This is a genomic window from Bacillus cereus group sp. N11 (assembly GCF_016483605.1).
GTDB lineage: Bacteria > Bacillota > Bacilli > Bacillales > Bacillaceae_G > Bacillus_A > Bacillus_A toyonensis.
On the sequence record NZ_JAEHBN010000001.1, the window covers coordinates 460,762 to 518,432 of the forward strand.

The following is a 57,671-nucleotide window of genomic DNA, read 5'->3' on the forward strand; positions in this document are numbered from 1 at the left end:
GAAAGCACCACCGCGCATTAATTTTAAGCCTTGGTCTTTCATAGCTTGCCCTACTTGGCGAACTTGCTCTAAGCTTTCTACTGCACAAGGCCCCATGATGAACGTTTGTGTTCCGTCCCCAATCAATTCACCTTTTACATTAACGATTGTATTTTCTTGTTTCTTTTTACGTGATACTAATAACGCCTTACGGTTATCATCTTCTTGTAATTCCAAGCTAGCTTTGAAGATTGTTTTGAAAATATGTTGAACTGTTGACGTTTCGAATGGTCCTTCGTTATGCTCTGCGATCATATCAAGTACTTCACGCTCACGTACTGGATCAAAGCGTTTCGTACCTTGTACTTGCTTTTGCTCCCCGATTTTTTGAACGATTTCACCACGTTTGTTTAAAAGGTGTAATAGTTGTAGGTTAATTTCATCTACCTGTTTACGTAATTGATCTAATTCATGATTTGCCATTTGAAAATCCTCCTCTAATGTTTTAAATATAGTAAGAGAATGAAAAATTCTCTATTTTCTGAACTGGTTAATTATACAAATTTTAAGTGGAATCGATACCTCTTCTTATCTTAAACTAATAATTACCACAAAGACACTATCTACTAGCTGAAAACCACTTTTTTTGTACAAAAAAGCCCTACTGATCCAATCAGTAGGGACGATATTTATCGCGGTACCACCCTAGTTGTAGACTTCTTTCGTCTACCTCTCTTCCTTGTTAACGATCAATGTGACCGTCTTTCCCTTCATAAAGACAATACTATCTTTACTACGAAAAAGATGCTCCAGGACTGTAATTCGCTCTTGTTTTTGTACTGGTTCGCACCAACCACCAGCTCTCTGTTACAGGGAAACAACAACTACTGCTTTTCCTTTCAATGCATGACTATTTTATTTTCAAGTTGGACCACTAAAATACAAAAAGTCCCTACTGAATAAATCAGTAGGGACGATATTTATCGCGGTACCACCCTAGTTGTAGACTAACTTTCCGTCTACCTCTCTTCACTGTTAACGATCAATTGACCGCTCTTTCTTCATAAAGACAATCCTATCTTTACTACGAAAAAGATGCTCCAAGACTGTAATTCATGATTATCCCTGTACTGGTTCACACCAACCACCAGCTCTCTGTTACAGTAAGACTAACCACTACTGTGATCTCTTCATTGCACTTTGTTTATTCAAATGTTTTTGAAATTGAATAAGTATGATTCGTATTATAGAACGCTTTTCAAAACACTGTCAATATGTTTTTTATATATTTTTTAAAATTCCACTTTCGTCCTATATTTCTTCTTGTAAATTCCCCATTACAATTCCGATGCGAATCATCTCATTTTCTATTAAGTTTAATACGTGTTTTTCTATTTCAAACTGGGCTAATCGTTTTTTTATTTGTATGATTTCATTTTCAAGAAAATCAGCTTCCTGACGTGTTTGCAGTAATGTAAAAAACACATTTGCATACATTTCTTTATACGCTTTCATACTCTCTTTCTTTTCAAGCATTTCAATAAATAACTGTTTCATTTCCTCTCCTGCACATTCTCCATTTACATCTATAAATGTACGCGACATAATACGTAATCCTTTTTCTAAAATCTCATCCATGTATAAAATAGTACGTAAAATCATTACATATTCTCTCGTTGTTATCTCACCCATTTTTGGTCGTTCTCGTAAAAATATACTGAGCCAAGCTGTCCAAAATTTTTGTTGTTCTTTTACACTTAATGTTTTAACGTAATAGCATAAATGTTGCATAAATTTAATTTTATTCTCTTCATTTTCTCGTATAAGCAACGGATATAGCCAATCTGTTTTTTGTTCCCAATACAGCACACATTTTATAAATACAAAACTAAGCCACTTCAAGAAAGCTTCCCTCGTATGCGGGTGTAAAACTTCTAAATGCTCTACTGCATACTTAATAAACCTCTTCATTTCAGTAAATAAAGGTAAATTTATTTGCGTATAACATAGACCTGCCCAAGCATATTTCGTAATCTCATTTTCTTTCTTTAATTCTAAGTAAGGTAACAAATATTTTCGGCACCATTGTTTCTCAATATGATATAAAAATGTAATATCTGCTATTAAACGCGCAAACATAAAGTTTGTCCGTTCAGAACTTACTCTTACTTGTTCTTCAAATAAAAATAAATATTCATACACATTGCGATCGTATAAATGATCATATGATAACAGTTTTAATAATACAGCTGTCATTTTTCCAACAGGATGCTGAATCGACTCATTATAAAAGTCTTGTTTTCCAATCTTAAAATCTGTATCGCTTTTCATAACTTGAGGAAATACCGAAAAAGCAAAACGTTTTACAAACCGTATACTATTCTCCTCTAACTCTTCTAATCGATTACTAATCTCATATAGAAAACTACTAATTAACCAATGAAACGCAGTGTTTCTAACAAATTTCTGTAACAGCGGAATAATTTTTTGGATTTGCCCATTTGTCAGTCTCCGGTTATTTCGCCACTCTCTAATACAAACAAACCACACTTCGTTACTTATTTCATGCATGCCTATTAATTGGTACGCAAATGAAATACTCCACTCTGTATTCAATTTACATGCCTTTGATAACATCTCTAAAAAATGACGTTGTTCAAAAACACCGTCATTCGAAAATTGCCGAATTTGGTTCATGATTTCATCGTCTTTCAGCTGCAGTAATCCATCGGCAGTTACATTACAAGTAATACTTTGTTCGATAGCCTTTTTTTTAGGTACACTGTATCGATCAGAATGAAAATGCGGATGTTTCTGTTTCATTAGCTCGTATCCTTGTGCTGTTGATGGACTATTTGAATCACAAGTGAATAATAAATCTAAGACTAAACAAACATCAAATGCCCTCTCCTCTGCAAGGTGCTTCATTGCAGTTTGAATGACTTCTTCCTTTGTTTTTTCTAAAGAATGTACGTAATGATTTTTTAAAAGTTGAAACACCTCATGTTTATATGTGACATCTAAAAGAAGCCCTTCCTGTAACAACCATTTCATTTTATCATCTACGCTAACAAATAAATTTTTATTCATCGCATCAATTGCAATTCGCTTTTGAAGCAAACTATTTGCTTCTATCATTTCTGTAATATAATAATTCGCTTTTTTCTCATTGTTTTCACATAAATAGATTAAACACTCTTTTACAATTTGAATTAAAAACGCAAGGTCATTTTGATGAAACTCTTTCTCTACATTTTCCTTATTTCTTTTTTTCAGTGCCGTTTGTCTTAATGACAACATTCGCATCTTCTCTAATCCCATCATCAAAATGGGAACTGCGTAATAAGAAATATGCGGTCTCATCTTCTCATTCCAAATTTGCTCCACATGAGAAAATGTAGACACCGGTAACCGACTCGATTCCTCAAGTTCAATGGATTCTTGTGTATCATTTCCTAACTTTCTTTCACGCTTCAACTTAAGTTTTCCATCCAAAATAAACGTTAGTAACAATAAAGCAATTTCTTTATGCTCAGGAAAAGAACACTTTTGCAATAAGTAAGAGATTTTTTCTATAGATTTACTATCTTTTTCAGCTGTTTCTAATAAAAGGAGTGTCCATCTTGCAAACAACAACGGGTCCATCTTGATCTTCGTTTCGTTTAAATAGCTGCAAATTGTTCTCCATAATAACGGGGATATTTTAGAATGATTTTTAAAAATCAATTGAAATAATTCTTTCTGATGACTAAAAAGAAATTGTTCCACCAACCATTCTGCAAGCAATTCATCTACTTCATCATAGGTTGACGTAAGCAAAAATAAATTTCGTAATTTCCCCTCTGCTTCAAGCCATTCCACCCATTCATAATCTCGGGCAAATTCAACAAAATATCGAACAGTTTCAATTTTTTTAATGGACTGTTTTATGTAGGATAATTGTTCCTGCTCTACTGATGGTGGCACTGTTACAATGTCACGAATACGCATTCTTTTTGTAATATAATTATCCCCCATTAATTCCGCCCAGCGTTTTACCGCTTTGACGAGGGACTGATGATTATTTGATTTATTCGGATACACAATCGGCCTTATCCCTAAATGTTCCCAGTGATACGTATTTTCTCCTTGTGCGACAAATGCATAGCGCCTTGTACTTGGTGGTAAACCAGTTGCTAAATATTTCATTACTGGGTCATTATGGCTATACCCAACGAATAAAACAGTGTAATTGGAGAATAAATCAACTAAAAATCTTCTCGCCCATCCTTCCGTTAAGTAAGCCCTTCCAAAATCACCATCTGTTAAAATTAAAGCTTCCTTTTCTTGTTCTATATTTCCATGTATGTAAGCGAGCCCTTTAAACGCTCTACCTGTAGGTAAAGCAGGTGCATAATAAACGTTTAATTCTCTATTCATTTCGTTCATCGCAGTTGTAAAATGTCGATCAAAATTCGTCGTTACAATGCGAACTTCTGTATCTAAAGGAAACAACCTCGGAATTGCAAAATGAAGCGGATTTGGTTTTGATGTTTCTATATGAACTAGATCTTTTGCAACTTGATGTACATCTTTTGTTTTCGCAATTTTACCAAGATAATAATCATGAGGTTCTGTTATTTCACGCTTTTCGACATATAAAGTTTTTGCAATTTCATCAACTAAATCATCAAAATTCGGTAAGTTTGATTTCCCTTTCATAGAAACTCCCGCTCCAACAAACAATACTAACTTTCCTTGTTCAAGATGATCGATTAACTCATCTGGAATTTCTACTTCTGAAGTAATCCACATTTGGATTCACCCCTTACCTAAAAATGTCATATACTCTCATTTTACTATAACATTTTTTTGTTGTTTTTTTAATATTTAGACATAAATTCGAACATGAAAAAGTTTTATTTAAATATATTAGTTACAATGTATGAACTCCTGAATTTATTGCAAAACTATGTATAAATCGGAGGTGTAACTATTGAATGGTTTTACTGTAGTACTTATCAAATTCATATCGTGCATTATCGCATTTAGTATCGGACTAGCTTTATTTTTCCCTGCAACGTTCGTCCAAATTATTTCATTCAGTCTTTTTGTGACAATCGTATCTTATATGTTCGTTGATAAAATTATTTTAAATCGCATTGGCAATACTGGTGCCATTATGACAGATTTCTTATTAGCGTATTTAAGCGTTTGGATTTTCGGAAATATTTTATTAGACAATTACATGCAAATTGCATGGGGGAGTATCCTTTCAGCGATTGTCTTCACATTATCAGAAGTAATTGTACATCGCTTCTCTAACTCACACACAAGACATCACAACGATAATATTCATATTAATCGCCGATTTGCATATGGTACGGAGTTTGCTGAAGAACAGAATGTATTGGATAAAGATAAGAAGAAGTAACATTTTGATGAAGGAGCTCCCTTTTTAATCATGTGGGCTCCTTTTTCTGTACTATCATTTCGGTACATGAAATGATATAGACTTACCAACAATATTTGATATGTTATCTTCAAATAAAAAACTACCTCTTATTTAGAGGCAGCCACTTTCAAATCTTTTAACGTCACAACATCAGCAAACGCTCCAAACACTACGTTATGATGCTTCACAATATCTTCAGCACGTAACACATCTGTATCAAATGTACTATGTGCATCACTTACTAACGTTACTTTATACCCTTCACTACATGCTCTGCGCGTTGTCGTATCCACACAGTACTCTGTTTGCATGCCTGAAATAATAACATGTTCAATTCCTTTTTCTTGTAACACTTCGTTTAAGTTTGTTTTATGGAATGAATCTGGCGTCGTCTTTTCAACGATACTATCACCCTCTTTTGGTGCAATTGCCGCATGCACCTCCCAGCCATCTGTCCCTTTTTCTAACGGGTGATCTTTTGGCCCGTTATGTTGGACATACATAACCGGAATATCATTTGAACGACATTCTTCAATGAGTTCTTGTAATGTTTCTAAAAACTTTTCCCCATTATGTACTGGTATTCCTGCTGTATACATACCTGCTTGTACATCAATTACTATTAATGCTTTTTTCATTTCGCTCATCCCCTTTGTTTGTATAGGCCATTGGATATTCACTATAGTTGTTTATATTCCATCATCCAACAATCTTCTAATTTCCCCTCATGCAGTTCATGTTCCTTTAAAATCTTCACTTTTTTAAATCCGCATTTTTCATAACACTTTATCGCACGTTCATTATTTACTTTTGGATCCATTGCGATTGCTTCCGCCCCCACGTTCTCTACAATATATGTAATCGCTGCTTGAACGAGTTTTGTTCCGATTCCCTTTCCCCAAAAGGTCGGTTCTCCGATAAATTGATCCATCCCCCATACATTTTGCGATTCTTCATATCCATATAACGCTTTCCATTCAGAATCAACTTGGTACATTTGAATGTATCCGATTGGCACTTCATCAAATTCTATTAAACATCTTTTTTCATGGCTGTTTGGATTATGTATAAAATGAGTAAGCACCATTTCTACAGATTGCGGATTATCGCGTCCTTCGTAATACTGCAAAACTTCTGGGTCTGTTAACCATTTAGACATGATAGGTGCGTCATCTTCTATTACGTACCTAACCAATAAATCTCCTTTTTGAAAAAGCATGTGACACCTCTATTGTTCTTGTATATTTTTCTTTACTATTACATCTTTACTTGCACCTACTAGTGCATATGGTAGTAATGTTATCGCAAAAAATATTGTAAATACATTCAATTGCGAGATTTTATATGGTGTGAACCATTCCGTGAAAAATTGAGAATGTAAAATTCTATTAAAAAACTCTCCGCCCAGTCTAAAGTTTGGTTTCCATTCAGTAACATCACAAATAATAAAAATGAATTGTACAATTAAAAATGCCCCTAAATACCGAAACCAAATTCAATTCCAAATCGGCTGCACTTTATTTAATGTATCTTCCATCTAGCTCTCACCTTTTTTATTTCTATCATATTGATTATACACTTCCCTCACTTTATTTGATAAAATTTTCTATACAATCAAAGATGTTGGGGGAAATATATGATGTCTAATCCTATACAAAAATCAACTTTAATTATCCTTCGAGGAAACTCCGCAAGTGGCAAAACAACAATCGCAAAGGAACTGCAAGAACATTTCGGGCAAGGTACACTATTAGTCTCACAAGATGTCGTGCGTAGAGATATGCTAAAAGTTCACGACACAATGGGTAACTTATCTCATGATTTACTATTTGAAATTACAAAGTATGGAAAAGGAAAATGTGAATTTGTTATTTTAGAAGGTATTTTAAACAGTCGTAGATACGGTAATATGCTGAAAGAATTAATACACCACTTTGATGGAAACGCGTATACATACTACTTCGATTTATCATTAGAGGAAACGATCAGACGCCATAATACAAGAGAAAAACGAATTGAGTTTGGAGAGGATTCATTACGAAAATGGTACAATCCTCACGATACAATTGTAGTGAATAGGGAGACTGTTTTTACAGATGCTTTTACGCAAAAAGATATATTTCATGCGATTCTTAATGATGTTGCGATACGAAAATAAGACCGACAGAATATGTCAGTCTTATTTTCGTTATGTACTTTATATTTCGGTTTTTATAATTGAACAATCTTTACATAAATAAAAATATATATTCATTTCCCCGAACTGGAAATCAACTACTGAAATAAGTTTCCGTTCCTTAATATCTTGTGTAATTGTAGCAACATACTTCATTTCTTTAGAGCAAGTTGGACATGCAGAATCCTCTGGAAGATCTTCATATAATGGTGCCCCTAATAATCTACAAACATATTCTGAACCGAACAAGTCAAAAGCTTCCCAGTAACTATCCTCATCAGTAGGTATATCTTCATTTTTCATATTTATAAGCTTTACAGTTGTTTTTGGTAATGAAACTGGAAGCTTATCTTCCTCTTCCATTACCCATTCTTCTGTATTTTCTTGCCGTATAATTTGAACTGTTTTACCTCCATTACTTAATTGGAAATATTGTGGCTCCCACACCATTGCACAATTCAAGCATGAAACTAATGGTAAAATATTTAGTTCTCCACTTTTAAGTTCAGCAAGCCGCTCATCATTCAAATCAAAACAAATGATTTGGTGCATCTTCTCACCACATAACTTACATACTGGTAAATGACAATCTTGATCGCCGAAATAATGATTATACAAATCTTTCCCTTCGATTACTCTATACCCTTTCTTTTCATTGCAATATGCGCCATATAATTCCGTTGTCATATTCCATCCTCGCTTTATATAAATGTGATCCACCATATAATATTAATTAACACTAAAAAGCATCGTCTTCCTGCATAGTTTCTATAATAAATCCTTTTAAATTTCGGGCTATTTCTTCCATTTCCGCATCTTCGTGATACCAAATATATATTTCATCACAAACTATTCCGTTATGTATTTTAAAGCACAATTTATCCCCTGAACCATCGTCACCAATTATTATAAGGTCTTCATATATATATTCATCTCTCAACTCAATATTTTGTCTAACTACATCGTCCCAAGTTTTTGCTACATTTTTATTATCTTTAATAGGATATAATATCCATTCCCCTATTTCAGCGTTATTTACTAATTTAAAAAGATCTCTATATTGTGCCGGGAAAACAACACCTAACTTTTCTTCGGTTTCTTTTATATACAATTCAAATACACCTTGTTTCTTTGTTTCAATAATTTCTCTTACTTCTTTCATACAATACACCTATCCTTTGAACTTAATTACACGAATATGAGTGAAAGTGCTTAGCAAATAATTTAATTTATATATTTCATTATATATTAACCCTTCGTTGCCATCATACTGTTCTTGTCAATTTCTCAATGAATCACACTAACTCAAAAAATAAAAGCCAGCCTCAATAAAGAGAACTGACTTCTATCTAGATAACTATATATATTATAGAATTTTCACTTTAACGGTTTGTCTTCCCCAATTCATAGCTTTACTTTTTGACCCCATTAAAACATCAATGCGATTACCTTTAATTGCACTTCCGGTATCTCCAGCGATGGCTTCTCCATAACCTTCTACCCATACTTTAGATCCTAAAGGAATTACTTTCGGATCAACTGCGATAATTCTCATATTCGGATTAGCCGTTAAATCATGCCCCATCGCAGTTAAAACGCGTCCACCATATGTACCATTTTCACTTGGATCAGCAGTATATGCTGTCGCTACTACCGTTAATTCACGTTTAGCAGACTGTGTGTTATTTTTAGATTCTTCTTTTGCTTTCGCTTCTTCTTTAGCCTTTTCTATTTCTCGAGCTTTCGCTTCTTCCTTAGCCCTTGCTATTTCTTTTGCTTTTGCTTCTTCCTTAGCCTTTGCTATTTCTCGAGCTTTCGCTTCTTCCTTAGCCTTTGCTATTTCTTGCGCTTTCGCTTCTTCCTTAGCCCTTGCTATATCTTGTGCTTTTGCTTCTTCTTTAGCCTTTGCTATTTCTTGCGCTTTCGCTTCTTCCTTAGCCTTTGCTATTTCTTGTGCTTTCGCTTCTTCTTTAGCCTTTGCTATTTCTTGCGCTTTCGCTTCTTCCTTAGCCTTTGCTATTTCTTGTACTTTCGCTTCTTCCTTAACCTTTGCTATTTCTTGTACTTTCGCTTCTTCCTTAGCCTTTGCTATTTCTTGTGCTTTCGCTTCTTCTTTAACTTTTTCTACCTCTTTTACTTTTGCTTCTTCCTTAGGCTTCGCTATTTCTTGTACTTTTGTTTCTTCTTTAGGCTTCGCTATTTCTTGCGCTTTCTTTTCTTCCTTACCTTTTGCTACTTCTTGTACTTTTACTTCTTCCAGCACTTTTGTTGTTTCTTTCGTTTTTGCTATTTCCTGTATTTTTGCTACTTTCTGCGTTTTGGCTTCTTCCTTAGCTTTTACCGCTTTTTGTACTTTCGCTACTTGCTTCGTTTTCTCTCCAGTTTTCTTTTCACTTGGTGCTGTACTTGATAGGAAAGAAACATTTGCATAAGCTGTTTTTCCTTTATACTCAAATTGTAGCCATCCGTCTTTTGCTTGATGCGTTGATTCAATTACATCATCTTTTTTCAGTCTACCAAGAATTTCTGATTCTGTGTTTGCTTCAGAGCGTACATTTAACAAGTTTGCTGTTACATGATAAATATCTTTTGTAAACTCCGAACTTACAAACAATTCTTTACCATTTAAATCAATTTTTGACCATCCTTCTTCGGTATTTATTACTTTTAACTTTTGTCCTTCTTTTACTTTTTCGATAACTTTTGATTCCGTAGTTGGCTTTTCACGTACGTTGAGTACATCCGCTGTTACGATCGTTTCTGCGATAGCAGATGTAGTAAAAGCCCCCAATCCAAAAACTGTTGCTGTTGCTGCGCCAATTATTTTTTTCATATTAGCCTCCATTGCTTTTTTTGGGTTTTATGAAATGCTCCCATAAAATTAGGTAATTTCACGGAATATCAAAACATTTGCAACGATATATTTATACCGCCTAATATACCGTTATTAAAACCCTTTACTCCAATAGTATCAAATTCTCATTTTTAATTCTATAAATTATCAATCTCTTTATCTTATATAAATGTTTCTAATCCTTTTTCTTTTTACTAAATAGTCGTTGCAATTCCTGCCAGAAATAAACTTACAATTGCTAAAAATGAAGTACCGACTATAGCCCCTCTTAAATGGAACATGTAATCTTTATATCCCTTCATCCCATCCGTACAAGGAATAACAACAAACCTCGGAGTAATCCAGCAAAAAATAAGCCAATCAATTATAATTAAATCTACTAAATTGAAGATCATTAAAATGCCTAAAGTATGTAAATAAGCTTCAATATACAATAATTTTTCTTGTTGATGTAGTATATATGTAGAAACGAAAGGAGTACCGAAAAGAATTATATTGTATGCAATATTAAAGTAAATCGTTTGCTTTTTTTCATGAATTGATTTCGGAAAAACTACCTTTTGAATATCTTTCGGATAATCATTTAATGATAGACGAGGATTATAATATACAGACCCCAATATCATTACGGAAAGTACAATAGACATAATGACACCAACATACATCATTTGCTCAAATTGACTCATAAGCCTCATTCACCCTTTTCTGTAATTCCTATGTAAGTCATTCACTTAATTACACATTGTATGTACGGACACAACTAAAAATTAAAAATTATCTTTTTTGCCAAATCAAATTCCTTGTAATATAAATACAGTTTTTATACAGTGAAAGCCTAATTAGTACAGATAGGATTGGTGGAACCTATGAAAATTGAACATATCGCAATTTGGGTAAATGATTTAGAATTAATGCGTGATTTTTATATAAAATACTTTAACAGTAAATCAAACTCTTTATATCATAATGAAGCGAAACAATTTGAATCTTATTTTATTACGTTCGAATCTGGAGCAAGGATCGAACTAATGCGTAAAAAAGGTATAGAAAACCAGCCTAACCTTCATATAACTGGCTATGCACATATGGCTTTTTCTGTCGGTAGTGAAGAACGTGTAAATACATTTACTACAACATTACAAGATGATGGTTACCCTTTATTAAGTGGACCTCGTTTCACTGGAGATGGATATTACGAAAGTGTGATAGGCGATCCGGAAGGTAATCAAATTGAAATTACGATTTAGCTTACTTTTTCTTTTCTGAAGAACAAATAAAAATTGGTTTGGAGGAATATTATGCAAAAGCTATATTTTACTAAATATGGAGCAACAGATTTCAATCAATATTTCCAACTCGTATCAAATGAAGAAGTGATGGCGCAAATTACCGAGCGTGCCATTCCGTTAGATGAGGCACAAAATGACTTTGAAAAATTGTTAAAGCGCAACGAAAAGCATCGGCTATTTGGCTCCTATAAAGTGTATGACTCTATTACAAATGAATATATCGGCCTTGGACACGTTACACTCAGTGAGGAAAATGAAAAAGAGGCTGAAATTGGTTATATGATTTTGCCAGGATACTGGGGAAAGAGATATGGTAGTGCGATTGCAAAGGAATTAATGCATATAGCGAAGCAAACAGAAGTAAACGTATTAAAAGCAATTATTGATCCGAATAATATCCCCTCTCGTAAAATATTATTAAACTTCGGTTTTACATCTGAAAAAGTTTGCGAGATTGATGGATTGCCTGGGGAGATTTTGAGTACATATATTTAACTATATAAAAAAGCAGTGCTACATTTGAACTAACCGTAGCATTGCTTTTATCTTTTATTATTATAAAAATCCATTTTCACTTTAATACGAACTAAATCATTATTTCTTTATCTCGTCTACTACACTTTGAACTAAAGAGATAAGAGCTTCCTTTGTATCCTCATCTGTTACCTTTGCATCATCACTAAATTTAGTGCGCACTGATGGGATTAATAGCGAACCATTTTGAACGATAATTGTATCTAGCATACCTAGCGTAAGTAATAATGATTCATGAGCTTTATCCCCTCCAGCAATCGACGGTGAAGCTGTTATAATAGCAACTGGCTTTTTATAAAGTTCCGCTGATGAAACAAGCCATTCTAATGCATTCTTCAAAACTCCTGGAATACTTTTTGCGTACTCTGGTGTACAAATAATAAGTGCATGTGCCTCACTTAATGTCTTTCGAAATTTTTCAACAACAATCGGTGCTCCAACTCGATCTACATCCGGATTAAAATGAGGTAGTTCCCCTATCCCATTATAAATAGTGTAATCTATACCTTCTGGAATAAATGCTGCTAAAGTTTTTAATACGTTTGTGTTGGATGACCCTTCCCTAATACTTCCTGAAATCGCTATGACCCTTTTGTGTTTACACATATGATCCCTCCTAAGAACATCATACTGATACAGCCATAGAAAAATCAAAAATATTGAATCATTTAACAAATGTACATCCGTTAAATTTGTTTACATAATAATATTATGAGTATAAAAAACGAATCAGTTATTACTTTCACCGTTTTTCATTTAGTCTCTACATACCACGCACTATTCCACCACCGAAAGTAAAACTTTCTCAAGCTCTTTTTTAGACAACATACTATCGTTTATATACACTTGGTATGCATTTCTTCCTTCTTTTACAGGTACTACTATTTTTTTATTTTAACATGTTGGATATGCATTAGAACCCAAATAACGTTCTTTTATAATTTGACGATAATGAAGCTCATGACCAGCGATAATGTTTGCTAATGCAAGAACCGTGACTTCAGAATTGTTCGCGATTCCCCTTTGTAACCAGGCTTCTTTATCTAAACTTTTAAGCAAATGCACAGTAGATTGGCGAACAACTGTTAAATTCTCAAGAAGATCTTGCATAGATTGCTTATCAAAAGCTGCTCTAAGAACATACATATCATCGTTATATCCAGGAAGTTCTGCTGTCTCGCCTCTTGCTATGGAAAGCAATCGATATGCCATAATACGTTCAGTATCCACAATATGACCGATTACTTCTTTTATACTCCATTTATTAGGAGCATATCGAAAATGTCCCTCACTATCAGAAATATCTTTCAATAAAAGATTTGTTTCCTTCATTTGTTGCTCTAGAATACGTATGATATCTCCATTTGGTATTAAATTTATGTACGTTGAATAATACGGATTATATTCATTTGCGTCTGGTCTCTTTTGCATGCTTATCATCCTTTTTATCTTATCTTTATATACAACTTATCATAAATTATTATCATATTAATCAGATGATTTAAATTCTAAAACAAAAGGTCCCCTTCCTATAGAATTACATTAACAAAGCGACTCATCCCCAAGCTTCCAACTAAACCATCTCCCATGCCCTTCCGTTTCCCCAACAGTTTCACGATATTCGTTTCCGTTAATATAATAATCAATATGAAGATCACGATCCCACATGTTGTTATATAGGTGGAATACATCACGTTTTGCACCAATTTCTTTCATTTGTTTTTCTAGCGTATGTTTTACATTTTCAGGTATTTGGTTTGCCACATGTGTATGGAAAATACAAATAACAGCATCTTCCCTTATTTGATTTACAATGGCCGGAAGAAGCGCTACACCGTCCCCTTCAATTAATTGCACTGATTTTTCTTTTACAAGCGTCGCTGCTTGGTCAAACATTTCAAGCCTTTCTTTATGTTCTGGCCAAATGAGTGCACGTAACCATAAATAATCTTCCCCATTATGTAAATCATTCACATGTAAGTCCAGTCCGATTCTTTCTACGACAGATGGGCTTTCTTTTAGAAAATGCGGCACATTCGCCCCTCTTATTTCAGAAGTTACATGCACATTTGAATTTATATTTCCGTACATTTCATCCGTCCCGTACGAATAACGGTATTGGTCCCAGAACAGTTGCAACCCAGAACTTGTCCCAATTTCAATTAACGCTAACGGCTTCTTCACTTTGTTAAATATGTAGCAGAAACTTGGGTATAAGTATGCGCACCGTCTTACTTCATTCGTTTGAACAAGTTTTGTTTGTAACAAAGTAATGATTTCTTCTCGGTACTCTTTACAGAAATCTTTAAAATGATTAAAAGCTTTATCTAAATTTGTATCGGCATTTTCAACTAAACTACTATAATACGTTTTTAAATGATGTTCTTTCCCTGCTAACAATAAATAATGTACTGCACCTAATAATAAGTTTGGGACTGGTTGATCTACCTGAGCATAGGACGATAGTGTAAGTACTTCCTCATCTTCAGCAATTTTCATTGATAAATATTCATATAAATCACTTGACCCTTTACATTCCTTTATTGAAAAGTTTCGAAATAAGTTTGAAATTTGCTCTTTTGTACGCATTAAAGTCCCTCCTTTTCATTTTTCAGAATAATCTTACCATTACTGAGAGAAAAATCCCATAAAAAGGTACTCGATTTAGTCACTTAAGGATACGTAAGCTTTTTCGAGATAATTTCAAACTGTAATTTTTTTCTATTCATTAACTGAAAAATGCTTGTTAAATAAGAATTTTGGCAAATAAAACGTTAAATAGTTTAAAATTATCAGATAACACTAGATATTTTAGTCTATTAATTATTATAATAGAGTATGAGATGGTTATATAATTGAGACAAAAAAGGTATACACCTAGGTGGGGCCTAGGCGGTGTTTCTCTTTTACGGCTTAGACATAGAAAACACCTACTCTTTTTTGCCAATATAGGGGATGGAGAGATTATCATGAGCAACATGCAGCAAAAAACAGACGTTATCTTAATTGGTGCAGGAATTATGAGTGCAACGTTAGGCTCATTACTAAAAGAATTAGCACCTGAATGGGAAATTAAAGTTTTTGAAAAACTCGCAAGTGCCGGGGAAGAAAGCTCTAACGAATGGAATAATGCAGGTACAGGGCATTCTGCGCTATGCGAACTGAACTATACTTCCGAAAAATCTGACGGATCTATAGATATTAGTAAGGCTGTAAAAGTGAATGAGCAATTCCAGCTTTCAAGACAATTTTGGGCATATCTTGTAAAAAGCAAATTAATTCGTAATCCACAAGATTTTATTATGCCACTTCCTCATATGAGTTTAGTAGAAGGGGAAAAAAATGTAGAGTTTCTAAAAAATCGTTTTGAAGCGCTTTCAAAAAATCCACTGTTTCAAGGAATGGAGTTTTCTGATGCTCCTGAAACATTAAAAAAATGGCTTCCTCTCATTATGGAAGGTCGTACATCTAATGAACCGATGGCTGCAACGAAGATTGACTCTGGAACAGATGTTAACTTCGGTGCATTAACACGTATGTTGTTTGATTACTTACAAACGAAAAATGTCGAGCTAAACTACAAACATAGTGTCGAAAATATTAAACGCACGAAAAATGGTTTGTGGGAAGTAAAAGTACACGATATGAATAGTGGTAAAATTGAGCATCATACTGCAAAATTTGTCTTTATCGGTGGCGGTGGCGGTAGCCTACCTCTACTACAAAAGACAGGTATTCCTGAATCAAAACATATCGGTGGATTCCCAGTAAGTGGACTATTTATGGTATGTAAAAATCAAAAAGTAATTGAGCAACATCATGCAAAAGTATACGGTAAAGCTAAAGTTGGTGCTCCACCAATGTCTGTACCTCATCTAGATACGAGATATATAGATAATAAAAAAGCTTTACTGTTCGGACCGTTCGCAGGGTTCTCACCTAAATTCTTAAAAACTGGTTCAAATCTTGACTTAATCGGTTCTGTAAAACCGAATAACGTCTTAACGATGTTAGCTGCTGGTGTAAAAGAAATGGGACTAACAAAATACTTAATTCAACAAGTTATGTTATCACATGAAAAACGTATGGAAGAATTACGCGAATTCATTCCGAACGCAAAAAGTGAAGATTGGGATATTGTAGTTGCTGGGCAACGTGTACAAGTAATTAAAGATACTGATGCTGGCGGTAAAGGCACACTTCAATTCGGTACAGAAGTTGTAAGTGCAGCTGACGGATCAATCGCTGCATTACTAGGTGCTTCACCAGGTGCTTCTACTGCCGTTCACGTCATGCTTGAAGTATTAGAAAAATGTTTCCCTGATCGTATATTAGGATGGGAAGAAAAAATAAAAGAAATGATTCCTTCTTATGGCATTTCTCTTACTGAAAATCCAAGACTATTCCAAGATTTACACACTTCAACTGGACGTACACTTGGATTAAACGAAAAAGAAACTGTTCATAATTAATGAATACATTCACAAAATGACATAATAAAAACGTCCGATATATTCGGACGTTTTTTCTTCTTTAAAAATTATACTTATCAATATTATCTTTCGTAAAGACAACTCGCTCTGGTAATACGATAATTCCGTTTCCTTCTGCCTCATAGTCATATCCTTGTATGGAGTTAGGCTCTACTTTCACTTTTCCGATACCTTTTACTTCGAAGCTATCCCCTACTTTTAACTTCTTCCCTTTTACAACAATTTCATTTGCTACATATGTTGCGAGAGCCCCTTGCTGTTTTACATCCCATAATCCAAATTGTTGTACTGTTCCTCGTTTTACATAATCACGCATAACGTTCGGCGTAGAAAATCCAGTTACAACTACTTTTTTATCCATTTTTAAATTTTCTGCTGCTTGTGCCATTGCTGGAAGTGCTGTTGCATCTGGACAAATGACTGCGTTTATATCAGGATACGTTTTTAATATGTTCTCCCCTACTGACAAAGACTTTTGCGCATTATTTTCACCATACTGAGTCGTTACAATTTCCCAGTTCGGATATTTCTTTTTAATTATTTCTTTCGCCTTCGTTACCCATTGGTTTTGATCCGTTACAGTTGGACTTGAATAAAAGAATGCTACTTTTCCTTTATCTCCAATTTGCTTTGAAGTCATTTCAATCAATACATTAGCAAGTTGATCTGGTGTTCCTTGACTTATATAAAAAGAACGATCTTTCGGATTCACATCAGAATCCCACGTTAACACTGTCATCCCTTTTTTCTTAGCACGTTGCAGTGATTGTGATAGGCCGTCCACCGACGTAGAAGAAACCATTAATGCATCATAGTTTTGGTTAATAAAATTATTTATATATTTCACTTGTCCTGATACACTCGCTTCAGACGGTCCATCATATTTTACTTGTACACCTAGCTTATCCCCCATCTCTTTCGCGCCTTCACCACCTGATGTGAAGAAACCAACTCCAGTTAATTTCGGGATGAATGCAAATTTTACATCATCAGCCTTTTTCTTATCTGCTGTTTGACTAGAGCAAGCAATTAAACCGATTAAACAAATACATACAATAATAACAATCCCCAGTTTTCTCTTCATGACATTTCCCCCTTATGCAAATTCCTTCTTTTTCCCGCTAAGAATGGATGTACTTTGAAATGTCTCATAATAACTGAAAGAATAAGGATAATACCAATCACTACATTGGATTGTTCATTAGTTAAGCCTGTCATTTGCAAGCCATACTGCATTAGTCCTATAAATACACTCGCTAGTACAGTACCGATAATACTTCCTTTTCCCCCTGTAATAAGTGTCCCGCCTAATACGACTGCTGTAATGATCGGTAAAATCGTTTCACTTCCCATATCAGCACGTGCGGAACCAAAATATGCAGTTAAGAAAGCTCCCCCTAATCCACCTCCTAACCCAGAAATTATATAAGCGATGATGACTACTTTCTCCGTTTTGATTCCGGTGTATTTCGCTGCATTTTCGTTTGCGCCTGTTAATTTTACGTGGCGCCCATATATGGTACGATGAAACAATACAGTGCATAAAACAGTTAATACGATTAGGATCCATAATAGATTAGGTATTCCTACTAAACTACCATTTGCCAGTTGCACATACGCATCAGGTAAACCACTTATTCCTTCGTATCCAGAAGCGCCCGCACCTCCTGAAATGACGAGTGCAATTCCTCCGTATAAAAACATCGTTCCGAGTGTAACGACAAGTGGTTCTACACCTGTCATTTTTATAATGATTCCGTTTAAAGCGCCCGCTAAGCAACTTATTATTAGGGCGATTATGACAGCAAACAAAATAGGTATTCCGCTCATCCAAAGTACACCAATCAAAATCGAAGTGAGCCCCATTATTGAGCCGACCGATACATCAATTCCACCTGTTACAATAACGAAAGTCATTGGTATCGCCGCGATTGCGATAAATAGGAAATCATTTGTACTAAAAAGGAGATTACTAACGTTGAAGAAATCACTATTTAGAAAACTAAAGAGAATGAATTCTATAAGAAGGAATACGATTAGAACACCTTCCCATCTGTAAACATGCTTCATATATTCATCCTCCTTTCTGCTCTCCACTTTTTCATTACACTATCTAATATAATAATAAGTAATAGTAAAAATCCTGAAATAGCATTATTCCAAAATGCTGGTATTTTTAAAAAGACGAGTGAACTGCTTATTGCTTCTAAAAATAATGCACCTAATGCGGCCCCAAATATAGAACCTGTTCCCCCTTTTAAATGAATTCCTCCTAGCACAGCAGCTGCGATAACCTGTAGTTCTATTCCTGTACCTGTTTGATTTGGAACGAACCCGATATTCATAACAAAAATGCAACCAGCAAGTGCCGCACTTAAGCTCGATATAATAAACGCATTTATCTTCACTTTATTAACAGGTATCCCAATGAGTCTTGCACCATTTTCATTATCACCTACCGCATAAAAGTATCTTCCGTACGGCACTTTCATTAAAAAGAAATAGAGTAGTAGTAAAATAATAAGAACAATCCATACAGTTATCGGTAGACCAAGTATGACAATAGATGACAGCTGCTTAAAATCGTTTGGAATATCTTCAATCCACTTCCCGCCTGTGAAGATTAACATTGCACCTCTAATAATTCCTAGCATGCCTAATGTCATAATAATGGCTGGTACCCGAAACTTCGCAACGCCAATCCCGTTTAAGAAACCGATAATAGTGCCAAGTATCATAGTAGCAATAATTGAAAAGAATGCACTATACCCGTTCGTTAACAACATTCCGCAAACCGCTGCGCTTAATCCCATAATCGAGCCAACTGATACGTCTATATTTTTCGTAAATAAGACGAAAGATTGGCCAATTGCTAGAACGACTAAAATAACGCTTGATTTCATCATTAAAGATAACGAGTTAAACTGAACAAAACTAGGATTTATCATTCCGACAATGGCTATATACATAAGTAGTAACAGTATGATAGACGTTTCGTGCATTTTATACATGCGTTTCATTCCGTTACACCCCCATATGCAAGACGTGTAACTTCACCTACACTCATTTGTTCTTTCTCTAAATGAGAAACAAATTGACCATTTCGCATTACATATACACGGTTAGAAAATTGGACAATTTCCTCAATATCTGAAGAAATCATTAATATGGCGAGTCCTTCCCCTTTCATTTTTTCTATCGCCTCATACACTTCAAGTCTTGCTTTTGCATCAATTCCGCGCGTCGGTTCATCGAGAATAATAATTTTTGGGTTACATGCTAAATATTTCGCAAGCACGACTTTTTGCTGATTACCTCCTGATAAAGATGCCAGTTCTTCATTCATGTTTGGCACAACAATTCGAAACTGGTCTATATACGACTTCGCTAAAGCGCTTTCTTTTTCTCGGCTAATAAAAAAACGATTATTTTGCTGTAAACATGCTGCTGTAATATTTTCTGTAACAGATGCGATTGAGAAAATCCCATTCCTCGCTCTATCCTCTGGCACATAAACGAGTCCTTCGCCTAGCCTTTTATGCAAAGAAAATGTATCAATAGATTTTCCTTCTAATAAAATAGTCCCTGTTTTTATAGATTTCAATCCAAATATCGCTTCTGCTAATTCAGTTCTACCTGATCCAACGATGCCAGCAATACCTACAATTTCTCCAGCGTGTACAGCGAATGATGTATTTGAAAATGCGTGGCCAGTTACATTCGTTACTTCTAATATTTTTTTCGTCCTTTCTATCTCTTGAACTACTTCTCTTTTTTCTTCCTGTTTATATCCTTTTGGCAATAGTCCCTCCATCAGCATGTCATAAGTATAGTCACATACATCCCCTTGGCTTATAATCATTCCATCACGTAATATCGCTACTTTATTAGCAATTTCAAAGATTTCTGGAAAACGATGCGTAATGTATATCATCCCAATTCCTTTTTCTTGTAAACTTTTCATCAACACAAAAAGACTCTTCATTTCGTGAGTTGTTAATGTCGATGTTGGCTCATCTAAAATAAGAATCTCGGCTTCTCGTATTAATCCCCTAACGATTTCTACTAATTGTTGCTGCGCAATGGATAACGATGCTCCTAGCTCATAAAGGGCAATATCCCAACCTAAACTGTCCATTAATTGCTGAATCTTTACTTTCAGTTCCTTTTTCTTTCTGTTTAGCCCAATACATATATTTTCTTCAATAGTCATATGCGGAAAAATGAGTGGTTCTTGTGGTATTAAATACATACGTTCTCGATGTGCTTCTGACGGATTTGAAAATTGTTGCCTCTTTCCTTTTACATACATTTCTCCACTATCATACGAATATAACCCCGTTAATATTTTCATTAATGTTGATTTTCCAGCACCATTTCCCCCAACTAAAGCGTATATATCTCCACGCTCTACTTGTAAGTTCACTTCTTTTAGCACAAGTTGATTTGAAAACGCCTTACTCATTTTCTTTACTTGTAATAAGGGTATGTTCTCCACATGATGTCACCTGCCTTTATCCCGCTATTTACTACCCGTTCATGCCCGATTGGTGCGGGCTGAAAATCAGTGGAATGAATAAAACCCCCACTAATTACAGTTTCACTTTATGCAGAACATTTTTTGAGAAAATGATTATTTGTTCTACTTGTTTTGTAGCATTGTATATTCCTTTTTTCATATCTAGAACACTTTTTTCACCAGACGTTTCATCGTTTCAACTGGAATAAACAAAATATGTGGCACATATGTTTAAGCATTGGTCAATTGTTGAAAGGGATGAAGAGTATGCCACAGCTGAACTTTGAAGAAAATTTGTTAACAAAAGTCGCTTGGTACTATTATAAAGATCAATTAACACAACAAGAAATCGCTTCACTTCTTCACATTTCAAGAAATAAAGTGGTTCGGTTATTAGATAAGGCGCGCAGTGAAGGAATCGTTACTTTTCACGTAAAAGGGACTGGTTTACACTGTTTGAGCATTGAGCGTGACCTAATGAAAAAATTCAACCTAAAAGATGCTTTCATTATCCCTACTCCAATAGACAATTATGCCACTTCTCTCGGAAAAGCTGCTGCACAATATTTAGAGACTCAGCTCCAGCAAGGCGATTTACTCGGTATTGGCTGGGGAGAAACGATTAGCAAAATGCTAGAAAACATTCATTTTGAAAGTTCTATTAATCTTTCAATCGTAACGCTAACAGGCGGAGTCAACCACTACCTCCCAAGAAAACAAAATTATTTACATTACATGCAAGGTGATCTTCATATTATCCCCACTCCTTTTCTTGCATCTACTACTGAAATGGCAAAAAGTATTTTATCAGAACCGAGTGTGAAAGATATGCTTCATGTCGCTTCACTTGCACAAACGGCAGTTGTCGGTATTGGAGGGTTATCTCAAGATGCTACCATTGTGAGAGAAGAAAAATTAACACTACGTGAAATGACATATATTCGTAGCCAAAACGGTACTGGCGATATTTTAGGACAGTTTTATAATACGAATGGCGATTTATTGGAGCTTCCACATCACAATCGTCTTATTGGTACGCCGCTCTCTATTCTTCGCAATATGAAACATGTCATTGGTGTTGCTGGAGGTACAGAAAAGATAGATGCAATTTATGGTGCCTTAAAAGGAAAGTTCATTCATACATTAATTACAGATGAGGAAACAGCCCTCTCCTTATTACGAAAGGATGGTGATTGTTAATGTCTACTTTATTAGCTTTTGATGCTGGTACGGGAAGTATTCGAGCTGTACTTTTTGATTTACTCGGTAATCAAATTGCGGTCAGTCAAAAAGAATGGGTTCATAAAACCGACCCTCTTTACCCAGGCTCTATGAATTTTGATGTAATTGAAAACTGGGAGCTAGTACAACAGTGCACGAAAGAAGTTCTACAAAAAAGTAATACCTCTCCTTCTTCTATTCAAGCTATTAGCGCTACTAGTATGCGAGAAGGTTTTGTTTTATATGATAAAGATGGGCAAGAAATATGGGCTTGTGCAAATGTTGATGGGCGCGCATCCGCTGAAGTTAGTGAACTAAAAGAAATTCGGTCACATCTTGAAAAAGATTTATATACAAAGTCTGGTCAAACTTTTTCATTAGGTGCTTTACCTCGCCTACTTTGGATTAAAAAACATGAACCTGAAGTCTATAGCAATATTCATTCTTTTACGATGTTAAATGATTGGATTTTATATAAATTAAGCGGCGTACTGCAAATCGACCCTTCAAACGGTTGTACATCCGGAATTTTTGATTTACACAATAGAACTTGGGATAACGATGTCGCTAAAGAGTGCGGGATAACTTTACCGTTTTCACCAAAAGTAAATGAAGCTGGCACCGTGATTGGTAATGTTACAAAAGAGTGTGCAGCATTAACTGGTTTACGCGAAGGAATTCCTGTAGTCGCCGGGGGCGGAGATGCTCAAATGGCATCACTCGGAACTGGAGTCGTGAAGCCTAATCAAACATTAATATGCGGGGGCAGCTTTTGGCAACAAGAAGTGAATATTACTAAACCAATAACAGATCCGCATGCTGCGATTCGCGTAAATTGCCACGTCGTTCCAAACCTATGGCAATATGAAACGATTGCCTTTTTCCCAGGTCTCGTTATGCGCTGGTTTCGAGATGCCTTTTGCCAAGAAGAAAAGAAACTTGCAGAAAAACTCGGTGTAGATGCTTATGAATTGTTAGAAGAACAAGCGAAAGACGTACCGGTCGGTTCACATGGCATTATCCCTACTTTTTCAAACGTCATGAACTACATTTCTTGGCGTCATGCCGCACCTTCTTTTTTAAATTTAAGCTTAGATGCTGACAAATGTGGAAAAAAAGAAATGTTCCGCGCTATCGAAGAAAATGCCGCCTTCGTTACACTTGGTAACTTAAAATTAATAGAAAATCTAACTGGTACGTTCCCTTCTGAAGTTATTTTTGCTGGCGGCGCCGCTAAAGGAAAACTTTGGCCACAAATTCTTTCAGACGTACTCGGAATTCCTGTTAAAGTACCTGTTGTGAAAGAAGCAGCTGCTTTAGGAACTGCGATTGCTGCTGGTGTTGGTGTTGGCATATATTCATCTATAGGAGAGACTGCCGAACAGTTTGTACAGTGGGAAAACACATTCGAACCAGTTACTGAAAATCACGAACTATATAAGGCGTTCTATGAAACTTGGAAAACTGTGTATGACAGTCAGCTCACTTTAGCTGATATAGGACTTACATCACATATGTGGATCGCACCAGGTGCACTGTAACACATTACATAAAGGAGTGAAATGTATGCGAAAAGCGAATGAAAATGATTTCTCCTATCGCTTCGGTGATAACGGGCCGAAATATTTAATACAAGGTCCAAATATTGATCTTGGCCTTGTTGTCATTCAGCCTGGGCAAGAGTTTCAAAATCATTACCATACAACATGCGAGGAAGTCTTTTATGCATTAGAAGGAGAAATAGACTTCTATGTAAATAATGAAAGAGTTCCAATTAAACAAGGTGATGTCTTACAAGTTCGTCCTCATGAATCTCATTATCTTATTAACCATTCTGACAAACCTTTTAAAGCTGTTTTTATAAAGTCACCACATTTACCAAATAAAGATACTGTACAAACGGAAAATCCAACATTAACGAAGGAGTGATTTCGAATGACTTGGGGATTTAAAAATCGATTAAATACAATTTTACCTGATGGAAGAGCGGTTATGTTAGCGATCGACCATGGCTATTTTTTAGGACCGATTCACGGACTAGAACAACCATTAGAAACAGTTAAAAACTTACTTCCTTATACAGATTCCCTTTTTTTAACGCGAGGTGTACTTAGCTCTTGTATTCCTGAAAACTGCAGCACACCGATGGTTATGCGTGTATCTGGCGGAGCTACTGTCGTCGGTAAAGATTTAGCGAACGAAACTATTGTTACACCTGTGAAAGAAGCAGTAAAACAAAACGCAATTGGCGTCGGCGTTTCTGTCTTTGTTGGATCAGACTATGAAACACAAACGGTTTCAAATCTCGCAAACGTAGTTTCAGAAGCTCATGATTACGGATTACCAGTTCTCGGCATTACCGCGGTCGCAAAAGAACTACAAAAACGAGAGGCACGCTTCCTCGCACTCGCTTCCCGCGTATGTGTTGAAATGGGTGCTGACATTATTAAAACGTACTACTGTGAAGGATTCGAAAAAATAACGAGCACATGCCCTGCCCCAGTCGTCATCGCCGGTGGACCGAAACTAGATTCAATCGAAGACGCATTAAACATTACGTACAATGCACTGCAAGAAGGTGCAATTGGAGTAGACATGGGCCGAAACATATGGCAATCCGAACACCCCGCTGCGATGATTCAAGCGATTCATGGTATTGTGAAGAACGGATTGAATGTGAAAGAGGCGCTGGAATTATATGATGATGTAAAAAACTAAGATAAAAGATAGACTATTACACTTAAATATATACAAAATCAATATTTACTATTAGGAAAAGCCCATATCTAACATATGGGCTTTCTTTTACATTTTTAATTGTTCCGAATCTAATCCGATTTCTACAGATCGCGTACGTTCCAAACAATCTCACCTCGTTCACCAAACGTACTGTGATGCCGCTTAAATCCTATCTTTTCTAATACCCGGAAGGACGCCGTATTCCAAGCACCTACAGTTGACCAAAGTCTTTTGCGACCCGTAGCAATCGCAGCCTCCAGTACTGCTGATGCCGCCTCTGTCGCATAACCCATGCGATGAGCACTGCGGAACAACTCATATGCAATCTCCGGCTCTTCAAGCGTGGAACGACCGATAATTAAGCCACAGTATCCGATGAAATCGCCTTCGTCTCGTCTACGAATCGTGAGAAGGGATATGCCATTTTCGGTTGCTTTCTTGCGCTTCTCAATAAGATCGTTACGAACAGATTCAACGGTTGGCATTTCCACTCCACGTTCACCAATTAGTTCTCTAAGCCAGACTGCATCGGATTCCTCCCACATATTCAGGTCAAGTCGTTCCGTTTTCAACTGGAACGCCATAGCTTTAAATGAAGCTGTCATAATGAAAACCTCCTATTTATTTCACTGTACTACTTATAATGGTTTCGTACTGCACCATATGGGAAACCTGCTTAATTCTCTAAATTTTCTAGTATCAGTATACATTATTGGTATTTTATGCATAAGCAATTCCTTTGCAAAATAGACCTTGTTATGAAACTTTATTTCAAATCTATAATATTTAGTTTAAGAGGAATACCCTCTAGTTTATAAACATTTTGATGTTCACTTATCATACAAATAAAATGCTCAAGCCCCTTTCCAAACTGGATAAGGGGCTATATTCACATCTTCAAAACAATTTCTCTTATTGCTATCGAACTTTCTTACCATCTTTATAGTCAAGGCACGATACTTCAATTAACAATCCATTAAACATTGTAAAATAAAAACCATAACTACTACCTCTCATCACATAAGGTGCCTTGTCTATTTCAATGCCCCCAGCTACTAAACGATTATATGATTTATCAACTTCATTTGTAGTTTCCACTAAAAAACCAATATGAAAAGCTTCTGGATACGTAACGTCCTTATTCCCCTTGAATGCTTTTGGATCACTTAATACAAGTATAAATCCACTCTCATCGCTCATCACTACAAGTGCCTTTCCTTTTTGCTCCAAAAATTGAAAATCAAAAAAAGTTTCAAAGAAATGTCTCGCTTCTAATAAATCATCAACACATAAATTCAAATGATTCAACTTCATTCACTCATCTCCTTTTAAACAGGGGCTATACAGAAGTATTTTGACCCATATTAATAACACCCGAATGTTTAAGGTTGTATTCAAGTGTTCATTTTTTAATAGTTTAATACTTTTTTCTATCGTCTAGAACGTTTTTTCAATGCAACTTTTAAGATACAGTGAATGAAATTATACGAACGATTCGAAACGGAATATCTATTTACCAATAAAATTTAACAATCGTATTCTATTGTTTATTCTCCAAATGAATTAAACTCCACTCAATTAAGAAAACTGCTGAAGAGATTCGCTCTGTCGTGTCACCTAAAAACAGTTTATTTATAAAATCTTCAAAGTGAGTTGGTACTTTGGATAATGTTTCAATATACTTCAAAACAGATCCAGCTGAAGGTACTGGCTTGTTATTAATAGCCCATATTCCCTCTAACAATGTCCAAGTTGATGTTTGAACTATATATGATGCTTTTAACTCATCTTTTGCTTTCAGAGCAGTCTTAATTTTAATTAGCGAACTATGTAACCAATGAGAAATGCCCTTTACTTTATCACTAGCAACTCGATAGTTTTCAAATTTTTGTTTTGCTATTGCCTTTAATTCTTTCAATTCACCGCTTTTATCAAACAAAATTTTCCCTTCTAAAAATGAATATAGTTCCATCTGATTATTTTTAAAGTTTACTTGTATTTGATTAAAATCAGCATACTTATATTCAACTAAAATATCTTCTCTCATTTCAGAATAAAATCGCTTCTTTTGTCCGTCTTCTAAAAGAATATATAAGTCTAAATCCGAATCAGGATATGCATCACCTCTTGCGACAGAACCGATGAGCATAAATCCGGTTACTTTTTCTATAGATAAACATTCGTTTAAAATTATTTCCACTATTTCTTTATGTTTTTCATATGTAATAAATGAAAGGTTTTCTATCACTTACATCCCTCCAGTACTAAAAAAGAGGATACAAGTTAATTTCTACAACATGTATCCTCTGCTTATATTTTACGACTGCTGATAAGCCGCTTTCGATGATTTCACATAATAAACACCGTGTTCAACGTTAATGATATGATCTGGTTTTGGTTTACCACGGCCCGCTCTATGTCCAGCTAAATGTTCTTCACTCGTTTCCCAGTTTTTCCATGCCTCTTCAGATTCCCAGCGAATCATAACGACAACTTCTTCATCGCCGCGTCTTACTTTTTTCACAAGAACACTTAAGTCAATGAAGCCTTCAAATTTTTCAATTATACCTTCTCCAGTGAAACGTTCTACAACTATATTTGATGTACCTTCTTTTACAGTAAATGTTTTCGTTTCGATAAACATATATCCCACTCCCTCTTTGTAATTCGAATACTAGTATTCTTCTATTATAGTTGATTATGATAATTATTTTCAATTATAAAGTTTTAAATCTTTTGAATTATGCTGTTTTCTCTTCAACTGCCTCATCTAAAAATTTAAAATATGGGAGTAATATTCCTATTAAAGAAGTGACACATATAATCGCACCGATGATAAAGTATAGTGCTCTAACTCCCCACATTTCACTTAGTATGCCTCCTACTAACACACCTAACGGCATAGCGGATCGTATGAAAAATAGTCGAACTGAAAATACTTTTCCTATCATATTGTTCGGGACAGTTTGTTGGCATATTGTCGTGTTATGAACATTGAAAAATGCGATGCAAACACCTGCAATCACTTCAGTTATTACCGCAATTATTATACTATGATTGAACCCTAGCGAAATGTATGTGAGCCCTCCTATAAACAATCCACCAAGCATAAGTATACGCCGGCTTTTATATGTTACTTTTCCGACTAGTATAGATCCAACTACATAGCCAAGCGGAAATCCTGCCAAAAAGTAACCGTACTCCGCATATCCCGCTGACAGCTCGTCTTTTATATAAGGAAGGTTTGTGACCATCGTTACCCCTACTCCAAATTGTACGAAAGTAAGAAATATACCGAGCCAAACGATGATTGGTTTTGTGAAAAAGTATGTAAAACCGTGAAGAAACTGTTCTAGCCACGTTTTTCTCAGTTCTTGTTTTACCCTTTCCTCCTTTATGAAAAGTAACAATCCCCCACTTATAAATAGACACATACATACGAGCAATATAGTTAATTTGATTCCAATGAATTTAATAACGATGCCACCTAATACTGGCGCAAGAAACATCATAAGACGAGTCATCCCATCAATATACGCATTTGCCTCTTGAAGATTCTCTTTACTTACAATGTTCGGTGTAATTGCTTGACTTGCAGGTGTATAAAGCGGTGTAATGAGCCCAATTATAATTTGAACGACATACACGTGCCAAACTTCTATATTACTAGTAACTACCATGACTAAAGGTAGTAAGAAAACAGATGCCCGCATCCATTGCGAAAAAATCATAATCCACTTTCGGCTCCATTTATCAATAAATGGTCCGCTTATTAGTTGCAGTATGAGAGATGGGATAAAATATAATAACCACATACTACTTAATGCTGTTTTTGATCCCGTTAACTCATAAACAAGAATTGAATTACACAACGTCCCGAAAGCTCCGCCTAATTCCGAAATTGCGCTACCAATCCACATAAAAAAGAATGAACGATTTTTCAATACACTCTTCACTATAGCTCACCAACTTTTCTATTTAATTCCTCCCTTTATGTACATTCTCGTTGTATATTATCTATTTAAAAATACATCTAATTCTTTCGCTAACGACTGCACTGCTTTTTTTCTCAATACATATTTTCCGTCATGTATATCAACTAACTTAGCCGAACGTAATAATTTTAAATGATGATGCACTGTCGATTTACCAAGTTGCAGTCTTTCCGTAATTTCCTGCAATGTACGTTCTTTTTCAAACAACATTTTTACAATTCGTAATCTCGCTTCATCCCCAAGTGCTTTATGTTTTTGAACTAAAAAATAATTCGGCTCATACGGATCTTCTGGATGTATACTTTCATTTGCGACAGGATAATGAAACACTTTCGTATCTTCAATATCAGCTTCTATATTCCACGGCCTGTACGTCAGTTGTGGGATAAGAAGTACGTAATGAACACTTGGCTCTGGCATATAGTTAACGCCGCCAGTCGCCCACTCGACAAACTCTTCCGGTTTCATCTTTTTATTCATTTCATTCTTTGCTTCATAGTCTCGCTCTAATATAGAAAGTAATTGCTCTTCCTCTTTTTTAATAACGCTCTCATACCATCCTGTCATAACGGCGATTAAATGGTCCTTTAGTTCTTGTATATCACTATTACATATAAAGCTAATATACGTAGAGAAAAACTGATGATCCTGTGTCAGTTCCTTTAATTTTTGTATTGCAGTTACGTCTCCATTTCCTGCTAAACGTCTTTTTTCTTCATACTTCTCTCCTACAAAGGGTAAACATATATACTTTAAATCTTCTTCTGAAAGCGAATCGATATTCGCAATAAACTGTGATAGATTTTGAAAATCTCCTTCATACAACAACTGAAGCAGCGCTTTCCACGTATTATGCTCTTCTACAAACTGTAAGTGCTCCCTCATTTCTTCTGTTAATGATTGTCTAATTTCTTCCCATTCGCTTTGGGATTTTTCAAGTGTGTCTATTAACCTTTTATGAGTAATTGCCGCAATACCAAGTGCACATTCGAAAAGTATCGAATACTTCATTTGAATATGGTACGTTTCCCTCTTTCTACTCGTTACATGAAAGACTTCCATTTGATCCCCTCCTTATTTGCTATATATTGAATTCTATAACTATCGAATAATACCTTCTATATTTTTAGAATTATATTACAATTACTGAAAACTAAAGACTATTATAATCTTTTTAATCCATACTCCATTAAAACGCCGATTGTTAAATACCTTATTAATAATGGAGGTTCCTTTTTTAGCTCTTTTATACGTTGCAGTTCATATTCTTGTTCTACTATAAGGCAGGCATATTGAAGAGAAAGGAGAATGTATTACATGGAGAAAAATAATGTAGAAAGCGTATGTTTATTTTTGCAATTACTAAAGTTAAGAATACAAAAGATGTTTATTAAAAAAGAATTAAAAAAGTATACTTGGCAACAAACAGTAAAGCGAACGCTTCAAGTACATGATGCCTTACAATCTTCATTAACATCTCTTCAAGAAGCAGAGCTGGATCAACCGATTCCTTCTCTACCTGTTTGGCAACAATATATGAATATCCTTTTGCACGATGCTTATCATACAGGACAAATTATACAACTTCGGAAACTCCAAGGTTCATGGCCAACTCATCGTTCTTATTTATAAATAATGATTAAAATTGCTTAAGTTTAACATGCCACAAAACAATTGAACGCAGTTAACTGTTACATCAATTTCTCTCCCGTAATTACTACCATTACCCAAGATAAAGTAATAAGAAAAAGAGCATCGTAACAGACATAGTCTAGATACGAACCGAAAGAAGTGAAAACGTTAGGTTTTATAAAATTACTTTTATTGCTACAGATAATAAGTGGGAATCTACCGAAGGACCTTTTTATATCAATGTCCCACATTACAAAGAACTAAATGGGCCTGCTGTAGATAATGGACAATTATTTGATTTTACATTAGCTGAATAAATTCAAAAAAAGCAAATGAGATGCTAGCTCTCATTTGCTTTTTTGTAAATCTATGTTTATTAATAGTATAAAATATTAGCCCAAACCAATCGGGTATTTCCAGACCGTAATCCCCCATCTAACTTCTTCACATGCGCCGCTTATTGATTCATTTGCGCATCGTTCAATAGCTCAATTATTTCACTTAACATTTCTTCTGTAAATGCGCCTGCACTAAAGTTTACTAACGCTCGTAACGGCATGTAATTTAGCATAGCATCCATCATTTCAGAGGCATCACTATCCCCTTCAGCCATACTTGCAAACGGGCTGTCTTTTAATGCTTTTTCCATAAGCTCTTTTGCAATTGGTGCTAACATTCGGTCCGCAAATATGTCCCCTAGTAACGTATTTCGATGCACTGTTTTTTTAATTATAGTCGTTGATTGAACGAATATGTTATCTTGTAAAACAATCTCTCTTGAAGACTTTCCTACTAAAATTTCGAATTCACCTGTTTCAACATGCCAGTCCTTCAATTCAACATTATAATAAGCAAATGACCTGTTATTTAAAGTAAAACTAACCGTTTTTTCTTCTCCCGGTTGCAACTCTACTTTTTCAAATCCTTTTAATTCTTTTTCAGGACGAATCATACTACTTTCAACATCTTTTATATACAGCTGAACAATTTCTTTCCCAGCTATACTACCAGCATTTTTCACGTTTACAAGAACAGAAACAGTATCCGTATCCTTTATCTCGTTTTTACTTATTGAAAGTTTACTATACTCAAAGTTTGTATAACTTAACCCAAAGCCAAATGGGAACAATGGTTCAATATTTTTTGCATCATAATAACGGTATCCAACGAACACGCCTTCTTTATATTCTACTTTATCACCTTCACCCGGGAAGTTTAAGTAAGAAGGATTATCGCTTAAAACTTCCGGGAATGTTTCTGCTAGCTTCCCACTTGGATTCGCATCACCAAATAATAAATCAGCAATTGCTCCGCCTAATGCTTGGCCACCTAAATAGCCTTCAAGTATTCCTTTTACTTTACCTATCCATGGCATTTCAATTGGCGCACCATTACTTAAAACTACAACGATATTACTTTGAACTTCAGCAATAGCCTCAATTAATTGCACGTGATTTTCTGGCATTTGTAAATATTTTCGATCAAAGCCTTCTGATTCATAACGATCTGGAAGCCCAACGAAAAGGACAGCTGTATCTGCGCTCTCAGCTATTTTTTTTGCTTCATTAATCAAGTTTTCATCTACGTCATCGCTTGCAAGATCATAGCCTTGTGCAAATAAAATGTTCGTTTTTTCACCTGATACCATTTCAAGTTCTTCAAAAATACTTTCAAGCTTTGTTGGATTAATATGAGAGCTTCCGCCGCCTTGATAACGTGGTTGCTTTGTAAATTCTCCAATTACCGCTACCGTCCCCTCTTTTTTTAGCGGAAGAATGGAATCTTCATTTTGTAACATAACCATACTTTCACTTGCAACTTCCCTTGCAAGCTGATGATGCGTGTCCTTACTATACGTAGCGTTTTCTAATTGATTATCATAAGCTTTAAAAATAATGTAAAGAAGACGCTCAACTGCTTGATCAAGCTTTTCTACACTTAGCTCACCACAATGCATTGCATCAATAATTTTCTTCTCACCAATTCCAAAGCTTGAAGGCATTTCTAACTCTAAACCGTTCGCTAAACTTGCAACACGTTCATTTACTGCGCCCCAATCAGATACGACAAAGCCTTCAAATCCCCATTCATCTTTTAAAATATCATGTAACAAATAGTTATTTTCCGAAGCGTATTCACCATTTACTTTATTGTAAGCACTCATTACTGTCCAAGGCTGTGCTTCCTTAATAACATCTTCAAAGCTTGCAAGGTAAATTTCACGTAAAGTTCTTTCATCAACAATTGCATCTACAGACATTCTGCGATGCTCTTGATTATTAGCTGCGAAATGCTTTAATGACGTTCCAATGCCTTGACTTTGGACGCCTTTAACATGATTTATAGCCATTTGCGATGATAAATACGGGTCCTCTGAAAAATATTCAAAATTTCTTCCGCATAGCGGTGAACGTTTAATATTTGCACCTGGTCCAAGGAGAACACCTACATGTTCAGCCTGACATTCTTCTCCTAATGCAACTCCTACTTCATGTATTAAGTCTTTATTCCATGTACTTGCTAACCCTACTGCTGAAGGGAAACAAGTCGATGGAATACTGTTATAAATCCCTAAGTGATCTGCTCCCTCTGCCTGTTTTCTTAGACCATGTGGTCCATCAGTTACCATAATTGATGGAATCCCTAATCGTTCAATCCCTTTTGTATTCCAAAAGTCTAATCCAGAACATAGACTTGCCTTTTCTTCTAGCGTCATTTCAGAAATGATTTTCTTTATATCTCTTTTCATGATAGCCCTCCTAAAAAACATATAAGTAAACGCTTTCTTAATGATATTATAGTTATTATCTTTCAGATATTATGGTATATTTTTTAGACTACTTGTAAAAATTTTAGCCGTTTTTTAAAGAATAGAGGTTAAAATAATGAATTGCTCCAAACGAGAAGATCTATATTATATTTGTAAGCTAGTCTTTGATCTACATAAAACACCTATCTATTTTCTTACTAACAAAGGAGATTTAGTATTTGAAATCTCGTCCAATATTCTGCATAACCCTATGTATTCTTCCAAAGAGGCAATACTGAATGAACTATATAAGGAACAGCCTTCCTATACTTTTCCGTCACTAGTAGAGACCGCCTTTCTCGAAAACTTTTTCGCAATTCATCTGCGTTTGAACGACCAAATTAGTGGGAATATAATTGTTGGACCAGTCCTTTATTCCAGGCTATCAGAAACATCAATTAACGGCATTGTTAATGATCTTCAACTAAAAATAAACAAAGAAGAAATGATTCGATATTATCGTTCTCTACCCGTATTAAATAATATGAGTTTTTTAAATGTAAGTTTAGTGCTTTATTACATGCTATATCAGAAACAGTTGGACATAGCTGATATACTGCAAAAAAACATGCTAATAAAAAAGGTGGAATTCGAAATTGAACAGCCTGATGTACATATATCAGAGCAACGACAAAGTACATTAACTCATATCGATCCACTAGCCGAGAGGAAAATATTTGAATGTATTAAGCAAGGGAAAAAGGAGGAGTTAATTAAAAATCTAAGGAGATTACCTGAATCAGGAGAACTTGGGGTGTTATCAAAGACAAGTCACCTGCGAAGCCAAAAGAATTCTGCCATTGCAGCTATTACACTTGCAACTAGATCTGCTATTGAAGGCGGAGTTTTCCCTGAAATCGCATATACTATTAGTGATTTATTTATACAAAAACTCGAAGAAATACATAAAAATGAAGCAATTCCCCCTTTTTTAGAGAATGCTTTACTTGAGTTTGCAGAACGTGTCAAAAATAGTACAATGCAGCAACATTCAAAACATATAAACGTATGTCAAAATTATATATTCACTCATCTTTATGGTGATATTACACTAAATATCCTTGCAGAAATAGTCACATTAAACCCTAGTTATTTATCTTCCCTTTTCAAAAAAGAAGTTGGAATTTCTTTAAATGAATATATTCAGCGTGCGAAAGTCGATGAGTCAAAAAAGTTAATGACATATACGAGACATTCTATATCCGAAATTTCTACATTACTAAATTTTCACGACCAAAGTCATTTTACAAAGGTATTTAAAAAACATACTGGTATTTCGCCTAAACAATTTAAAAATGGATGCAGTTATTAGTTATCCTTCGTTCCGTCAATAGATTTAATTTGTTGCTTTACATTCCTAATACATATACTTTATAAAGCGAAAACATTAATTGTTAGTACATTAATTGAAATAGATGAATGCTAAACATAATTCACATTCATCATAACTCCTGATCATAATCCAAATTTGGAAGAATAGAGGCTTTTTTATATACAAATAATAAGCCTCAAGGAGTTGTTGACATGCATTTCATATTAAATATGTTAGGGATTTTTGTTGTAATATTAATCGTCTTCCTTTGTTCGCCTAATAAAAGAAAAATAAAATGGAGACCAATCGTTATTCTAATCATATTGGAGCTTTTTATTACGTGGTTTATGTTAGGCACCAAATTGGGCAGTATTATTATTAATAAAATTGCGTCATTTTTCAGTTGGCTACTATCGTGCGCGAATGAAGGTATTCGTTTTGCATTTCCTTCAGCTATGGAAAATCAAACAGTTGATTTCTTCTTTAGCGCCTTACTTCCTATCATTTTTGTTATCACTTTTTTTGATATCCTTTCCTACTTTGGAGTCTTAACTTGGATCATTGATAAAGTTGGTGCACTTATTTCTAAGATTTCTCGTTTACCAAAGTTAGAAAGTTTCTTTTCCATTCAAATGATGTTTTTAGGAAATACGGAAGCACTTGCGGTTGTTCGTGATCAATTATCTGTTTTAAAAGAAAATCGTTTGTTGACTTTTGGAATTATGAGTATGAGTAGTGTCAGCGGATCCATTCTTGGTGCTTATCTATCAATGGTTCCAGCAACATATATTTTCAGCGCTATTCCTTTAAACTGTATTAACGCATTAATTTTAGCTAATGTTTTAAACCCTATTGAAGTTACGAAAGAAGAAGATGTTGTTTATAAACCTTCAAAAAATGAAAAAAAAGATTTCTTTTCTACTATTTCAAACAGTATGTTAGTCGGAATGAATATGGTAATCGTTATTTTAGCTATGGTAATTGGATATGTAGCTTTAACAGCATGTTTAAATGGTATTTTAAGCTTTTTTGTAGCAGGTTTAACAATTCAAAAAATCTTCTCCATTATCTTTAGCCCCTTTGCTTTTTTACTCGGTTTAACAGGTAAAGATGCTATGTATGTAGCTGAATTAATGGGAATCAAAATCACAACGAATGAATTTGTTGCCATGATGGATTTAAAATCAAACTTAAAGTCTTTACAACCGCATACGATTGCTGTTGCAACTACATTTCTAGCCTCTTTTGCTAACTTTAGTACAGTAGGTATGATATACGGAACTTACAATTCATTATTTGGCGGAGAAAAATCATCAATAATCGGTAAAAATGTTTGGAAGCTTCTTGTTAGCGGAATGGCTGTTTCCTTGTTAAGCGCTATGCTCGTGGGGCTTTTTGTGTGGTAAATCAATACTTATAATAACGAAAGACACCTAAATGAAATTGGGTGTCTTTCGTTATTATTTCACTTTTTCTTTTATAATTTTTATCCCCGAATCTGTCCATTCCCACGAATCACATATTTTGTAGAAGTTAATGCAGGAAGTCCCATTGGTCCCCTTACGTGTAGCTTTTGCGTACTGATGCCAATTTCTGCGCCAAATCCGAATTCAGATCCATCCGTAAAACGAGTCGATGCATTATGATAAAGTGCTGCGGCATCAACGGATGTGAAAAACTTGCTGACGTTTTCCTCGTTCTCTGTAATAATCGCTTCGGAATGCATGGATCCATACGTATTTATGTGATGAATCGCTTCTTCTACTGTAGAAACGACTTTAACTGCTAGCGTGAGAGATAAAAACTCAGTTTCCCAATCCTCTTCTGAAGCGAATGCAATAGAAAAATCAATTGCCAATGCTTTCTTATCACCACGTAGCTCCACGCCTCTTTCCTTCAATAAAGAAAACAGTTCGCTACCAAATTGCTGCGCCCACTTTTCATGAAGTATAATCGTTTCAATTGCATTACATACAGATGGACGCTGCGTTTTTGCATTTATAATAATATTAAATGCCATTTGTTTATCCGCTGTTTCATCAATGAAAATATGACAATTTCCCGCACCTGTTTCAAGTACTGGAACAGACGCTTCTCTTACTACAGTATCGATTAATTGCTTGCCACCTCTTGGGATAAGAACATCCAAGTAGTCATTTAATGTAAATAACTGCTTCGCGCTATCTCGCGTCGTATCTTCTATGAGCTGTACACTTTCTTGAGGCAAGCTCGTTTGTTTGAGCGCTCGGTGAATTACAGCAACGATCGCTTTATTAGAATGGATAGCGGAAGAACTACCACGCAATATGACTGCATTTCCTGTTTTCAAACAAATTGTAGCAGCATCTACTGTCACATTCGGCCTTGCCTCGTAAATCATCCCGACAACACCAAGTGGTACTCGCATCTCCTGAATAGATAGTCCATTTGGTCTTTCCCATGCACTTACACATTCCCCAACAGGATCACGTAAATCAATTAGCTGCTTAATTCCCTCAGTCATATCAATGATACGTTGTTCATTCAGCATAAGACGATCAAGGAGTGACTCAGAAAATCCTTTTGCCTTACCTTCTTCAATATCCCGTTTGTTTTCCTCTACAATATAAGCTGTTTCTACTATCAACTGATCAGCAATTGCGGTAAGTGCTTCATTTTTTTGATTTGTAGATGTAAGCACAAGTTCTCTAGCAACCTCTTTCGCTTTTTTCCCCTTTGCCAACACTTCATTCATTTTTATTTCCTCCTTTTTAAAGGTTAATCCGTATATTATTTGAGAACCATTTAACACGAGTATCTAAAACTTACCTGCCCATTCAAATTTGCGTGCTCTCTTTTCTTAAAATGAAACCCAATGATCTCTATGGATGACTTCATAATTATGCCTTTCGCCTCTTGCTTGAATATCTTGGCTTTGCATACCTTTTAAATTCCTTAGTTCCTCCGCGCTATATGTGCATTGTCCTTTTCCTATTACGCGCCCTTGTTGCGTAATTACTTCCACGACTTCACCCACTTGGAAAAATCCTGACACATTTGTAACACCAGCAGGAAGAAGGCTCTTTCCATGTTGAATGATAGCAGTAGCTGCTCCGGCATCTACTTCAATTTGACCGCTAACAAGCGAATGCAAGGCGATCCATTGCTTGTTCATTTTAATTACTTTTTGAGGAGCATTACCGATATACGTTCCATCACCTTTGCCCTTCAAAACATCTAAAAACTTTTCCTGTCCACGTCCTGTTCCGATAAATACACTCACTCCAAGAGATAGCGCCGTCTTTGCAGCATCGATTTTTGATTTCATACCGCCAGTTCCAAGTTTTGAACCAGCATCTCCAGCAAGAGAAGCGATTTCTTCCGTAACTTCAGGAAGAAAATAATATTTTTTCGCATCTGTATTTTTTTGAGGATTTTTGTCATATAAGCCGTTCACATCCGTAAAAATCATAAGTATATCTGCCGACACAAGTCCGCTTACTAAAGCTGACAGCATATCATTATCACCGAACGTCAGCTCCTCTAAAGAAATGGAATCATTTTCATTGATGATAGGAAGAGCGGAACGGTTTAGTAGCTCTCCTAAAGTAGCGTAAGCATTACTGTATTGTTCTTTTCTAGAAAAATCACTTCTCGTTAATAAAAGTTGTGCAGTAACAATATCATATTTACGGAACTCCTCTGTGTACGCCTGCATTAATAAACTTTGTCCGACAGCTGCTGCAGCCTGTTTCCCTTTAGTTGTCACTGGTCTGCTAGGATACCCAAGAGCAGAAAAACCTGCTGCGACGGCTCCAGATGTAATTAACAAAACTTCATGCCCTTCCTGTTTCAGTCGTGCCAATGCGGCAACGTGATCTGAAAGTTGTTCTTTAGAAATGCCTCCATGACTATCTGCCAAGGAACTACTCCCTATCTTTACAACAATTCGTTGTTTTTTCACTTTTGTAACCCCCAAGTCTAAAATCAAAGTTTTTATACATTACACTTCTATTCATTCAGTTTGCAGCTATATTTATTCTCATCCATGCTGCCCTGTAGTATGAAAGAGCAAAATAAAAATGACCGCTTCGCCCTTAATAAAATAATAAGGACGAAACGGTCATTGTTCCGCGGTACCACCTTGATTGATATACATAGATATCCACTTGACGCCTATAACGCAGGCGAACGCCTAAACTTTCATTTAAGACTCAGGGATAGGTTCGATACATTCTATACGAGGAATCTTTCAGCCGGTGAATTCCACTCTCTTTCGTAAGAAGACATATGTACTAATTCCCTTCAACGATTTTCGATCTGATTTTTTTATATTATGCGATATAGTTCGATTCGGTGTCAAGAGGTATTTTTAAAAATAAATAGAGCCGCAAGTTACTGGTATGAAATTATCGCCCTACTGAATGAAAATAAAAATTGATATAAGTTTAACTCATATTCATAAGCATAAAACCTTAAATTATAGTGTATATATTTACATAATGTCGAATATAATTAATTTTTATCTTTTAGTGTTGCAAAAAGGAATATATTCTCTTAGAATGTTTCTTTATATTGCACAGGGATGTTATTTTTATTCTAAGATAATAATATCAAGCCGATATAATTAATTATAAAAGGAGCAAGATCGAGTTATTATGAACAAACAAATTGGATTCATCGGATGCGGAAATATGGGGATGGCTATAATTGGCGGTATGATAAACAATAATATAGTATCTTCAAATAAAATCATGTGTTCAGATTTGAACACTATGAATTTAAAAAATGCTAGTGAAAAATACGGGATAACTACAACTACTGACAACAATGAAGTAGCTAAAAATGCTGATATTTTAATTTTATCAATCAAACCAGACTTATACTCCTCCGTAATTAATGAAATAAAAGAAGTGATCAAAAACGACGTTATCGTCGTAACAATCGCTGCAGGGAAAAGCATTAATAGTACTGAAGATGCCTTTGATAAAAAATTAAAGGTTGTGAGAGTAATGCCTAATACTCCTGCTCTTGTTGGAGAAGGAATGTCTGCTTTATGCCCTAACGAAATGGTTACAGAAAAAGATTTAGAAGATGTACTAAACATTTTCAATAGTTTTGGTCAAACAGAGATCGTAAGCGAAAAATTAATGGATGTTGTAACATCTGTAAGTGGTTCTTCGCCAGCATATGTATATATGATTATAGAAGCGATGGCAGATGCTGCTGTACTAGATGGTATGCCAAGAAATCAAGCATATAAATTCGCAGCTCAAGCTGTGTTAGGTTCTGCAAAAATGGTATTGGAAACAGGAATACATCCAGGTGCATTGAAAGATATGGTTTGTTCCCCAGGCGGAACGACAATAGAGGCTGTAGCAACATTAGAAGAAAAAGGCTTGCGAACAGCCATCATTTCAGCTATGCAACGTTGCACGCAAAAGTCTATTGAATTATCTAATCAAACTAAAAAGTAAACACTAATTACAAACTGTTTTTGACTATATACACATGTAGTTTACATCCCCCTATTTTCGCCAAAAGATAAACGGACAAATTCATAAATGATTGAGTTTGCCCGTTTTGTTTTTATTATATTAAAATAATTATATTCAAATCCTCTTTTTGGTTTCTATTTCTATACCTTCTCTAAGAATGTTATGTTTTCCATTCATTCACTTTTATACACACCTAACTATGACTGTGTAATTTTATTAGATACAAGTAATTTTTCAATACATATCGGTAACATATCGAATAGCGTTTCAAATGCGTAATTTACGTCTAGACGCTCTGTCCATTGATGTGCATCTTTTCCTACCGGCCCCATATTTAATACTGGAACGTCAAACTCTTCTAATTCCTGAAGTGGAATTGAATATCCTTTATCCCATAATGGCATATTGTCTACAAGAGAACTCATTGAATCCAATGGGTTCTGTAAGCCCACATAGCTTAAATCTGAAATTCCTCCAAAATAATTTTGATTTTCAAATGTAATGCTATGATTGTATTGGGCATACTTTTCCATTTCTACAACTACCTCTTTAATGAAAGGATTGTTGCGTGAACTCACAGCTGGATAGTACGGCGGAGCGAAGAAAAGTACAATCATCGGCGCTTTTTCTTTACATAATATAGCTAATTTATCAACTAAATCGATTGTTACTGCACGATCATCTTTATCTTCTCTATTTTTTATAATATTAGATTGAATATCATTTATTGTCTCTTTTCCATGTTGTTCAATTGCATACGCGATAAGCTCTTCATACGTTAATACATTTACTTTAAGATTAGGAGGTATGAACGGATTATATTTAGAAAAACGATATGCTTGCTTCTCGTAAGACTCTTCGATTTTCTCTGCTACTTTCGTTACTTTTTGACGCAGCAACGAAACGACATCTGTCATCGATTTTTCTAGTAAAAACAAATTAAATAGTGTGACTGCACGATGCGGAATTTGTACAGAATAGTCCTCTTTTAAGTCTCTTTGAAGCAAGTTAGTTGGTGGAGGACTCGCTTCACCATCTACAATATCACAAAGGTCCGTATTCAACTCTAATTCTGCTGTTAATAATGCAGCCATATAACTCCCATTTAAGCCTGCAAAAGGTTCGCCTACATGTGTCTCTTTTCCATAGCAAAGGAAACCAGGTAACACCTTCCCAATAGAACCAGTATAAATATACTTATTTTGGTCCCCAGGATGCCTTGAAAACATAGGCTCTGAATTTAGAACCGTTTTAAATTCTAAATCATGTTCTCTTGCTAAATCTAATAATCTCGGAACAGCTGCTCTCATCCCTACGGAGTTCACTTCTTCATCTGGAACAGCTAATAAAAGAACATTCCCATCAAATCTTCCTTCACAAGCTTGCTCAACCATTGCCATTTGTAAAGCTAGACCACATTTCATATCCATTGTCCCTCTACCAAATAGCCAATCTCCCTGTTCTATATCTTCACGTACATGATCTGGTAGTTCATCTTTATGGGAGTAAAACATAGATGTTAACTTTTTAGGATGAAATGCCTCTTCTTTCCACACTCCATAATCTTGTACATCTACAACATCAAAATGACTAACAAGAATTACAGTATTTTTCGTACTATCACTTTTCTTTACTAGAGCGGTAACAAAATATCGTCCATCCCCTGTCGGACTTTTTTGCAAATGATGCGGATTTTGTTTGAAATACTGTAAATCAGATAATTGTTCTACAACAAAGTCTGGTAATATAACTTCAGCTTCTGAACCTGTAATACTAGGAATTTCAACAAGATTGCTTAATAACTGAATCAATTGTTCTTTTGATTGCCACTTTGACATAGTAATCCCCCTATTTTTCCGCATTATGAAAATCAATTCCAATATATGAATAAAAAATGACGACAGTTATCAAAATTATAATTCTGATGTACTGCCGATTTTTATTGAAATTTCATGAGCTGCTTCTTTTACCTTACTAATAAGAAAAGATAGTCGATCATCATTAATACGATGACTAATTAACCCAACACTTAATGCTCCTACTACTTTATGATTGAATCCGATAATAGGTGCAGCTACTGAAGCTGTCCCTTCTGTTTTTTCACCATAACTTACAGCATATCCTTCATTTTCTATTTGTTTTATTTGATTAAGAAGAATTTGCTTTTGTTCTGGTAAAGAAGAAAGTAATTGTTCTACAATGTATTCCATTTCATTCGTTTTCATATTGGCAAGCATCGCTTTATTTGCGGCGCCAATCGAAAGTGGAATCTGTTCCCCTAAGTTATCGATAACCCGAATTTTTAAAGGGCTATCAATTCTTTCAATAATAATAGAATGAGTTCCATTTGGAATGTTCAAATAGACACTTTCTTCCACTTCAGCGGCCAATCGCTTCATCACTTCCCTTGCAACAGATCTATAGTCTACCTTCTCCAATTGACGTAATCCTATTTCCATCCACATTGGCCCAATCTTGTACTGCTTTGTTTCTGAAATTTGTGTAACTAACCCATGCTCCATTAGAGAATTAAGTAACCTATGTACTGTACTAACCGGAAGATGTGTTCCATCAGCTATATCAGAAATAGCCCAATACTCTTTTTCATTTGTAGAATTTAATAGCTTAATAATACTTATCGCTCGATCAATGGACTGTACCATAATTCGCCTCAACTTTACTTGTAGTATGTTTAGCCTAATTAACTATCAATTTATCAAAAATTCAAACTGAAATCAATCAATTTATTTAATTTTCAAAATAAACAAAAGATACGCTATCAACATTTTGAAAACGCAAACAAAAAAATATTGACTTTTCTTTTTAATTATCTGAAAATTAGAACAAGATTTCACATCACGGAATACATTCCATAATACGGAAAAACATCAATTTTCATACTACCAATTTTGAAAGTGAGGAAAACAATGACGCAAGTAAACAATACAAACAATGAATTAAAGCGCACAATGAAAAGTAGACATTTATTCATGATTGCACTCGGTGGTGTGATTGGAACGGGGTTATTTAACGGATCTGGTTTTATTATAAGTAAAGCTGGACCTGGCGGATCCGTACTTGCCTTTATGGCCGGTGGATTATTAATGTATCTCGTTATGCTATGTCTTGGTGAGCTTGCTGTAGCCATGCCTGTCTCAGGTTCTTTCCAGGAATATGCAACCAAGTTTATTAACCCTGCAACTGGGTTTACAATCGGCTGGTTGTATTGGTTAAGCTGGGCGAATACAACCGGTCTTGAATTTACAACTGCCGGTATTACGATGCAGCGCTGGTTTCCTGATATTCCCGTCTGGGTTTGGTGTTTAATATTTGGCGTTACCATATTCACTATAAACGCATTATCTGCTCGTAGTTATGCAGAAACAGAATTTTGGTTTTCAAGCATTAAAGTATCTGCCATTATCGCTTTCATTATTCTTGGTGGCGCCGCTATGTTCGGTTTTATTGACTTAAAAGGAGACGAACCAGCTCCGCTTCTTTCAAATTTCGTAAATCACGGTGGTTTATTCCCGAATGGACTTGCCGCTATTCTATTAACAATGGTTACGGTCAATTATTCCTTCCAAGGTACAGAACTTGTCGGAATCGCAGCTGGTGAAAGTGAAGATCCAGCAAAGACTTTGCCTCGTTCTATTAGAAATATTATATGGCGCACGATGTTTTTCTTCGTTTTAGCAATTTTTGTTCTCGTAGCTTTAATTCCTTGGGAAGAAGCAGGATTAACAAAGAGCCCATTCGTTGCTGTTTTTGATAATATCGGTATTCCGTATGCAGCTGATATTATGAACTTTGTTATTCTTACTGCTGTTCTTTCTGTCGCAAACTCAGGACTGTACGCCGCAACTCGCATGCTTTGGTCATTATCAAAAAATGAAATGGCGCCAGCCTTTTTAAAGAAATTATCATCACGAGGAATACCACTAAATGCTTTAATCTTGACGATAGCTATTTCTGCTTTTTCTCTTTTGACAAGCGTGGTAGCTGCTGAAACGGTTTATTTATGGCTTATTTCGATTTCTGGGGTCATTACAATCATTGTTTGGATGTCAATTTGTGTTTCTCAATTCTTTTTCCGTAAACGCTATTTAGCTGAAGGTGGAAAATTAGAAGACTTAAAATTCAAAACTCCACTTTATCCACTTGTACCCATTCTTGGTTTTGGATTGTATGGCATTATATTAGTAAGTCTTATCTTTATCCCCGATCAAAGACTAGGAATCTACTGTACTGTACCATTTATCATCTTTTGCTACACGTACTATCACTTTAAGATTAAGAAAAAAATCGCCACTAATACTCATAAAGAAACTAAAATTAGCGAAACTTTGTAATACTGTACGATACAGAGAAGACAGCACATGGATTTTACTTCATGTGCTGTCTTTTATCGTTCTTTCATTTTCTCAGGAACAATTCCCCTATTTCTTCTATACTATTGAAATGATTATTTATAGCACTTCGTGTTTTGAATTGTTCAGGAGGTTTTTGCGTTCAAGTGTTATACTCAAACGGGTCAGTATTGCTACATTCCTTTACTTTGGTTTCAAAGATGATGTCGGTATAATTAATGTAGGAAATGCTGTTAGCAATTATTATTTTTTATTGTTCATAAGTTGATGCTTTTCCTTACTATTACCACTTTGTTTTGATATATTAAATTTATACTACGTCACATTAAAAATTTAAAAATAGACAGGAGTTATATAAGATGATCAAAGGATTCGGAGGAATATTTTGGAGAACTGAAAATATTGATGTTATAAAAAAATGGTACAGCGAAGTATTGAAGATTGAAATAGAAAATTGGAATGGGACTGTGATTAAACCCGAATCAGGAACTGAGACTATCTTTTCTTTCTTCAATAAAGATGACAATTATTTTCCAACAGAACAACAAGTGATGTTAAATTTCCAAGTACATAATCTACATGAGACTATTCAGCATCTTGAACAAATTGGTATACCTCTTGAAAAGAAAGAAGAGGTATACCAATTTGGAAAGTTTATTTGGATTAAAGATCCTGAAGGACGACTCATCGAGCTTTGGGAGAAATAGTCGATTGTAATCATTCGCTATTAAGATAACGGATAATTTCGTTCAGCCGATGTCTTCGGCTATCCATAATAGATTCCTGTTGCAAATTTGTAGCAGGCTCTATTTTCACTTCATCATTTTCATTTAAACGCGAATCAATTATCCTTAACAGCATTTCCTAATCCTTCGTCATTACAATTTGAAATCCCCTCCTCATCAATCATCTATTATTTAAACAAAAACTCCCCTTAAATCAAAAATGATTAAGGGGAGTTTTTCATATGCGATGAAGTTATAGTTCGGATTTCACTCGAACAGAAACATTATTTTTAATTATATTTTTGACATCTTTAAAGCTAACAAAATTGTTACTTTTCTCATCCCAAAGACGGAAACGTAGTGATTGTAAGCTTGTAGCAAGCGTAATCGTTGGTACATTTTTTAACGGAAGCGTATTATTGTGTGCCTCTTCTAGTTTATAGTTAGGTACTCTTGGGCTTAAATGGTGAACATGATGGAATCCAATATTACCAGTTAAGAATTGCAAAATTTTTGGAAGCTTATAAAAAGAACTTCCTTCCACTGCCGCTTTCACATATTCCCAATCTTTATCTTCTTCAAAATAAGAATCCTCAAATGTGTGCTGTACGTAAAACAGCCAAATACCTATTGAGCCTGCTATTAAGAATATAGTACCATGTACGAAAAGGAACGATTGCCATCCGATTGCCCAGCAAAGTACCCCTATTAAAGCAACGATTAATATATTCGTCAAATAAGTATTCATACGTTCTTTCTGTCTTGCACCTTTTCGGTTAAATCTATTTTTAAGCAAGAAAACATAAATCGGACCTAATCCAAACATAACGAATGGATTGCGATATAAACGATATGCTAAACGAAGTCTAAATGGTGCAGCTACATATTCATCAACTGTAAGCGTCCAAATATCCCCTGTACCCCTCTTATCCAAATTACCACTCGTAGCGTGGTGAATAGAATGCTCATGCCCCCATTGATCAAATGGGAATAAAGTTAAAACACCCATACATGTTCCAACTATTCTATTTGCACGTCGACTTTTAAAAAAGGAATAATGGGTGCAATCATGAAAAATAATGAAAATTCGTGTCATAAATCCAGCGGCTAACAGAGATGGAACTAATGTTAACCAATAAGAAACTGACAAACTTTTATAAGCAAGGTACCATAAAATAATAAATGGAACTATTGTGTTGATAAGTTGCCAAACACTTTTTTTAATCGTTGATTTTTCAAAAGGAGCAACTTGTTTTTTTAAATTTTTAGTATTTTGTAAGGTCATTTTTCTAATTCCTTTCCTGTATGTTGCTAATTCATATTATAGCATACTATTAGTATCAGGTGTTATGTGTAGATATAATAAATATTTTACACAATGAAAATCTCTTTTTTCTTACTCATTTCTTACAAATTACTTACGTCCAAAATAGCTTCTATAATAATAAAGAAGGAGCATTTGTGCCGATAATTCGAGTTTTTTTTCCAATAAATACATAAAAAAACACAGTGCTTTTTCACATCTGTGTTTCTTATTTTCATTCCAATGAAAACCAAGTAACTTTAGGATTTATACTTTTTTGATAAAAATAACAATTACATACATTCTATACTATATAATCTATGGGTTTACCATATTACTCACTATTTTCATTTTTACAAACTAAAAGTGGTTCGTACATCATTATAGCGTGATTCTCCGTTACATATTGATCTTCTATAAACTGCTTCTGTTGATTATATACTCTGCGTTGAATCACATTATGTCGTATATAACCACCCCAGTATGCAGGCTGAATGGCGTGTTCTTTTTCATAAACTTCATATTGATAAAGTTGCGGATACATTGTTCTCCATTCACCAACTAAATATTTCTCTGTCATATAAAGGTGAAGTTGATATGGTTGATCCGTGTCATTTTTAATTTGCAAATCCAAATAATTATAAGAGCACGTCGCTCCACTTCCAAACGGCTGCGTTCGCCTGGAATCAGGAAAGACATCAAAGCTATGACGATATCGCTCCGTTACTGTCAGCGGTGTATGTAAAGTCATCCAATATATTAAATTTGAAAGCTGACAAAGGCCTCCTCCAATACCTGTTTGAAAAGATCCATAGTGTAAAACCATACCTTCTACATACCCTTTTTTCCTCGTAGGCTTACCTATTAAACGCCAGTAAGAAAATGTTTCTCCCGGTCTAATGACGATACCATTAAGTTTTTTAATAGCAATTTTTAAATTAACAACCTTATTGTTTTGATACCACATATCTACATCCTTGAGCTTCCGAAGTAGTATTGTTCGGTGCTGAATTGCTGTACATGGCAGCTTTTCTTGTTGGAACCTTTTTGCATATGTTTTTCCGTCTACTAACCACTGAATGTACCTCTTTGTAGAGTAATACCATGTCCCTACTATAATGCGATACTTAGACCGCTGCTTAGGACGTAATTTCACTATATTCATTTTATTCCCTCTCTCTTTCATATGCTGCCATTTCCGTTATTACCCCGACAATTGGCTTCCATATTCACCTGCACAGCATTGAAATACTAATTGGTGCATTCTCTTTTTCTTCAAATAAATTCTAATATACCTCTATTTCAATAAATTGCACTTTTCTTAGTTGCATAATCATTTTTTTTCAATAAATAAAGATTAAATGTACTCTAGTGAAAATTTTATTTTTTGGATTTCTTTATAATTGTGTGAAACTGCGTCGCAATACGATAAATTGAAATAAACACATTATAAATATAACGGATAATTTTAAACAAATAATAATGAAAATTAAAGGAATTCTAAAGTATTAATATATTTTCTGTAAATATTGAGTGATCATACATTACTTATTAAAACTTTACTATATGTATCAATTCTCTATTCTACAAACGAACTTCTTTATTTTCAGAGAAGCATTTTTTTCCTTTCTTGTTTTTATAAGTCTCTTCTGGAAAACTTTGCGGCAGAATCCAAACATCACTATTTACAGGACAAAACACAAAAAAATTGCCAACCAGTTCGCTTAGCAAGGTTAGCTAGTTGGCAATTTTTTAACGAGAATGCTTTACAAATAATTGAATTGCTTCTTCCGGTACATAGAACTTCCCATTACTCTCTACAATAATACTTCCTAATTCATACTCTTTATCATTAATACGAATTATATTTTTATTAACACTTAATTGAGCTTCCACTTTATTATGATTTACTACGAGCACTGGGTTTGCTACATCGGTTTTGTCGATTGATACAGTGGCACCAATTCTCTTAAAGGCTTGTTCACTCTCTAAAAATATTTTATTTGTTACTTCTTCTAAGTTAAAGCCCATTGCTTTCGCCATCGTCTTCGCAATGTCTATATTTTGGATTAAGCCTTCTGGTTTTTGTGGTCCATAAGAGTATAAGAATACATCCTCACCTGTATGTCCTCCTGTCGTAAAGCCAATATTTGCACGATTAGCCAATAACATAGTAAGGATTCGACCTACATCCATTTTCTTTTTTGCCGCTTTTAATTTTTCTTTTTCATCTTGAGTTAGATTGTCCAAACCGTATAGTTTAGCTACACCTTCTACATTTGATAAATCAGATTTCAGTTTATTTGTAGTCCCTTCAAGTGTCATTTTCGCCTTTTTTAATGGGTCAATGTATGCAGATACAGGTTTAGTATTATATCCCTTTGTCGTATTCCTATTGCCAATAGAGATACCACTGTTGCCATGGTCAGCTACAGCAATGAGCATCGTATTACCGTCTTTCTTCGCAAATTTTAATGCTTCTGCAACCGCATTATCAAATGCCAATACATCACTAATAATCCCAATTGGATCATTCGCATGGGCTGCCCAATCTGGCTTACTTCCTTCTACAAATAAAAAGAAGCCATCTTTATCTTTTGATAATGTTTGAATTGCTTTTTTCGTCATTTGAGAAAGTGTTGGTTGCTCTGGATTTGTTACTTCACGATCCATATCGAACGCAAGGGCATTATGTGAGAAAGAGCCCCAAATTTTATCAGATTTAGAGTTCAATAATGCATCTTTCGTTTCAACTAAGTCGTATTCTTTATCTTGAATCACTTTAACTAAATCTTCACCATCTTTACGGATTCCATTTTTTTTCACAGGCTGTAGTGCTGCTTTTCCCCCGCCTAATACGACATCTATATTTTGATACACTTGCTGCTTCGCAATTATGTCAAAATGCTTGCGGTTAGCATGATGGGCAGAGAACCCAGCAGGAGTAGCATGTTGAATTTCAGATGTAGCTACAATTCCAGTTGCGCGACCAGAGCGCTTTGCACCTTCTAGAACGTTCGCAACTGGCCGCATCTTCTCCTCTTCTTTAATTGGTTTTAAGCTAGGTGAATTCACAATAGATGGCAATACACCTACATATCCTGAATTTGATTTATTCCCTGTTGCTAAAGCTGTAGCTGCTGGGGCTGAGTCTGTAATAGCGGATTCTGCTGAATATGTGCGAACACCTCCTGTTATGATTTCATCTAATGCAAGCGGTGCCCCTTTATACAAGCGAGCTAACGTTGTTGCTGAAGAGCTCGTTCCATCCATAACCATCATAATTATATTTTTTGGTTGATGTTCTACTTGTTTCACCTTAGCTTCGGCCGCCTGATCATTCATCATGCTTTCAGTACTTAATACACTTAATGTTACAGTTGATACTAATAATATCCCCTTCACTTTTTTACTCAATTTCATCATTTTTGTTCCTCCATAAACTTTACATTCATTTATATACAAGATCCAATTTCCCATTACGTTTATACAAACTTATATATGTTCTTTTTTATTAGTTCCCTATTGTCATAAAGCTAACAACAATTACCGTCACTTTCGTTCATTAATTAAATAATGTTATATGTCACAGCCTTATATTCTCTACTATTAAAGTGTCATTATTCTCTTCATCATATAAAAATTTGTTTATCAATAAAAACACGATTAAATTAAATAAAAGTTTATTGTTAAACAATAAATTACATGTTAAATTATATAGATAATAATTAAATGAGGTGCTTTTTATGAAACAAGGATCAACACTCTTTTTAAAGACGGCTGTTATTCTTATGGGAATTCCTGTTCTTGCTATGTGCATTTTTTTAGTTCCTAAAATAGGGAATTTCGCTGCAGAATTATATCCTGATATTGCATATATTAAATATCTTGTATTTATCAACTTATACGCAACAGCAATACCTTACTATTTCGCACTGTACCAAACGTTTAAGCTGTTAAACTATATTGACAAAAACAACGCATTCTCAAAATTGTCTGTAAAAGCGTTGAAAAATATTAAGAACAGTGCATTAACAATTAGTGTATTATATGTATTAGGCATGCCGCTTTTCTATCTCGTGGCAGAGAGAGATGACGCCCCGGGCATTATTATTATTGGAATGATTATGATTTTTGCTTCATTGGTTATCGCTGTCTTTGCTGCCGTTCTCCAAAGACTATTAAAAGATGCTATTAATATAAAATCAGAAAATGATTTAACGGTCTGAGGTGAATAATATGGCAATAATAATTAATATTGATGTAATGTTAGCGAAAAGAAAAATGAGTGTAACAGAGCTTTCGGAGAAGGTTGGAATTACAATGGCTAACCTTTCTATTTTGAAAAACGGAAAAGCAAAAGCGATTCGATTTTCAACTTTAGAAGCAATTTGTAAAGCATTAGAATGCCAACCAGGAGATATTTTAGAATATCAACCTGAAGATACCGAATAAAAAGAGTCCTTCTCACATGAAGGACTCTTTTTATTGCACATTACGGTGCGAAATTAATTTGACCAGTAAACAATAAGATAATCGTGATAATCCAAAATATAAAAAATGATGAGGACAGTATGAATGAAAGAATACCTATCCCCTTCTTCTCTGTTTTTTTCGTCATTATAATTATGGAAAGTATGATACCTACGCCTGTAAGAGCAATAGTAATATAATCTCCCACTATATTACCCGCATTCGTTATCCTCGTTGGAGTTATAAAAACGAATAAGAAACACAAAATTCCGACAAGTAAAGATATATAGCTTATTATACTGTACTTCTTTTTGAGGACTATTTCGGTTTTCATCATAACCCACCCCTTCTGTATAGCTATGATTTCATACTAACACGAATAACCATAATTTGATTTTATTTTACCGCCTATAGTGCTTTTATTAAGTTAATTTCTTTTTAATACTTTTTTAAAAAAGTATATTGGACCTACTACCAAATATGCTGGGTTTGATAAGAAAGTCGGCTTCTTACCTTCAATTGCATGACCTACAAATTGAAAAATCCATCCTAATATAAATAGTGATAGCCCTAATTTCCAATTCACGAATAAAATGAATATAGAAATGATAATCGTAGGAATACCAATAAAGTGAAAAAATTTATTCATTGGATGTTGATGGTCGTCTCGATATTTTTTAAACATTTTTTGAAAGTCCATATCTTAACCCCTCTCCATTATTAAAAATCTTATTTTAATTTGAAACTAACGAAAGTAAATTTTCTTCTACTAATGTATATGCAGGTGTACCATGAATAACCTATACAGCCAATCTTTTTAAAGAAACTAATAAAGCTCTTGAAAAAGCTTCTGAAATAATTAACCTACTACATACAAAACATAGAAAATAACCTCTACTTTTTGTATGAAAAGTAGAGGTTATTTTCAAACCATTTATAAAGAAACCTCTCTATCAACCACTACCTTAAAAAATTCCGAGTAATGTGCCAAAGAATAATCCGCTACATCACAAATCCCTTGATACATGCATGTTGAAATACCTAATTCCTTTGCCGGTAATAAATCTAACTCTCTATCTCCAATAGCTAAATCAATATTGTACTTTTTATGTAAATAATTATACGCTAAAGAATTCGGTTTTCGAGGGAAACCATCGTCAATTGTAACCATATCGACGAAATATTTGTCCCATCCGTAATATTTTAAAATTTCCATAACCCCTGCTTTATGTTTATGGGTCATGATTACATTTTTATCTGCAAATTTCAAAACCTTTTCGACACCAGCAAAAGGCTTCATATCTTTTGGAGTAAATTTCTTCTTCAAAATTTTAATCTTTTCTTCCTGCTCACATGAAATATTATAATAATGAATTGCGTGAGAATATGATATTTTCAAGTTTTTGTATATTTCTTGTTCATCTACTGTATCACCTAATATTTCAGAAAGCATCTTCGTATATGCAGGATACGTATCAAATAACGTCCCATCAAAATCCCACAAAATATTCATTGTATTCACCCTTCTATTTTCGAATCATTGTATGACTAAATCCGCCCTATCCTTCGGCAATTCCATTTCTAAATAATACTCCTCTGCTTTCCAATACCTGTTTTGAAACTTTGAAAGTTTCTTTTGTGTCTCTTCGCTTTCACGCTGAAACCTTGTTTCCCTTGGACAGTCCAAATACACCATATAATGAAAGAAATCTCTCCATTCTTTTCGCTGTAGAAAAACTCCTTCAATTACAATTACACCTACAATAGGGAGCTGGACTTTTTTCATTTCACATGAATCTGTATCATCATAATAGAAAGGCAATTTCAATTTCGTTTCATGTTGTAACTTTTGAAATAATTTCTGCCGCAAGTATGCAATATCCCACTGTAAATGATAGTACTCATACCATTCTTCATATCCTGTTTGATAGCGTTTATTACGCTCCACTATATGATCATCAATATGGAAAATATGAAACGGAATGCCTTCTTGTTTCATATTTTCTTTTAATTTAGTTACGAATGTTGTTTTTCCCGAACGACTTAAACCATCTATTCCGATAATGAATCGGTTTTCTTTATGTTTCTTCATTATACTTATAATTTCACTCGTACTCATTGCTTCTTCCACTCTTCTTTTAATAAAGAAAATAAAATGGTGTCATGAGCAACTCCATTTTGAATCATATGTTTTCGAAGTAATCCTTCTTCTTGAAACCCTGCTTTTTTCAACAATTTTTGAGAAGCTTCATTTTCCACATATACGACAGCAGCGATTCTTATGAGCTGTAACGTTTCAAATCCGTAAGTTAAAATGGCTTGTAATGCTTCGGATGCATATCCCTTTCCCCAATATATATCATCTAATTCATAACCAATTTCAGCTCGTTTATGATGATTGTTAATTAAATGAAATCCGCACGTTCCGATTAATTGGTCCGTCCCCTTTTTCTCTATTCCCCAGCGAAACACATTGCCTTCTTCATAACGATTTTTAAACGTTTGAATCGTTGTTTTCGCTTGCTCAATATTTTCGAAAGAATCCATTCCGAAATAACGTATAACAGATTCTTTCGAAAAATATTGGAACATCATTTCTGCATCTAATAGTGTAAGTTCTCTTAAAAGTAAACGTTCTGTTTCTAGTTTCGGAAATCCCATCTCTTTTTCTCCCTCTATTCTAATGAACTGCAAATTTCAATATAATTTCCATCTGGATCAGCAATGTAGGCAATTGTTTGTCCCCACGGTTTCACAATTGGTTCTACTAAAACTTTAATACCTTGCTCTCTGAATTGCTCAATTGTTTCTTGTACATTCTCAACTACGAATCCTATTTCGAAGTGAGAAGATTGTAATTCACCTTCTGTAAGCGGTAGTCCTGTTAATTCTTTCACGTCTTCTCGTGTATTCATCGCTAATATTGTAGATCCAGTATTAAATTCAATATATGTACCATGCTCAGCTTTTATAGGTAACTGTAAAGTATCTTTATAGAATCTTAAACATTCTTCAAACTTTTCTACATATAAAATGATGTATTTCATTTTTAAATTCATGTTACATCCCCCTTTTGTATTCATCCCTAAAAATTCGACAAAAACTAAAAAAAACCTTGTTCTTCCTACAAATGAACATAAAAAAATGAGGCCGATTTCTCGGCCTCCCAGCTTATTGGCATAAAACAGGAGATTTGGTTTGGACATAACCAGTTCGTACTTTTATTATATTTTATTTTTTCTGAATTTTAAATACTTTAAACACCTATTTATATTGAGAAAGTTTTTTACTTGCATAAAATTATATTGTTTAAGAAATGCTACAAATGGAGGTGTATACATATGGAACCAATGCTTTGTCCAAGCTGTAAAACAAATCGTACTCGCTTTAACATTCTTGAGCAACAAGTAAAACCAGTAAAGTTAAATCCTCAAACTGGTCAAGTAGAAGAAGAGTATACTAATGAAACGATGAATGCTTTTCATATGGCTTATCAAGGACCTACATACCGAGTCCAATGCGCTGTATGCGGACTTGTTGAAAACCCTGAACAATTTATTAAACCTGCTCAAAATCAGTCTTTCTCATAAAGTGAAACTTTAATCAGTGGAGGTTTTGTTCATCTCCCACTGATTATTAGCCTTCACCAATCGGGCTTTTACGGGTATTTGATCCCCCACCTAACTTTTTTGCTTTCGCTGAATTTTGAGGTGGGGTTCTTACTGCCCGTTAATGCGGGATAAAATATTGTTAATCAGTAGTTCCTTATTTATGATTTTTTAGGTATTGTTACGGGATACTCCATCTACAATTGTTCGTTCTATACCTTGAATACACATATTTTTATTGTGTAAAAAATAGCGAACAAAAAATAAAAATATATAAGAATTAAAGAAGATAATTCCCATATCCCCCTTCTTTAATAATTCCACTCTTTGTTACAATATTTCCTTTTTCAACTGTTTAATCTTCCAAGTTATATTAATAAATATATATAAATACATACAACCTATAAACCCTACCATACCTTTAAATATATAAGGAATTCTAGATTCTGATGGTCCAAGAAAACATAAGTAAAACGTTGGCATTATCGTTACAAACACAATTACAAAGAATAGTAATAACTCATTTAGTTTTTGTATCCTCGTATCCTTTTCTGAATATATATCAGGCAACTCATTTTCTTCTTCTACTTCTTTACAAAAATAATTCCATTTTGCAAAACTCGTTACATGTTTCCATCCACACATTTCATATATATCAATATATTCTTGTTGTTTTTCTTTTGAATCTTTATAATCCAATCTAAAATCCGCTTTATATACTACATCTTTCGGCACAGTTTTCTTAAACGTATACATTACATTATACTTTTGTAAAGCCCAACCTTTTTGATGCATTTTTCTTAAAAAGTCTTCTTCTTTTTCTAAACTCCATACCGCGAAAGGTTTGAATATCCTCTTTGTCCCCATCATCCATTCACTCCCCTAATATACTGTTTCCATTTCTTACAGATCTCTGTAACCTGTTATATTCTAGCTCTAACACTTCTCTCCCAAACGACGTTAACTCATAGCACTTCTTTCTATCTGTAGAGGCCACTTCAACAATTAACTTCTCTTTTAGTAACTTCGTCGTATTCCCATATAAAGTACCAGGACCGAGCCTTACTTCCCCTTTTGTCATCTCTTCCACCATTTGCATAATTCCATATCCGTGCATTGGTTTCACTAATGACAAAAGTATGTAATACGTCGCCTCTGTTAACGGAATATATTTTTGTGCTTTTGCATTCATTATACCTACCTCCGATACATCGTCTTATGATATATCGACTAACGATACATCGTATAACGATATTGTATAATCATATTCCAAAATATACAAGTATAATTTAATAATTAAATATCCATTTCTTTAAATTGAAAAATCATACCTATTTTCAGAATAATTTGTTAAAATATAGAAACATTAACTCTTTTATAATGAAAGGAATGATACATATGATTCATACATTAAAAGAAAATATAGGGTGTGTGTTTGTTGGTAAGGAAAATGTTATTGATCTACTACTCGTTTCTCTACTTGCTGATGGACATGTACTACTTGAAGACGTGCCTGGTACCGGGAAAACGTTGCTGGCGAAAACAATTTCAAAAAGTATTGGTGGTAATTTCTCTCGTGTTCAATTTACCCCTGATGTACTTCCGAGTGATGTAACAGGTATTGAATATTTCAATCCAAAAACAAGCCAATTCGAATTAAGACTCGGACCAGTTATGACGAACATTTTACTAGCAGATGAAATTAACCGTGCAATGCCGAGAACACAGTCTAGTTTGTTAGAATCAATGGAAGAACGACAAGTAACGCTTGAAAAACAGTCTACTCCTCTTCCGAAACCGTTCTTTGTTATTGCGACGCAAAATCCAATTGAATCACAAGGAACTTTCCCTCTTCCTGATGCACAGCTCGATCGCTTTTTAATGACAATTGCAATTGGTTATCCGGCCCCAGAAGATGAGTTACAAATGATGCGACGTTTTCGTAACGATACACCATTAGAAAGTGTTACATCTGTTATCTCTTTAGAAGATATTTTAGAAGCGCAGAAACAAGTAAAAGAAATTTTCGTATCAGAACCGTTAGAACATTACATAATTAAACTTGCTCACGCTACAAGAAATCATGATTACATCGCTAACGGTGTAAGCCCACGTGCCACTTTAGCTTTAGTGCGCGCAGTTCAAGCATTAGCCTTTTTACGTGGCAGAGAATATTGTACGCCTGAAGATATTCAATTTTTAGTTCCTTCTGTTTGGAATCACCGTATCGTCTTATCAATGGAAGGCGCATTACGCACGACAAAAAATGAAATTATGCAAAGGATTTTAAAAGAAGTTGATGTACCTGTGGAGATTGAACAAGCATGAATGGTCAACGCGTTGTAACTGTACCTTTATTTTTCCAGCTTCATATTATTCAATTAACTGTGCCAGTCGCGTTACTTTTCACATTCTTTTTCCCGCAACGAATGTTTATGTTTCTCTTTTTCTTCTATTATTTATTTGCGATTTTCATTTATAAATACGTCGCTTTCATAGAGAAAAAGTTTCAAGTTATAAATGAGAAACAGACGACTCGGCTATTTCCTGATGAAACTGGACAATTTTTTATTCATTTAAAAAATGGAGCAAGCATACCACTCGTGAATGGGGTTTGTTATTTTCATTTACATTCATCTCTTATACCGCATAAAGATCAAGGAATTGAACAAATTTCAAAGACATTATTCTCCTTTCCATTTTCACAACCTGCACATTCAGCGCAAAAA

The 57,671-nt window shown here is 34.7% G+C and carries 58 protein-coding genes and 3 other annotated features (2 of these 61 only partly in view); of the genes, 20 read left to right on the plus strand and 38 right to left on the minus strand.

What is annotated here, in order from left to right; all coding sequences use genetic code 11:
• Positions 1 to 462, minus strand: the 5' end (the start) of a protein-coding gene (locus JDS98_RS02445) for a bifunctional 3-deoxy-7-phosphoheptulonate synthase/chorismate mutase (RefSeq protein ID WP_001273577.1). 615 nt of this gene lie to the left of the window's left edge; only the first 462 of its 1,077 coding nucleotides appear in the window; it begins with the start codon at positions 460 to 462; its stop codon lies off the left edge, out of view.
• A gap of 192 nt (positions 463 to 654) precedes the next feature.
• Positions 655 to 891, minus strand: a binding site (T-box leader).
• Positions 892 to 945: 54 nt separating this feature from the next.
• Positions 946 to 1,182: a binding site (T-box leader), on the minus strand.
• Positions 1,183 to 1,290: 108 nt separating this feature from the next.
• Entirely contained in the window at positions 1,291 to 4,773 is a 3,483-nt protein-coding gene (locus tag JDS98_RS02450) for a DUF4020 domain-containing protein (protein ID WP_098854952.1), read from the minus strand.
• Between the two features lie 181 nt (positions 4,774 to 4,954).
• On the opposite strand from JDS98_RS02450, the gene JDS98_RS02455 reads away from it, so the two are divergent.
• Positions 4,955 to 5,392, plus strand: coding sequence for a YndM family protein (locus JDS98_RS02455; RefSeq protein ID WP_001013100.1), 438 nt, complete (start codon positions 4,955 to 4,957; stop codon positions 5,390 to 5,392).
• 128 nt (positions 5,393 to 5,520) lie between these two features.
• On the opposite strand, the gene JDS98_RS02460 is transcribed toward JDS98_RS02455, so the two are convergent.
• Genes JDS98_RS02460 through JDS98_RS02470 form a run of 3 tightly spaced genes read right to left on the minus strand, consistent with a single transcriptional unit; the run spans position 5,521 to position 6,908 of the window.
• Complete coding sequence (locus JDS98_RS02460; protein WP_000709518.1) at positions 5,521 to 6,051, minus strand: cysteine hydrolase family protein; 531 nt, start codon at positions 6,049 to 6,051, stop codon at positions 5,521 to 5,523.
• A 41-nt stretch (positions 6,052 to 6,092) separates the two neighbouring features.
• Positions 6,093 to 6,632, minus strand: a complete 540-nt coding sequence (locus JDS98_RS02465; RefSeq protein WP_070173368.1) for a GNAT family N-acetyltransferase — start codon at positions 6,630 to 6,632, stop codon at positions 6,093 to 6,095.
• A 9-nt stretch (positions 6,633 to 6,641) separates the two neighbouring features.
• On the minus strand, positions 6,642 to 6,908 hold the full coding sequence (locus JDS98_RS02470; RefSeq protein ID WP_223268667.1) for a YfzA family protein: 267 nt from the start codon (positions 6,906 to 6,908) through the stop codon (positions 6,642 to 6,644).
• A gap of 141 nt (positions 6,909 to 7,049) precedes the next feature.
• Between JDS98_RS02470 and JDS98_RS02475 the strand changes: the two genes are divergently transcribed.
• Positions 7,050 to 7,571, plus strand: coding sequence for a kinase (locus JDS98_RS02475; protein ID WP_015000635.1), 522 nt, complete (start codon positions 7,050 to 7,052; stop codon positions 7,569 to 7,571).
• A 39-nt stretch (positions 7,572 to 7,610) separates the two neighbouring features.
• Here the strand turns inward: JDS98_RS02475 and JDS98_RS02480 are convergent, their stop codons facing one another.
• From JDS98_RS02480 to JDS98_RS02495, 4 genes are all read right to left on the minus strand, one after another.
• Positions 7,611 to 8,276 carry a hypothetical protein gene (locus JDS98_RS02480; RefSeq protein ID WP_106080556.1) on the minus strand — a complete coding sequence of 222 codons (666 nt, stop codon included), beginning with the start codon at positions 8,274 to 8,276 and terminating at the stop codon, positions 7,611 to 7,613.
• Between the two features lie 52 nt (positions 8,277 to 8,328).
• On the minus strand, positions 8,329 to 8,751 hold the full coding sequence (locus JDS98_RS02485; RefSeq protein WP_199633517.1) for an SMI1/KNR4 family protein: 423 nt from the start codon (positions 8,749 to 8,751) through the stop codon (positions 8,329 to 8,331).
• Between the two features lie 204 nt (positions 8,752 to 8,955).
• Positions 8,956 to 10,422 carry a cell wall-binding protein EntB gene (gene entB / locus JDS98_RS02490; protein WP_199633518.1) on the minus strand — a complete coding sequence of 489 codons (1,467 nt, stop codon included), beginning with the start codon at positions 10,420 to 10,422 and terminating at the stop codon, positions 8,956 to 8,958.
• A 215-nt stretch (positions 10,423 to 10,637) separates the two neighbouring features.
• On the minus strand, positions 10,638 to 11,129 hold the full coding sequence (locus tag JDS98_RS02495; RefSeq protein ID WP_140158476.1) for a nitroreductase: 492 nt from the start codon (positions 11,127 to 11,129) through the stop codon (positions 10,638 to 10,640).
• 180 nt (positions 11,130 to 11,309) lie between these two features.
• Here JDS98_RS02495 and JDS98_RS02500 point away from each other — a divergent pair, with 180 nt between their 5' ends.
• Entirely contained in the window at positions 11,310 to 11,690 is a 381-nt protein-coding gene (locus tag JDS98_RS02500) for a VOC family protein (RefSeq protein WP_098711520.1), read from the plus strand.
• A 51-nt stretch (positions 11,691 to 11,741) separates the two neighbouring features.
• Positions 11,742 to 12,227: a GNAT family N-acetyltransferase gene (locus JDS98_RS02505; protein WP_001171007.1), complete on the plus strand. Its 486-nt coding sequence runs from the start codon at positions 11,742 to 11,744 to the stop codon at positions 12,225 to 12,227.
• 99 nt (positions 12,228 to 12,326) lie between these two features.
• On the opposite strand, the gene JDS98_RS02510 is transcribed toward JDS98_RS02505, so the two are convergent.
• From JDS98_RS02510 to JDS98_RS02520, 3 genes are all read right to left on the minus strand, one after another.
• Positions 12,327 to 12,872, minus strand: coding sequence for an NADPH-dependent FMN reductase (locus tag JDS98_RS02510; protein ID WP_098711519.1), 546 nt, complete (start codon positions 12,870 to 12,872; stop codon positions 12,327 to 12,329).
• Between the two features lie 288 nt (positions 12,873 to 13,160).
• Positions 13,161 to 13,697, minus strand: coding sequence for a DinB family protein (locus JDS98_RS02515; RefSeq protein WP_098711518.1), 537 nt, complete (start codon positions 13,695 to 13,697; stop codon positions 13,161 to 13,163).
• Between the two features lie 111 nt (positions 13,698 to 13,808).
• The gene (locus JDS98_RS02520) at positions 13,809 to 14,855 is read right to left on the minus strand and encodes a DUF2332 domain-containing protein (protein ID WP_097959414.1); all 1,047 of its coding nucleotides are present in this window, start codon (positions 14,853 to 14,855) and stop codon (positions 13,809 to 13,811) included.
• A 380-nt stretch (positions 14,856 to 15,235) separates the two neighbouring features.
• Between JDS98_RS02520 and JDS98_RS02525 the strand changes: the two genes are divergently transcribed.
• Positions 15,236 to 16,738 carry a malate:quinone oxidoreductase gene (locus tag JDS98_RS02525; RefSeq protein WP_000069153.1) on the plus strand — a complete coding sequence of 501 codons (1,503 nt, stop codon included), beginning with the start codon at positions 15,236 to 15,238 and terminating at the stop codon, positions 16,736 to 16,738.
• Between the two features lie 61 nt (positions 16,739 to 16,799).
• On the opposite strand, the gene lsrB is transcribed toward JDS98_RS02525, so the two are convergent.
• Genes lsrB through JDS98_RS02545 form a run of 4 tightly spaced genes read right to left on the minus strand, consistent with a single transcriptional unit; the run spans position 16,800 to position 21,257 of the window.
• Positions 16,800 to 17,843 (minus strand): autoinducer 2 ABC transporter substrate-binding protein LsrB, encoded by a 1,044-nt coding sequence (gene lsrB / locus JDS98_RS02530; protein WP_000823645.1) that lies wholly within the window; start codon positions 17,841 to 17,843, stop codon positions 16,800 to 16,802.
• Positions 17,840 to 18,829, minus strand: coding sequence for an ABC transporter permease (locus tag JDS98_RS02535; protein ID WP_000683486.1), 990 nt, complete (start codon positions 18,827 to 18,829; stop codon positions 17,840 to 17,842). Before JDS98_RS02535 ends, lsrB begins: the two co-directional genes overlap by 4 nt.
• Positions 18,826 to 19,779 (minus strand): ABC transporter permease subunit, encoded by a 954-nt coding sequence (locus tag JDS98_RS02540; protein WP_087969411.1) that lies wholly within the window; start codon positions 19,777 to 19,779, stop codon positions 18,826 to 18,828. Before JDS98_RS02540 ends, JDS98_RS02535 begins: the two co-directional genes overlap by 4 nt.
• Entirely contained in the window at positions 19,776 to 21,257 is a 1,482-nt protein-coding gene (locus JDS98_RS02545; RefSeq protein ID WP_106080559.1) for a sugar ABC transporter ATP-binding protein, read from the minus strand. Before JDS98_RS02545 ends, JDS98_RS02540 begins: the two co-directional genes overlap by 4 nt.
• 270 nt (positions 21,258 to 21,527) lie before the next feature.
• Here JDS98_RS02545 and JDS98_RS02550 point away from each other — a divergent pair, with 270 nt between their 5' ends.
• The 4 genes from JDS98_RS02550 to lsrF are packed head-to-tail and all read left to right on the plus strand — an operon-like array spanning position 21,528 to position 25,217.
• On the plus strand, positions 21,528 to 22,478 hold the full coding sequence (locus JDS98_RS02550; RefSeq protein ID WP_002048403.1) for a sugar-binding transcriptional regulator: 951 nt from the start codon (positions 21,528 to 21,530) through the stop codon (positions 22,476 to 22,478).
• A complete protein-coding gene (lsrK, locus tag JDS98_RS02555) occupies positions 22,478 to 24,040 on the plus strand; it encodes an autoinducer-2 kinase (RefSeq protein ID WP_140158477.1) in 1,563 nt (520 codons plus the stop codon). The genes JDS98_RS02550 and lsrK overlap by 1 nt, the downstream gene beginning before the upstream one ends.
• 25 nt (positions 24,041 to 24,065) lie before the next feature.
• Complete coding sequence (locus JDS98_RS02560; RefSeq protein ID WP_001224016.1) at positions 24,066 to 24,428, plus strand: cupin domain-containing protein; 363 nt, start codon at positions 24,066 to 24,068, stop codon at positions 24,426 to 24,428.
• A 6-nt stretch (positions 24,429 to 24,434) separates the two neighbouring features.
• A complete protein-coding gene (gene lsrF, locus JDS98_RS02565) occupies positions 24,435 to 25,217 on the plus strand; it encodes a 3-hydroxy-5-phosphonooxypentane-2,4-dione thiolase (protein WP_000219772.1) in 783 nt (260 codons plus the stop codon).
• Between the two features lie 122 nt (positions 25,218 to 25,339).
• Here lsrF and JDS98_RS02570 read toward each other — a convergent pair whose 3' ends face one another.
• The 6 genes from JDS98_RS02570 to JDS98_RS02595 all read right to left on the minus strand — a co-directional run bounded on the left by JDS98_RS02570 (position 25,340) and on the right by JDS98_RS02595 (position 30,295).
• Entirely contained in the window at positions 25,340 to 25,843 is a 504-nt protein-coding gene (locus tag JDS98_RS02570) for a GNAT family N-acetyltransferase (RefSeq protein WP_087969414.1), read from the minus strand.
• 313 nt (positions 25,844 to 26,156) lie between these two features.
• Positions 26,157 to 26,552, minus strand: coding sequence for a VOC family protein (locus JDS98_RS02575; RefSeq protein WP_000773071.1), 396 nt, complete (start codon positions 26,550 to 26,552; stop codon positions 26,157 to 26,159).
• Positions 26,553 to 26,778: 226 nt separating this feature from the next.
• Positions 26,779 to 27,486: a nucleotidyltransferase family protein gene (locus JDS98_RS02580; protein ID WP_097959412.1), complete on the minus strand. Its 708-nt coding sequence runs from the start codon at positions 27,484 to 27,486 to the stop codon at positions 26,779 to 26,781.
• Positions 27,487 to 27,555: 69 nt separating this feature from the next.
• A complete protein-coding gene (gene hmoA, locus JDS98_RS02585; protein ID WP_000469501.1) occupies positions 27,556 to 27,882 on the minus strand; it encodes a heme-degrading monooxygenase HmoA in 327 nt (108 codons plus the stop codon).
• Between the two features lie 97 nt (positions 27,883 to 27,979).
• Positions 27,980 to 29,194 carry an MFS transporter gene (locus tag JDS98_RS02590; RefSeq protein WP_097959411.1) on the minus strand — a complete coding sequence of 405 codons (1,215 nt, stop codon included), beginning with the start codon at positions 29,192 to 29,194 and terminating at the stop codon, positions 27,980 to 27,982.
• A gap of 57 nt (positions 29,195 to 29,251) precedes the next feature.
• On the minus strand, positions 29,252 to 30,295 hold the full coding sequence (locus JDS98_RS02595) for an ArsR/SmtB family transcription factor (protein ID WP_097959410.1): 1,044 nt from the start codon (positions 30,293 to 30,295) through the stop codon (positions 29,252 to 29,254).
• Positions 30,296 to 30,550: 255 nt separating this feature from the next.
• On the opposite strand from JDS98_RS02595, the gene JDS98_RS02600 reads away from it, so the two are divergent.
• Entirely contained in the window at positions 30,551 to 30,865 is a 315-nt protein-coding gene (locus JDS98_RS02600; protein ID WP_199631912.1) for a serine/threonine protein phosphatase, read from the plus strand.
• 457 nt (positions 30,866 to 31,322) lie between these two features.
• Here the strand turns inward: JDS98_RS02600 and JDS98_RS02605 are convergent, their stop codons facing one another.
• Complete coding sequence (locus JDS98_RS02605) at positions 31,323 to 33,614, minus strand: glycoside hydrolase family 3 C-terminal domain-containing protein (RefSeq protein WP_199633519.1); 2,292 nt, start codon at positions 33,612 to 33,614, stop codon at positions 31,323 to 31,325.
• 136 nt (positions 33,615 to 33,750) lie between these two features.
• Between JDS98_RS02605 and JDS98_RS02610 the strand changes: the two genes are divergently transcribed.
• Together JDS98_RS02610 and JDS98_RS02615 are read left to right on the plus strand one after the other, a co-directional pair.
• Entirely contained in the window at positions 33,751 to 34,986 is a 1,236-nt protein-coding gene (locus JDS98_RS02610; protein ID WP_087969418.1) for a helix-turn-helix domain-containing protein, read from the plus strand.
• Between the two features lie 212 nt (positions 34,987 to 35,198).
• Entirely contained in the window at positions 35,199 to 36,392 is a 1,194-nt protein-coding gene (locus tag JDS98_RS02615; RefSeq protein ID WP_000545491.1) for a nucleoside transporter C-terminal domain-containing protein, read from the plus strand.
• Between the two features lie 80 nt (positions 36,393 to 36,472).
• On the opposite strand, the gene JDS98_RS02620 is transcribed toward JDS98_RS02615, so the two are convergent.
• Together JDS98_RS02620 and proB are read right to left on the minus strand one after the other, a co-directional pair.
• Complete coding sequence (locus tag JDS98_RS02620; RefSeq protein ID WP_199633520.1) at positions 36,473 to 37,720, minus strand: glutamate-5-semialdehyde dehydrogenase; 1,248 nt, start codon at positions 37,718 to 37,720, stop codon at positions 36,473 to 36,475.
• A 105-nt stretch (positions 37,721 to 37,825) separates the two neighbouring features.
• A complete protein-coding gene (gene proB / locus JDS98_RS02625) occupies positions 37,826 to 38,929 on the minus strand; it encodes a glutamate 5-kinase (RefSeq protein WP_087969420.1) in 1,104 nt (367 codons plus the stop codon).
• A 143-nt stretch (positions 38,930 to 39,072) separates the two neighbouring features.
• Positions 39,073 to 39,283, minus strand: a binding site (T-box leader).
• Positions 39,284 to 39,623: 340 nt separating this feature from the next.
• Here proB and proC point away from each other — a divergent pair.
• The gene (proC, locus tag JDS98_RS02630; protein ID WP_001041316.1) at positions 39,624 to 40,442 is read left to right on the plus strand and encodes a pyrroline-5-carboxylate reductase; all 819 of its coding nucleotides are present in this window, start codon (positions 39,624 to 39,626) and stop codon (positions 40,440 to 40,442) included.
• Positions 40,443 to 40,660: 218 nt separating this feature from the next.
• Here proC and JDS98_RS02635 read toward each other — a convergent pair whose 3' ends face one another.
• Both JDS98_RS02635 and JDS98_RS02640 read right to left on the minus strand, forming a co-directional pair.
• Entirely contained in the window at positions 40,661 to 42,301 is a 1,641-nt protein-coding gene (locus tag JDS98_RS02635) for a M20/M25/M40 family metallo-hydrolase (RefSeq protein ID WP_199633521.1), read from the minus strand.
• Positions 42,302 to 42,376: 75 nt separating this feature from the next.
• Positions 42,377 to 43,126 carry an IclR family transcriptional regulator gene (locus tag JDS98_RS02640; RefSeq protein WP_087969424.1) on the minus strand — a complete coding sequence of 250 codons (750 nt, stop codon included), beginning with the start codon at positions 43,124 to 43,126 and terminating at the stop codon, positions 42,377 to 42,379.
• 264 nt (positions 43,127 to 43,390) lie between these two features.
• On the opposite strand from JDS98_RS02640, the gene JDS98_RS02645 reads away from it, so the two are divergent.
• A complete protein-coding gene (locus JDS98_RS02645; RefSeq protein ID WP_098055649.1) occupies positions 43,391 to 44,815 on the plus strand; it encodes an amino acid permease in 1,425 nt (474 codons plus the stop codon).
• A gap of 377 nt (positions 44,816 to 45,192) precedes the next feature.
• Complete coding sequence (locus JDS98_RS02650) at positions 45,193 to 45,540, plus strand: VOC family protein (protein WP_199633522.1); 348 nt, start codon at positions 45,193 to 45,195, stop codon at positions 45,538 to 45,540.
• Between the two features lie 271 nt (positions 45,541 to 45,811).
• On the opposite strand, the gene desA is transcribed toward JDS98_RS02650, so the two are convergent.
• The 3 genes from desA to JDS98_RS02665 form a co-directional block, all read right to left on the minus strand.
• Positions 45,812 to 46,843 (minus strand): Delta(5) desaturase DesA, encoded by a 1,032-nt coding sequence (desA, locus tag JDS98_RS02655; RefSeq protein WP_000174972.1) that lies wholly within the window; start codon positions 46,841 to 46,843, stop codon positions 45,812 to 45,814.
• Positions 46,844 to 47,195: 352 nt separating this feature from the next.
• Entirely contained in the window at positions 47,196 to 48,026 is an 831-nt protein-coding gene (locus tag JDS98_RS02660) for a VanW family protein (RefSeq protein ID WP_199633523.1), read from the minus strand.
• Between the two features lie 587 nt (positions 48,027 to 48,613).
• Positions 48,614 to 50,287, minus strand: coding sequence for an alkaline phosphatase (locus JDS98_RS02665; RefSeq protein ID WP_199633524.1), 1,674 nt, complete (start codon positions 50,285 to 50,287; stop codon positions 48,614 to 48,616).
• A gap of 320 nt (positions 50,288 to 50,607) precedes the next feature.
• On the opposite strand from JDS98_RS02665, the gene JDS98_RS02670 reads away from it, so the two are divergent.
• Entirely contained in the window at positions 50,608 to 51,090 is a 483-nt protein-coding gene (locus JDS98_RS02670; protein ID WP_000809100.1) for a DUF2975 domain-containing protein, read from the plus strand.
• Between the two features lie 10 nt (positions 51,091 to 51,100).
• Positions 51,101 to 51,316: a helix-turn-helix domain-containing protein gene (locus JDS98_RS02675; protein WP_000974611.1), complete on the plus strand. Its 216-nt coding sequence runs from the start codon at positions 51,101 to 51,103 to the stop codon at positions 51,314 to 51,316.
• Positions 51,317 to 51,356: 40 nt separating this feature from the next.
• Here JDS98_RS02675 and JDS98_RS02680 read toward each other — a convergent pair whose 3' ends face one another.
• The 6 genes from JDS98_RS02680 to JDS98_RS02705 all read right to left on the minus strand — a co-directional run bounded on the left by JDS98_RS02680 (position 51,357) and on the right by JDS98_RS02705 (position 54,393).
• Positions 51,357 to 51,668 carry a hypothetical protein gene (locus JDS98_RS02680; RefSeq protein WP_000845546.1) on the minus strand — a complete coding sequence of 104 codons (312 nt, stop codon included), beginning with the start codon at positions 51,666 to 51,668 and terminating at the stop codon, positions 51,357 to 51,359.
• Positions 51,669 to 51,761: 93 nt separating this feature from the next.
• Entirely contained in the window at positions 51,762 to 52,034 is a 273-nt protein-coding gene (locus tag JDS98_RS02685) for an Mpo1-like protein (RefSeq protein ID WP_000347329.1), read from the minus strand.
• Positions 52,035 to 52,268: 234 nt separating this feature from the next.
• A complete protein-coding gene (locus JDS98_RS02690) occupies positions 52,269 to 52,847 on the minus strand; it encodes an HAD-IA family hydrolase (RefSeq protein WP_087969435.1) in 579 nt (192 codons plus the stop codon).
• Between the two features lie 24 nt (positions 52,848 to 52,871).
• Positions 52,872 to 53,453: a kinase gene (locus tag JDS98_RS02695; RefSeq protein ID WP_199633525.1), complete on the minus strand. Its 582-nt coding sequence runs from the start codon at positions 53,451 to 53,453 to the stop codon at positions 52,872 to 52,874.
• Complete coding sequence (locus JDS98_RS02700; RefSeq protein ID WP_098711507.1) at positions 53,450 to 53,995, minus strand: GNAT family N-acetyltransferase; 546 nt, start codon at positions 53,993 to 53,995, stop codon at positions 53,450 to 53,452. Before JDS98_RS02700 ends, JDS98_RS02695 begins: the two co-directional genes overlap by 4 nt.
• Before the next feature lie 14 nt (positions 53,996 to 54,009).
• A complete protein-coding gene (locus tag JDS98_RS02705; RefSeq protein WP_098821288.1) occupies positions 54,010 to 54,393 on the minus strand; it encodes a VOC family protein in 384 nt (127 codons plus the stop codon).
• A gap of 282 nt (positions 54,394 to 54,675) precedes the next feature.
• Between JDS98_RS02705 and JDS98_RS02710 the strand changes: the two genes are divergently transcribed.
• On the plus strand, positions 54,676 to 54,924 hold the full coding sequence (locus tag JDS98_RS02710) for a hypothetical protein (RefSeq protein WP_000433610.1): 249 nt from the start codon (positions 54,676 to 54,678) through the stop codon (positions 54,922 to 54,924).
• Between the two features lie 348 nt (positions 54,925 to 55,272).
• Here the strand turns inward: JDS98_RS02710 and JDS98_RS02715 are convergent, their stop codons facing one another.
• Both JDS98_RS02715 and JDS98_RS02720 read right to left on the minus strand, forming a co-directional pair.
• Entirely contained in the window at positions 55,273 to 55,809 is a 537-nt protein-coding gene (locus JDS98_RS02715; protein WP_199633574.1) for a DUF2812 domain-containing protein, read from the minus strand.
• A 7-nt stretch (positions 55,810 to 55,816) separates the two neighbouring features.
• Positions 55,817 to 56,134 carry a PadR family transcriptional regulator gene (locus JDS98_RS02720; protein WP_098711505.1) on the minus strand — a complete coding sequence of 106 codons (318 nt, stop codon included), beginning with the start codon at positions 56,132 to 56,134 and terminating at the stop codon, positions 55,817 to 55,819.
• Positions 56,135 to 56,322: 188 nt separating this feature from the next.
• Here JDS98_RS02720 and JDS98_RS02725 point away from each other — a divergent pair, with 188 nt between their 5' ends.
• Positions 56,323 to 57,270: an AAA family ATPase gene (locus JDS98_RS02725; protein ID WP_180236085.1), complete on the plus strand. Its 948-nt coding sequence runs from the start codon at positions 56,323 to 56,325 to the stop codon at positions 57,268 to 57,270.
• On the plus strand, positions 57,267 to 57,671 hold the 5' end (the start) of the coding sequence (locus tag JDS98_RS02730; protein ID WP_199633526.1) for a DUF58 domain-containing protein. The gene runs 759 nt beyond the window's last position; 405 of the gene's 1,164 nt are visible here — the first part of the coding sequence; the start codon lies at positions 57,267 to 57,269; its stop codon lies off the right edge, out of view. Before JDS98_RS02725 ends, JDS98_RS02730 begins: the two co-directional genes overlap by 4 nt.

Excerpts from the sequence above, each read along its gene's own strand:
- JDS98_RS02540 (WP_087969411.1), bottom strand. The coding sequence starts at position 19,779 with ATGAAACGCATGTATAAAATGCACGAAACGTCTATCATACTGTTACTA.
- JDS98_RS02595 (WP_097959410.1), bottom strand. The coding sequence starts at position 30,295 with ATGGAAGTCTTTCATGTAACGAGTAGAAAGAGGGAAACGTACCATATT.
- JDS98_RS02535 (WP_000683486.1), bottom strand. The coding sequence starts at position 18,829 with ATGAAGCATGTTTACAGATGGGAAGGTGTTCTAATCGTATTCCTTCTT.
- JDS98_RS02635 (WP_199633521.1), bottom strand. The coding sequence starts at position 42,301 with ATGTCAAAGTGGCAATCAAAAGAACAATTGATTCAGTTATTAAGCAAT.
- JDS98_RS02500 (WP_098711520.1), top strand. The coding sequence starts at position 11,310 with ATGAAAATTGAACATATCGCAATTTGGGTAAATGATTTAGAATTAATG.
- desA (WP_000174972.1), bottom strand. The coding sequence starts at position 46,843 with ATGACCTTACAAAATACTAAAAATTTAAAAAAACAAGTTGCTCCTTTT.
- JDS98_RS02680 (WP_000845546.1), bottom strand. The coding sequence starts at position 51,668 with ATGAAAACCGAAATAGTCCTCAAAAAGAAGTACAGTATAATAAGCTAT.
- JDS98_RS02605 (WP_199633519.1), bottom strand. The coding sequence starts at position 33,614 with ATGAAAAGAGATATAAAGAAAATCATTTCTGAAATGACGCTAGAAGAA.
- JDS98_RS02450 (WP_098854952.1), bottom strand. The coding sequence starts at position 4,773 with ATGTGGATTACTTCAGAAGTAGAAATTCCAGATGAGTTAATCGATCAT.
- JDS98_RS02510 (WP_098711519.1), bottom strand. The coding sequence starts at position 12,872 with ATGTGTAAACACAAAAGGGTCATAGCGATTTCAGGAAGTATTAGGGAA.
- lsrF (WP_000219772.1), top strand. The coding sequence starts at position 24,435 with ATGACTTGGGGATTTAAAAATCGATTAAATACAATTTTACCTGATGGA.
- JDS98_RS02705 (WP_098821288.1), bottom strand. The coding sequence starts at position 54,393 with ATGAATTTAAAAATGAAATACATCATTTTATATGTAGAAAAGTTTGAA.
- JDS98_RS02725 (WP_180236085.1), top strand. The coding sequence starts at position 56,323 with ATGAAAGGAATGATACATATGATTCATACATTAAAAGAAAATATAGGG.
- JDS98_RS02690 (WP_087969435.1), bottom strand. The coding sequence starts at position 52,847 with ATGAATATTTTGTGGGATTTTGATGGGACGTTATTTGATACGTATCCT.
- JDS98_RS02685 (WP_000347329.1), bottom strand. The coding sequence starts at position 52,034 with ATGGACTTTCAAAAAATGTTTAAAAAATATCGAGACGACCATCAACAT.
- JDS98_RS02600 (WP_199631912.1), top strand. The coding sequence starts at position 30,551 with ATGGAGAAAAATAATGTAGAAAGCGTATGTTTATTTTTGCAATTACTA.
- JDS98_RS02660 (WP_199633523.1), bottom strand. The coding sequence starts at position 48,026 with ATGAATATAGTGAAATTACGTCCTAAGCAGCGGTCTAAGTATCGCATT.
- JDS98_RS02645 (WP_098055649.1), top strand. The coding sequence starts at position 43,391 with ATGACGCAAGTAAACAATACAAACAATGAATTAAAGCGCACAATGAAA.
- JDS98_RS02495 (WP_140158476.1), bottom strand. The coding sequence starts at position 11,129 with ATGAGTCAATTTGAGCAAATGATGTATGTTGGTGTCATTATGTCTATT.
- JDS98_RS02675 (WP_000974611.1), top strand. The coding sequence starts at position 51,101 with ATGGCAATAATAATTAATATTGATGTAATGTTAGCGAAAAGAAAAATG.
- JDS98_RS02525 (WP_000069153.1), top strand. The coding sequence starts at position 15,236 with ATGAGCAACATGCAGCAAAAAACAGACGTTATCTTAATTGGTGCAGGA.
- JDS98_RS02570 (WP_087969414.1), bottom strand. The coding sequence starts at position 25,843 with ATGACAGCTTCATTTAAAGCTATGGCGTTCCAGTTGAAAACGGAACGA.
- JDS98_RS02665 (WP_199633524.1), bottom strand. The coding sequence starts at position 50,287 with ATGATGAAATTGAGTAAAAAAGTGAAGGGGATATTATTAGTATCAACT.
- JDS98_RS02485 (WP_199633517.1), bottom strand. The coding sequence starts at position 8,751 with ATGAAAGAAGTAAGAGAAATTATTGAAACAAAGAAACAAGGTGTATTT.
- entB (WP_199633518.1), bottom strand. The coding sequence starts at position 10,422 with ATGAAAAAAATAATTGGCGCAGCAACAGCAACAGTTTTTGGATTGGGG.
- JDS98_RS02700 (WP_098711507.1), bottom strand. The coding sequence starts at position 53,995 with ATGGGATTTCCGAAACTAGAAACAGAACGTTTACTTTTAAGAGAACTT.
- JDS98_RS02650 (WP_199633522.1), top strand. The coding sequence starts at position 45,193 with ATGATCAAAGGATTCGGAGGAATATTTTGGAGAACTGAAAATATTGAT.
- JDS98_RS02620 (WP_199633520.1), bottom strand. The coding sequence starts at position 37,720 with ATGAATGAAGTGTTGGCAAAGGGGAAAAAAGCGAAAGAGGTTGCTAGA.
- proC (WP_001041316.1), top strand. The coding sequence starts at position 39,624 with ATGAACAAACAAATTGGATTCATCGGATGCGGAAATATGGGGATGGCT.
- JDS98_RS02480 (WP_106080556.1), bottom strand. The coding sequence starts at position 8,276 with ATGACAACGGAATTATATGGCGCATATTGCAATGAAAAGAAAGGGTAT.
- JDS98_RS02710 (WP_000433610.1), top strand. The coding sequence starts at position 54,676 with ATGGAACCAATGCTTTGTCCAAGCTGTAAAACAAATCGTACTCGCTTT.
- lsrB (WP_000823645.1), bottom strand. The coding sequence starts at position 17,843 with ATGAAGAGAAAACTGGGGATTGTTATTATTGTATGTATTTGTTTAATC.
- JDS98_RS02465 (WP_070173368.1), bottom strand. The coding sequence starts at position 6,632 with ATGCTTTTTCAAAAAGGAGATTTATTGGTTAGGTACGTAATAGAAGAT.
- JDS98_RS02610 (WP_087969418.1), top strand. The coding sequence starts at position 33,751 with ATGAATTGCTCCAAACGAGAAGATCTATATTATATTTGTAAGCTAGTC.
- JDS98_RS02560 (WP_001224016.1), top strand. The coding sequence starts at position 24,066 with ATGCGAAAAGCGAATGAAAATGATTTCTCCTATCGCTTCGGTGATAAC.
- JDS98_RS02640 (WP_087969424.1), bottom strand. The coding sequence starts at position 43,126 with ATGGTACAGTCCATTGATCGAGCGATAAGTATTATTAAGCTATTAAAT.
- JDS98_RS02695 (WP_199633525.1), bottom strand. The coding sequence starts at position 53,453 with ATGAGTACGAGTGAAATTATAAGTATAATGAAGAAACATAAAGAAAAC.
- hmoA (WP_000469501.1), bottom strand. The coding sequence starts at position 27,882 with ATGTTTATCGAAACGAAAACATTTACTGTAAAAGAAGGTACATCAAAT.
- lsrK (WP_140158477.1), top strand. The coding sequence starts at position 22,478 with ATGTCTACTTTATTAGCTTTTGATGCTGGTACGGGAAGTATTCGAGCT.
- JDS98_RS02515 (WP_098711518.1), bottom strand. The coding sequence starts at position 13,697 with ATGCAAAAGAGACCAGACGCAAATGAATATAATCCGTATTATTCAACG.
- JDS98_RS02505 (WP_001171007.1), top strand. The coding sequence starts at position 11,742 with ATGCAAAAGCTATATTTTACTAAATATGGAGCAACAGATTTCAATCAA.
- JDS98_RS02615 (WP_000545491.1), top strand. The coding sequence starts at position 35,199 with ATGCATTTCATATTAAATATGTTAGGGATTTTTGTTGTAATATTAATC.
- JDS98_RS02720 (WP_098711505.1), bottom strand. The coding sequence starts at position 56,134 with ATGAATGCAAAAGCACAAAAATATATTCCGTTAACAGAGGCGACGTAT.
- JDS98_RS02715 (WP_199633574.1), bottom strand. The coding sequence starts at position 55,809 with ATGGGGACAAAGAGGATATTCAAACCTTTCGCGGTATGGAGTTTAGAA.
- JDS98_RS02460 (WP_000709518.1), bottom strand. The coding sequence starts at position 6,051 with ATGAAAAAAGCATTAATAGTAATTGATGTACAAGCAGGTATGTATACA.
- JDS98_RS02575 (WP_000773071.1), bottom strand. The coding sequence starts at position 26,552 with ATGAAGTTGAATCATTTGAATTTATGTGTTGATGATTTATTAGAAGCG.
- JDS98_RS02670 (WP_000809100.1), top strand. The coding sequence starts at position 50,608 with ATGAAACAAGGATCAACACTCTTTTTAAAGACGGCTGTTATTCTTATG.
- JDS98_RS02475 (WP_015000635.1), top strand. The coding sequence starts at position 7,050 with ATGATGTCTAATCCTATACAAAAATCAACTTTAATTATCCTTCGAGGA.
- JDS98_RS02520 (WP_097959414.1), bottom strand. The coding sequence starts at position 14,855 with ATGCGTACAAAAGAGCAAATTTCAAACTTATTTCGAAACTTTTCAATA.